The 57,154-nt window shown below is 65.8% G+C and carries 52 protein-coding genes and 1 pseudogene (1 of these 53 cut by a window edge); 36 read left to right on the top strand and 17 right to left on the bottom strand.

The genetic code is table 11. The annotated features are described in order from the left end of the window. From LJE63_12860 to LJE63_12840, 5 genes are all read right to left on the bottom strand, one after another. Positions 1-90: the 5' end (the start) of an AI-2E family transporter gene (locus tag LJE63_12860; GenBank protein MCG6907497.1), read on the bottom strand. 978 nt of this gene lie to the left of the window's left edge; 90 of the gene's 1,068 nt are visible here — the first part of the coding sequence; the start codon lies at positions 88-90; the stop codon falls past the left edge of the window. A gap of 286 nt (positions 91-376) precedes the next feature. Beyond that, a complete protein-coding gene (locus LJE63_12855; GenBank protein MCG6907496.1) occupies positions 377-2,080 on the bottom strand; it encodes an AarF/ABC1/UbiB kinase family protein in 1,704 nt (567 codons plus the stop codon). Positions 2,081-2,170: 90 nt separating this feature from the next. Beyond that, positions 2,171-2,395: a hypothetical protein gene (locus tag LJE63_12850; protein ID MCG6907495.1), complete on the bottom strand. Its 225-nt coding sequence runs from the start codon at positions 2,393-2,395 to the stop codon at positions 2,171-2,173. A 349-nt stretch (positions 2,396-2,744) separates the two neighbouring features. Further along, positions 2,745-3,929, bottom strand: a complete 1,185-nt coding sequence (locus LJE63_12845; protein MCG6907494.1) for a thiolase family protein — start codon at positions 3,927-3,929, stop codon at positions 2,745-2,747. Positions 3,930-3,967: 38 nt separating this feature from the next. Further along, the gene (locus tag LJE63_12840; protein ID MCG6907493.1) at positions 3,968-6,376 is read right to left on the bottom strand and encodes a 3-hydroxyacyl-CoA dehydrogenase/enoyl-CoA hydratase family protein; all 2,409 of its coding nucleotides are present in this window, start codon (positions 6,374-6,376) and stop codon (positions 3,968-3,970) included. Positions 6,377-6,704: 328 nt separating this feature from the next. Here LJE63_12840 and LJE63_12835 point away from each other — a divergent pair, with 328 nt between their 5' ends. The 4 genes from LJE63_12835 to trxB all read left to right on the top strand — a co-directional run bounded on the left by LJE63_12835 (position 6,705) and on the right by trxB (position 10,188). After that, on the top strand, positions 6,705-7,043 hold the full coding sequence (locus LJE63_12835) for a hypothetical protein (protein MCG6907492.1): 339 nt from the start codon (positions 6,705-6,707) through the stop codon (positions 7,041-7,043). Continuing rightward, positions 7,043-7,978: a DUF1848 domain-containing protein gene (locus tag LJE63_12830; GenBank protein ID MCG6907491.1), complete on the top strand. Its 936-nt coding sequence runs from the start codon at positions 7,043-7,045 to the stop codon at positions 7,976-7,978. Before LJE63_12835 ends, LJE63_12830 begins: the two co-directional genes overlap by 1 nt. Before the next feature lie 67 nt (positions 7,979-8,045). Continuing rightward, complete coding sequence (gene dusB / locus LJE63_12825) at positions 8,046-9,038, top strand: tRNA dihydrouridine synthase DusB (protein MCG6907490.1); 993 nt, start codon at positions 8,046-8,048, stop codon at positions 9,036-9,038. A gap of 175 nt (positions 9,039-9,213) precedes the next feature. Then, entirely contained in the window at positions 9,214-10,188 is a 975-nt protein-coding gene (gene trxB / locus LJE63_12820) for a thioredoxin-disulfide reductase (GenBank protein ID MCG6907489.1), read from the top strand. Between the two features lie 27 nt (positions 10,189-10,215). On the opposite strand, the gene LJE63_12815 is transcribed toward trxB, so the two are convergent. From LJE63_12815 to hcp, 4 genes are all read right to left on the bottom strand, one after another. Beyond that, positions 10,216-11,172 (bottom strand): carbohydrate kinase family protein, encoded by a 957-nt coding sequence (locus LJE63_12815; GenBank protein ID MCG6907488.1) that lies wholly within the window; start codon positions 11,170-11,172, stop codon positions 10,216-10,218. A gap of 181 nt (positions 11,173-11,353) precedes the next feature. Beyond that, positions 11,354-12,088, bottom strand: a complete 735-nt coding sequence (locus LJE63_12810) for a 4Fe-4S binding protein (GenBank protein MCG6907487.1) — start codon at positions 12,086-12,088, stop codon at positions 11,354-11,356. An 11-nt stretch (positions 12,089-12,099) separates the two neighbouring features. Further along, entirely contained in the window at positions 12,100-12,819 is a 720-nt protein-coding gene (locus LJE63_12805) for a phosphohydrolase (GenBank protein MCG6907486.1), read from the bottom strand. 74 nt (positions 12,820-12,893) lie between these two features. Beyond that, positions 12,894-14,522, bottom strand: a complete 1,629-nt coding sequence (gene hcp / locus LJE63_12800; protein MCG6907485.1) for a hydroxylamine reductase — start codon at positions 14,520-14,522, stop codon at positions 12,894-12,896. A gap of 156 nt (positions 14,523-14,678) precedes the next feature. On the opposite strand from hcp, the gene LJE63_12795 reads away from it, so the two are divergent. After that, positions 14,679-15,365: a Crp/Fnr family transcriptional regulator gene (locus LJE63_12795; protein MCG6907484.1), complete on the top strand. Its 687-nt coding sequence runs from the start codon at positions 14,679-14,681 to the stop codon at positions 15,363-15,365. A gap of 78 nt (positions 15,366-15,443) precedes the next feature. On the opposite strand, the gene LJE63_12790 is transcribed toward LJE63_12795, so the two are convergent. The 3 genes from LJE63_12790 to LJE63_12780 form a co-directional block, all read right to left on the bottom strand. Continuing rightward, a complete protein-coding gene (locus LJE63_12790) occupies positions 15,444-15,917 on the bottom strand; it encodes a ferritin family protein (GenBank protein MCG6907483.1) in 474 nt (157 codons plus the stop codon). 156 nt (positions 15,918-16,073) lie between these two features. Further along, positions 16,074-17,330 carry a GGDEF domain-containing protein gene (locus LJE63_12785; GenBank protein MCG6907482.1) on the bottom strand — a complete coding sequence of 419 codons (1,257 nt, stop codon included), beginning with the start codon at positions 17,328-17,330 and terminating at the stop codon, positions 16,074-16,076. Between the two features lie 154 nt (positions 17,331-17,484). Beyond that, positions 17,485-17,778, bottom strand: a complete 294-nt coding sequence (locus LJE63_12780; GenBank protein ID MCG6907481.1) for a PilZ domain-containing protein — start codon at positions 17,776-17,778, stop codon at positions 17,485-17,487. A gap of 330 nt (positions 17,779-18,108) precedes the next feature. Here LJE63_12780 and LJE63_12775 point away from each other — a divergent pair, with 330 nt between their 5' ends. The 26 genes from LJE63_12775 to zupT all read left to right on the top strand — a co-directional run bounded on the left by LJE63_12775 (position 18,109) and on the right by zupT (position 49,560). Then, positions 18,109-18,624 carry a tetratricopeptide repeat protein gene (locus LJE63_12775; GenBank protein ID MCG6907480.1) on the top strand — a complete coding sequence of 172 codons (516 nt, stop codon included), beginning with the start codon at positions 18,109-18,111 and terminating at the stop codon, positions 18,622-18,624. A gap of 188 nt (positions 18,625-18,812) precedes the next feature. Next, positions 18,813-19,919 (top strand): pyruvate dehydrogenase (acetyl-transferring) E1 component subunit alpha, encoded by a 1,107-nt coding sequence (gene pdhA / locus LJE63_12770; GenBank protein ID MCG6907479.1) that lies wholly within the window; start codon positions 18,813-18,815, stop codon positions 19,917-19,919. Further along, positions 19,912-20,892 (top strand): alpha-ketoacid dehydrogenase subunit beta, encoded by a 981-nt coding sequence (locus LJE63_12765; GenBank protein ID MCG6907478.1) that lies wholly within the window; start codon positions 19,912-19,914, stop codon positions 20,890-20,892. The genes pdhA and LJE63_12765 overlap by 8 nt, the downstream gene beginning before the upstream one ends. A gap of 80 nt (positions 20,893-20,972) precedes the next feature. Continuing rightward, positions 20,973-22,247: a 2-oxo acid dehydrogenase subunit E2 gene (locus LJE63_12760; GenBank protein MCG6907477.1), complete on the top strand. Its 1,275-nt coding sequence runs from the start codon at positions 20,973-20,975 to the stop codon at positions 22,245-22,247. 18 nt (positions 22,248-22,265) lie between these two features. Then, positions 22,266-23,696: a dihydrolipoyl dehydrogenase gene (gene lpdA, locus LJE63_12755; protein MCG6907476.1), complete on the top strand. Its 1,431-nt coding sequence runs from the start codon at positions 22,266-22,268 to the stop codon at positions 23,694-23,696. Between the two features lie 424 nt (positions 23,697-24,120). After that, entirely contained in the window at positions 24,121-24,690 is a 570-nt protein-coding gene (locus LJE63_12750; GenBank protein MCG6907475.1) for an acetate uptake transporter, read from the top strand. A 61-nt stretch (positions 24,691-24,751) separates the two neighbouring features. Further along, entirely contained in the window at positions 24,752-25,234 is a 483-nt protein-coding gene (locus LJE63_12745; GenBank protein ID MCG6907474.1) for a cache domain-containing protein, read from the top strand. Between the two features lie 211 nt (positions 25,235-25,445). Next, positions 25,446-26,603 (top strand): inositol-3-phosphate synthase, encoded by a 1,158-nt coding sequence (locus tag LJE63_12740; GenBank protein ID MCG6907473.1) that lies wholly within the window; start codon positions 25,446-25,448, stop codon positions 26,601-26,603. Positions 26,604-26,662: 59 nt separating this feature from the next. After that, a complete protein-coding gene (locus LJE63_12735) occupies positions 26,663-27,502 on the top strand; it encodes a sugar phosphate isomerase/epimerase (GenBank protein MCG6907472.1) in 840 nt (279 codons plus the stop codon). A 319-nt stretch (positions 27,503-27,821) separates the two neighbouring features. Next, the gene (locus LJE63_12730) at positions 27,822-30,746 is read left to right on the top strand and encodes a 4Fe-4S dicluster domain-containing protein (protein ID MCG6907471.1); all 2,925 of its coding nucleotides are present in this window, start codon (positions 27,822-27,824) and stop codon (positions 30,744-30,746) included. Positions 30,747-30,753: 7 nt separating this feature from the next. After that, positions 30,754-32,070, top strand: coding sequence for a polysulfide reductase NrfD (gene nrfD / locus LJE63_12725; GenBank protein MCG6907470.1), 1,317 nt, complete (start codon positions 30,754-30,756; stop codon positions 32,068-32,070). Next, a complete protein-coding gene (locus LJE63_12720) occupies positions 32,045-32,569 on the top strand; it encodes a DUF3341 domain-containing protein (protein MCG6907469.1) in 525 nt (174 codons plus the stop codon). The genes nrfD and LJE63_12720 overlap by 26 nt, the downstream gene beginning before the upstream one ends. 56 nt (positions 32,570-32,625) lie before the next feature. Further along, positions 32,626-33,834 (top strand): hypothetical protein, encoded by a 1,209-nt coding sequence (locus LJE63_12715; protein MCG6907468.1) that lies wholly within the window; start codon positions 32,626-32,628, stop codon positions 33,832-33,834. Positions 33,835-33,850: 16 nt separating this feature from the next. Next, positions 33,851-34,363, top strand: a complete 513-nt coding sequence (locus tag LJE63_12710; GenBank protein MCG6907467.1) for a cytochrome c family protein — start codon at positions 33,851-33,853, stop codon at positions 34,361-34,363. Positions 34,364-34,449: 86 nt separating this feature from the next. Continuing rightward, the gene (locus tag LJE63_12705; protein MCG6907466.1) at positions 34,450-35,820 is read left to right on the top strand and encodes a cbb3-type cytochrome c oxidase subunit I; all 1,371 of its coding nucleotides are present in this window, start codon (positions 34,450-34,452) and stop codon (positions 35,818-35,820) included. Continuing rightward, positions 35,817-36,749, top strand: a complete 933-nt coding sequence (locus LJE63_12700; GenBank protein MCG6907465.1) for a cbb3-type cytochrome c oxidase subunit II — start codon at positions 35,817-35,819, stop codon at positions 36,747-36,749. The genes LJE63_12705 and LJE63_12700 overlap by 4 nt, the downstream gene beginning before the upstream one ends. 11 nt (positions 36,750-36,760) lie before the next feature. Continuing rightward, entirely contained in the window at positions 36,761-37,018 is a 258-nt protein-coding gene (locus tag LJE63_12695; GenBank protein MCG6907464.1) for a hypothetical protein, read from the top strand. Positions 37,019-37,055: 37 nt separating this feature from the next. After that, on the top strand, positions 37,056-37,331 hold the full coding sequence (locus LJE63_12690; GenBank protein MCG6907463.1) for a hypothetical protein: 276 nt from the start codon (positions 37,056-37,058) through the stop codon (positions 37,329-37,331). A 1-nt stretch (position 37,332) separates the two neighbouring features. Then, positions 37,333-37,560 (top strand): hypothetical protein, encoded by a 228-nt coding sequence (locus tag LJE63_12685; GenBank protein MCG6907462.1) that lies wholly within the window; start codon positions 37,333-37,335, stop codon positions 37,558-37,560. Beyond that, positions 37,561-38,079: a c-type cytochrome gene (locus tag LJE63_12680; GenBank protein MCG6907461.1), complete on the top strand. Its 519-nt coding sequence runs from the start codon at positions 37,561-37,563 to the stop codon at positions 38,077-38,079. Between the two features lie 13 nt (positions 38,080-38,092). After that, positions 38,093-40,552: a cation-translocating P-type ATPase gene (locus LJE63_12675; protein MCG6907460.1), complete on the top strand. Its 2,460-nt coding sequence runs from the start codon at positions 38,093-38,095 to the stop codon at positions 40,550-40,552. Positions 40,553-40,774: 222 nt separating this feature from the next. Then, positions 40,775-42,835: a serine protein kinase PrkA gene (locus LJE63_12670; protein MCG6907459.1), complete on the top strand. Its 2,061-nt coding sequence runs from the start codon at positions 40,775-40,777 to the stop codon at positions 42,833-42,835. A gap of 100 nt (positions 42,836-42,935) precedes the next feature. Further along, complete coding sequence (locus LJE63_12665; GenBank protein ID MCG6907458.1) at positions 42,936-44,336, top strand: DUF444 family protein; 1,401 nt, start codon at positions 42,936-42,938, stop codon at positions 44,334-44,336. Positions 44,337-44,401: 65 nt separating this feature from the next. Beyond that, positions 44,402-46,111, top strand: a complete 1,710-nt coding sequence (locus LJE63_12660; protein ID MCG6907457.1) for a SpoVR family protein — start codon at positions 44,402-44,404, stop codon at positions 46,109-46,111. 33 nt (positions 46,112-46,144) lie between these two features. Beyond that, entirely contained in the window at positions 46,145-48,451 is a 2,307-nt protein-coding gene (locus tag LJE63_12655) for a serine protein kinase PrkA (protein ID MCG6907456.1), read from the top strand. Positions 48,452-48,654: 203 nt separating this feature from the next. Continuing rightward, entirely contained in the window at positions 48,655-49,560 is a 906-nt protein-coding gene (gene zupT / locus LJE63_12650) for a zinc transporter ZupT (GenBank protein MCG6907455.1), read from the top strand. A 23-nt stretch (positions 49,561-49,583) separates the two neighbouring features. On the opposite strand, the gene LJE63_12645 is transcribed toward zupT, so the two are convergent. Genes LJE63_12645 through LJE63_12630 form a run of 4 tightly spaced genes read right to left on the bottom strand, consistent with a single transcriptional unit; the run spans position 49,584 to position 52,789 of the window. Beyond that, entirely contained in the window at positions 49,584-50,621 is a 1,038-nt protein-coding gene (locus LJE63_12645) for a hypothetical protein (GenBank protein MCG6907454.1), read from the bottom strand. After that, positions 50,618-51,295 carry an ATP-binding cassette domain-containing protein gene (locus LJE63_12640; GenBank protein ID MCG6907453.1) on the bottom strand — a complete coding sequence of 226 codons (678 nt, stop codon included), beginning with the start codon at positions 51,293-51,295 and terminating at the stop codon, positions 50,618-50,620. The genes LJE63_12645 and LJE63_12640 overlap by 4 nt, the downstream gene beginning before the upstream one ends. Then, positions 51,295-52,455, bottom strand: coding sequence for an ABC transporter permease (locus LJE63_12635; GenBank protein ID MCG6907452.1), 1,161 nt, complete (start codon positions 52,453-52,455; stop codon positions 51,295-51,297). The genes LJE63_12640 and LJE63_12635 overlap by 1 nt, the downstream gene beginning before the upstream one ends. Next, the gene (locus LJE63_12630; GenBank protein MCG6907451.1) at positions 52,436-52,789 is read right to left on the bottom strand and encodes a hypothetical protein; all 354 of its coding nucleotides are present in this window, start codon (positions 52,787-52,789) and stop codon (positions 52,436-52,438) included. The genes LJE63_12635 and LJE63_12630 overlap by 20 nt, the downstream gene beginning before the upstream one ends. A gap of 268 nt (positions 52,790-53,057) precedes the next feature. On the opposite strand from LJE63_12630, the gene LJE63_12625 reads away from it, so the two are divergent. The 5 genes from LJE63_12625 to LJE63_12605 all read left to right on the top strand — a co-directional run bounded on the left by LJE63_12625 (position 53,058) and on the right by LJE63_12605 (position 56,307). Next, the gene (locus LJE63_12625; protein ID MCG6907450.1) at positions 53,058-53,747 is read left to right on the top strand and encodes a sulfite exporter TauE/SafE family protein; all 690 of its coding nucleotides are present in this window, start codon (positions 53,058-53,060) and stop codon (positions 53,745-53,747) included. 179 nt (positions 53,748-53,926) lie between these two features. Next, on the top strand, positions 53,927-54,631 hold the full coding sequence (locus LJE63_12620) for a tetratricopeptide repeat protein (GenBank protein MCG6907449.1): 705 nt from the start codon (positions 53,927-53,929) through the stop codon (positions 54,629-54,631). A gap of 26 nt (positions 54,632-54,657) precedes the next feature. After that, positions 54,658-54,972, top strand: coding sequence for a DUF6122 family protein (locus LJE63_12615; GenBank protein MCG6907448.1), 315 nt, complete (start codon positions 54,658-54,660; stop codon positions 54,970-54,972). A 147-nt stretch (positions 54,973-55,119) separates the two neighbouring features. Beyond that, positions 55,120-55,641 carry a J domain-containing protein gene (locus LJE63_12610; GenBank protein MCG6907447.1) on the top strand — a complete coding sequence of 174 codons (522 nt, stop codon included), beginning with the start codon at positions 55,120-55,122 and terminating at the stop codon, positions 55,639-55,641. A gap of 162 nt (positions 55,642-55,803) precedes the next feature. Continuing rightward, positions 55,804-56,307 carry a hypothetical protein gene (locus LJE63_12605; GenBank protein ID MCG6907446.1) on the top strand — a complete coding sequence of 168 codons (504 nt, stop codon included), beginning with the start codon at positions 55,804-55,806 and terminating at the stop codon, positions 56,305-56,307. A 102-nt stretch (positions 56,308-56,409) separates the two neighbouring features. Here the strand turns inward: LJE63_12605 and LJE63_12600 are convergent. Beyond that, positions 56,410-56,802, bottom strand: a pseudogene (locus tag LJE63_12600) (cyclic nucleotide-binding domain-containing protein). Positions 56,803-57,154: the final 352 nt, after the last annotated feature.

Genomic DNA, 57,154 nt, shown 5'->3' with positions numbered 1-57,154 from the left:
CAGAAACCCCGCCAGCAGCAGCAGCCCCAGGATGAGGGACTGGGGGTCTGAAAAATAGCGGTTCAGCCAATCACGGATCAGTCGCAGCATCGGGTTGAAATTCCGGCCCTCCGACGGAGAGGTAAGGGATGCGGTTTAAACGGCCGGCCGGCGGCGGCGCCGGGGCGCAGGCGTGGACCGGGGCCGGGGCGGGTAATAAAATTGACGAACCGGTAAAAACTCAAAAACCAGAGGGTTTCGTAAAAAGTTCAAGTTACGGCGCGCAAATCTCAGCGGCGTGAGGCGTACTTCTGTACGCCGCAGCGACTTCGAGATGCAGCGCAACGCAGAAATTGGACTTTTGCGGAACCGTCTAAATTCGGCCGCCGCGGATGGCTCACAGCTTGCCGGAGCGAAAAATCGAGATAATCAGCCAAAGCCCCAGAACGGTGGCGATGCAGTAGCCCACCACCCCCAGAACAGCGGTCAGGGAGAGGCTCTGATAGCCCAGCAGGCGCACCTGAAACTGAATCACCGTCTGATCGGAATTGAGAATAAGGGCCGCGGCGATGGTCGAAGCGGAGACGATCAGGCCGATGACCAGCCGGTTGACGCTCCTTTCGAATTTTTGATTCAACTGGTTGAAACCGGTGTGCCGCAGCGCAACCACCTGCTTGCCCGTAGCGGTCTGCTTGAGGATGTCGTGGATCAGCTTGGGTGCGGTTTTGAGGTAGTTGCCGCTGTTGCGCAGCTCCTGGCCCATGTTGCGCAGAATTTTACGGGACTCGTAGCCCTTCTGGAGGAGTTGGCGCGCGTAAGGCTTCATCACGGTCAGGATGCTGGCGTCACTGTTCAGCGTTTTTCCCAGGGCCTCGGTCTGGATCAGGGTCTTGAAGAGCAGCAGCAGGTTGCGCGGCAGGTGGATCTGGTATTTGGACACCAGCTGCATCACCTGGTCGTAGACGTCCCGAACGGAAATGGTCTGCAGCGAGCGCCCGTAGAAGGGCTCGCTGATATCCTTGAGGTCCCGCCGAAAACGCGCCAGGTCGACCCCCTCGGAGGGCAGAACCCCCGAAGCCAGCAGCGCCTCCATGACCAGGTCGTAGTCCCGCTCGGCATAGCCCAGAAAGACGTGGGCCACCTGGTGCATGGTCTCCTCGTCGAGGTAGCCCATGATGCCGAAGTCCACCAGGCCCACCCGCCCGTCGGGCATGACGATGGTATTGCCGGGGTGGGGGTCGGCGTGAAAGAACCCGAACTCCATCAACTGGCGCGAAAGCGACCGCAGCCCGATCAGGGCGATCTCCCGGGGGTCGATGCCGGCCGCACGGATGGCGGCCACCTCGTCGACCTTGACACCCTCGACGAAGGACATCACCAGAACCGACGGGGTGGTCAGCTCCCAGTAGATCTCGGGGACGCAGATATCCTCGACGCTCTTGAAGTTGGCGGCGAACTTCTCGATATTGCCGGCCTCGCGGAGCATGTCGAGCTCGTTGAAAATCGTGCGTTCGAACTCCTGCACGATGTTGACGGCCCCCAGGACGCGGCCCAGCGCGAAGTTTTTTTCCAGTCTGGCGGCCAGGGTGTACATCAGCCGGATGTCTTCACGGATTTTCTTGGCGATCCCCGGCCGCACGACCTTGACGGCCACCGGGGTGCCGTCCGCAAGACGGGCGGCATACACCTGGGCCACCGAGGCGGCCGCAATCGACTCGGCCGGGAAATCGGCGAAAAGCACGGCCAGCGGCTGCCCCAGTTCGGCTTCGATGAGCGCTTTGATCTCGGCAAAGGCCAGGGGCGGCACCTGGTCCTGCAGTTTCTTGAACTCGTCGATGTACTCCGGGGGAAAAACGTCCGCCCGGGTGCTCATCAGCTGCCCAAGCTTGATGAAGCTGGGCCCCAGCTCCTCCAGCACCCGGCGGATGCGCCGCGGGGCGGGAGAACCGCTGGCGGTCGGCCCGTCAGTTTTCCGGCGGCTCACGGGGCGGGCGCTCAAGCGGTCGGCCACAACCCCGAACCCGTGCCTCACCAGCACACGAGCAATGGTGCCCAGTCGTCTGAAGCCTCTCATGTGGTTGACCCCGCTTGCAAATCCCATCTTCCTGTCCTGGTTGGATCGGATTGAAGAGCAGCACCCGCGGCAACGCTCACAGAGCCCCGGCGCTTACCGCTCACGCGGCGGTTGCACTCACGAGACCCGCCGCCATTTGACGAAAATTTCCTTCAGCTTTGCGGGGTCGGCGATGTAGCTCTCCAGGTAGCCGCACTCGGTGCAGACATAATTGTCCAGGGACGCGATGGATGTCAGGCTGACGGGGATCGAATTGCTCCCGAAAGGCCCGCTTTTGGGGTGCACATCGTCGCCGCAGTATACCTCCTTGGAACCGCATTTGGGGCATTTTCCGTTTTTCACTGGCACACCTCCTGGGGAATTGCCGCACCGCTGGATTGCACCGCTGGCCATGCCCTCCCCCGGGGGTCGTGCAGAGGGCGGGCGTGACGACGCGCCTTTGGCGCGCTCACCCGGGGGGGCGGTCCGCCGTGCGGAGGCGGATCGCCCGAACCGATTCCGGGTCACTTGCTCACTTGCATTCAGCGGCAGATACGCACCGCTTGAAGGATGCCGATTTCCGGCGAAAATCCGGGGGGGAGTATGGCGGAAAGGCGGAGGGATGTCAATACGGCCGAAAGTCCGGCGACAGGGCCCTCTGGCCCGGTTTGCACCGGCCAGGGGCCCCGCCGGCGGGGCCCGGCGGCCACGATCAGTCGCAGAGCTCGAAGAGCGCTGCGGCGCCCATTCCGCCGCCGATGCACATTGACTCGACGCCGTAGCGGACCCCCAGGCGCTGCATGTTGGCCAGCAGGGTGGCACAGAGCTTGGCGCCGGTGCATCCCAGGGGGTGCCCCAGGGCGATGGCGCCGCCGTGGATGTTGACCCGCTCCATGTAGCGGTCCAGACCCAGTTCCCGGATGCAGTAAAGCGCCTGGGAGGCGAAAGCCTCGTTGATCTCGTAGAGCCCGATATCGGCGATATTCAGGCCCGCCATATCAAGCAGCTTGGGAATCGCGTAGCGCGGGCCGACGCCCATTTCGTCGGGCCGGCAGCCGACGGTGGTGTAGTACTTGAGCTTGGCGATGGGCTTGAGGCCCAGCGCCGCCGCCTTCTGGGGGCTCATGATGACGGCCGCCGCGGCCCCGTCGGTGGTCTGGGAGGAGTTGCCGGCGGTGACCGACCCGCCGGCGGCAAAGACCGGGTTGAGCTTGGCCAGGGCTTCGACGGTGGTGGTTTCCCGGATGCCATCGTCAAAGTCCTGGAGAAAGGTTTCGCGTCTGAAAGTGCCGTCGGCCTGGGGCACGAACCGCGCCGCGGGGGTCGCCACGATCTCGCTGAAAAGCTTGCCGGCCTTGGCCTTGGCGGCTTTCATGTGGGAATGGTAGGCGAATTCGTCCTGGTCCTGGCGGCTGATCTGGTAGCGGTTGGCCACGTTTTCAGCCGTAATGCCCATGGAGCAGTAGAGATCGGCCTGCTTGCGGGTGTGTTCGGGGTGGGGGCGCGGCAGGTTGCCGCCCATGGGCACGTAGGTCATGGACTCCACCCCGCCGCCGACGGTGACCTCCGACCAGCCCGCCATCACCCGCAGCGACGCCAGGGCGATGGCCTCCAGCCCCGAGGAGCAGAAGCGGTTGACGGTGGCGCCGGAAACCGTCTCGGGAAAACCGGCGATCTGACCGGCGAGCCGGCCGATGTTGAGCCCCTGCTCGGCTTCGGGGAATGAGCAGCCGATCATGAGATCTTCGACCTCCTTGGGGTCCAGCCCGGGGGCCTTGGCCACAGCCGCTTGCAGAATGAACGCCAGCAGGTCTTCGGGCCGGGTGTCCTTGAAGGCCCCCTTGGCCCGCCTGCATCCGGGCGTTCTGACGGATGAAACGATATAGGCATCGCGCATGATGATTTCCTCCTGTACTCCCAAAGGGTGTCTGCGGATCAATTTCTCAGGGGTTTGCCGGTCTTGAGCATGTGGGCCACGCGGGCCTGGGTTTTCTCCTCGCGCCAGAAATCCACAAAGGCCTCCCGTTCCAGCTTGAGAATCAACTCTTCCTCAACCTCGCTGTTGGCGCGCACCTCGCCGCCGCTCAGGACAAAGGCGATCCGTTTGGCCAGGAAGGCGTCGTATTCGGTGATGAACTTGGCGCTCAACAGGTTGAAAAGCTCCGCCTGAATCATGCCCTGGGCGGCCTCGCCGAGCACCCGGATTTTGCGTTTGGGCGGCGGGGCATAGCCGTCGGCGACCATTTTGAGGACCTCCTTCTTGGCCTCGCCGATCAGGTAGTCGCGGTTCATCACGATCCGGTCGCGGGGGCCGAGAAAGCCGTTGGCGCGGGCCTCGGCCGCCGAGGTGGAGACCTTGGCCATGGCGATGGACATGAACACCGGCGTGAAGAGCTTGCCCAGGTCGAAATCGGAGACGGCCTCGGGCAGGGCCTGCAAAAATTTCTTCCACAGGTTCAGACAGCCGCCGCCGGCCGGCAGCAGCCCCACCCCGATTTCCACCAGCCCCATGTAAAGTTCGGCGTGCGCGACGATCTTGTCGGCCGCCCCCAGGCAGACCTCGCAGCCGCCGCCCAGGGTCAGCCCGTAGGGTGCTGCGACCACCGGCAGATGCGCATAGCGGGCATGCTGGATGCCGTTTTGGGCCATCTGCAGGAATTCGTCGATCTGGCTGAACTTGCCCTCCTGGGCCAGGGAGGCCATGTAGAGGAGATCGCCGCCGGCGGAAAAGGCGCCGGGCATCCCACCGGCCTGGTTGCCGATCACCAGGCCGACCCCGTTTTGGTCGACGTAGTCGAAGGCCTCCCCCATGAAGGCGACGATCTCGCGGTTGATGGCGTTCATCTTGGTGTGGTACTCGCAGCAGAAAACGCCGTCGCCCAGATCGATCAGCGAGGCCGACTTGCAGGCCTTGACCACCTTGCCGGCCCCCTTGAGGGCCGCGAGGGACAGGATGTTGGGGCTGAGTTGACGCTCCCGGTATTCACCGCTTGCGAAATCGTAGAAGAAGGTCCGCCCGTTTTGGGACTTGTAGAAGGTTGTGTGGCCCGCCGCCAGCATCGCGCGGACGTTGGCGGGCACCGGGATGCCCTCCTGCTCCATTTTGCCCACCGACTCCGCCACCCCGATGGCGTCCCAGGTCTCGAAGGGCCCCAGCTCGAAATTGTAGCCCCACTTCATGGCGTTGTCGATTTCAACAATGGTGTCCGAAATTTCGGGGATCCGGTTGGCGGCGTAAACCAGGCCGTGGGCCAGGACTTTCCAGGCGAAGCGGGCGCCGCGGTCGTCGCCGTAAACCACGGCCCTGATCTTCTCGGGCAGGCTGCCGGCCTTCTTGGCCGCCGCCAGGCAGGGAAACTCGGGCGCCTCGAAGGGCTCGTATTCCAGGGTGGCGGGGTTGATCACCGTGCGCAGCCTCTTCCACTCCGGCGTCAGGTCGGTCTTGTAGAAGCCGGCCTTGGTTTTCTTGCCCAGGAGCTTCTTTTCGATCATGGCGTCGATGAAGGCCGGGATTTTGAAGCTCTCCCGCTGCTCATCGTCCACCACCAGCGCGTAGGTGTTGTTGGCCACGTGGGCCATGGTGTCCAGCCCCACCAGATCGGTGGTTTTGAACATCGCGGTTTTGGGGCGCCCCATGGCGGGCCCGAAGAGGGCGTCGACTTCCGGGATCGTCAGGCCGTCTTCCACCATCAGCTGCATGGCCTTGACGATCCCCTGGACCCCGATGCGGTTGCCCACGAAATTGGGGGTGTCCTTGGCCCAGACGATCCCCTTGCCCAGGATGCGTTCGCCGAAGTCGGCGATGAAGTCGAGAATCTCCGGCAGGGTGTCCTCTCCGGGGATGAGCTCCAAGAGCTTCATGTAACGCACCGGGTTGAAGAAATGGGTCCCCAGGAAGTGCTCCCGGAAACCTTGGGAGAGCCCTGCCGACATGGCCTTCAGGGGGATCCCGGAGGTGTTGCTGGAGACGATCGCGCCGGGTTTGCGAACCGGGTCGATGCGCTTCAGAAGGGCCTGTTTGATCTTCAGGTTCTCCACCACCACCTCGACGATCCAGTCGCACTCGGCCAATTGGTCGAAGTCGTCCTCGAGGTTGCCGATGGTGATCAGCTCCGCATCCCGGGGCTGCATCAGCAGCGCCGGCCGGGCTCGCAGGATGCCGTCCAGGCCGGCCTTGACGATCCGGTTGCGGGCCGCGGGGTCGTTTTTTTCGTCATCCTTGAGGTCAAAGGGCACGATGTCCAGCAGCAGGGTTTTCACGCCGGCGCTGGCCAGCAAAGCGGCGATCCCGCCGCCCATGACGCCGGACCCGACAACCGCGGCTTTCTTTATCTTCCTGATCATGATTCCCTCCTGAGTTGAGAAGTGGACGCCAGCAAATCAGCAATTGAATGAATCCTCATTCATTTATCAAGACCCGGCCGCGACTGTCAAGCTAAAAACCCAGAGCCGGCTATTCAGGCTTTGTAATTCTTTCATGATAAGGATTTTGGGCCATGTCCCGCGGCGGCGGCGGGGCGTCGGGAGGGGCGGAGGGGAACGCCGGATTTATGAATCAAAATTCATTTTGGAGGGTCACACCGGATGGCCGTTTTTGCTTGATCCCACCCCCGCTCGGACTTATAAAGAAAAGAAGATCAACCGCCGGGGCCACCGCCCGAGGATTGCCGCCATGACCGGTATCAACGACATCGTTTTGATCCACTTCGAGGATAAGCCGCTGGGCTTTGCCCGCATCGAGGAGATCGCGGCCGACCACAAGCCCGGTTGGTACCATGTCACCCTGCTGATGCTGCAGGTCCCGCTGCAGGTGGTCACCTGGATCCTGCGCGACGCCTATATCAACGGGCAGGAATTTACCATGAACGGCAAACGCATGCGCCTGGAGCGGGTCGAGGCGCCCCAGCCGGCGCGCCCGCCCGCGGAAAAGCCCGCCCCCGGCGACGGCCCGCAGCCCCAGGGGGCCGCCAAGGTCATCCGGCTGGCGCCAAAGAAGAAAACCGACCCCTGATGCACCCCGCCGCCCAAGGCCCGCCCACCGTCATCTCCGCCTCGCGCCGGACCGATATCCCCGCCTTTTACATGCCGTGGTTCATGGCGGGTATCGCCAGGGGCTTTTTCAGCGTTGAAAACCCCTTCAACCGGCGTCCGCGGCGGGTTCCGGCCGGCCGGCGCGAGGTTCACACGATCGTTTTCTGGTCCAAAAACTTCGGCCCCTTTCTGGCCGGCCGCTACGGCCAGAAACTGCGGCAACTGGGCTACAACCTATATTTCAATTTCACCCTCAACTCCACCGACCGCCTCCTGGAGCCGCGCGTGCCGCCCCTTGCGGAGCGCTTGGCGCAGATGGACGACCTGGCGCGGGCCTTCGGGCCGACAGCCGTCGCCTGGCGCTTCGACCCGATCTGTTTTTACCGTCAAAACGGCGGGGGGATCCACGACAACCTGGCCGATTTCGACCGCATCGCCCGGCACGCCGGCGCCCTGGGGATCACCCGCTGCATCACCAGCTTTCGTGACGACTACGCCAAAATCGCGCGGCGCACGGCGCGCCTGCCGGGGATGGCCTTTTGGGACCCGCCCATCGCCCGCAAGGCCGCCCTGCTGAAACAACTGGCAAACGCCCTGACCCCGTACGGCATCCGGCTTGAAACCTGTTGCGAGGTCCAGGTCTTGGCCGCGTTGCCGCCGGCCGCGCCGCTCGCCCCGGCCAGCTGCATCCCGGGCGCCCTGCTGATGGGTCTTTACGGCGGGCGGATTTCCCTGCGCCGCGACGGCGGCCAGCGGGTCAAAAAGGGCTGCGGCTGCAGCCTGTCGGCGGACGTCGGCGACTATCGCCGACAGCCCTGCTTTCACAACTGCCTTTACTGCTACGCCCAGCCGAGCGCCGCCCCAGCGCCTGCGGCGGTGGAAGAGGTGCTTGCCCGCCAGCGCCAATCGTGTTAAAGCGGCAGCCCCCTGCCAAACCCGCCGGCGCCCCGGAGAGCGACCGGCGAAGAAACGACACCCGGCCATGCGCATTGGATCCCTGACCCTCGAAAACCCGACCGTTCTCGCCCCGCTGGCGGGCATCACCAACCTGCCGTTCCGGCTCCTGGCCCGCGCGGCCGGATGCGCCCTGGTATGCTCCGAGATGGTCAGCGCCAACGGCCTGGTCCACGGGTCGGCCAAAACCGCCCGGCTGCTGGCCAGTGTCGCGGACGAAAAGCCGGTGTCCATGCAGCTCTTCGGCTCGGACCCGGGGATCACGGCCGAAGCGGCGGCGCGGGTTGAGGCCGCCGGCGCCGATGTACTGGACATCAATTTCGGCTGCGCGGTCAAAAAGATCGTCAAAAGCGGCGCCGGGGTCGCCCTGATGCGTGAACCGCAAAAGGCCACGGCCCTGCTGGGGGCCGTGCGCCAGGCGGTCCGCATCCCGCTGACGGTCAAGATCCGCACGGGTTGGGAGGCCTCCGGCGCCCAGGCCCTGCGGATCGCCAGGATCGCGGAGGATTGCGGTGTGGATGCCATCGCCGTTCACCCCCGAACCGCCGACCAGGCCTTTCGCGGCTGCGCGGACTGGCCCGTGATCGCCGCCGTCAAGTCGGCGGTGGCCATCCCGGTGATCGGCAACGGCGACATCACCTGCGCCGCGGATGCCCTCGCCATGCGCCAAAAAACCGCCTGCGATGCAGTCATGATCGGCCGCGCGGCCATCGGCGCCCCCTGGCTGTTCGGCCAGGTGCGGGCGGCGCTTGAGGGCCAGCCGCCGCCGCCGGTCGACCTCGCGCTGCGGTTCGACGCGCTGCGCGCCTACCTGCGCGCATCGGTCCGCTTTTTCGGCGAACGGCACGCCTGCCGCATGATGCGCAGCCGCCTGGGGTGGTTCAGCCGCGGGCTGCCCCACAGCAGCGCCTTTCGAGAATCCATCAAAGAGCTTGCCAGCGAAGCCCAGGCCCTGGAAAAACTCGCCGCCTACGAGGCCCTCTTGCGCCGCCGGGAGGCTGAGGGCCCCGGAAAAAAATAATGCCGCAAGATAAGATGGCGCCGACCGCAGCCGCCCGCCGGCCGCGACCGGCTGCCCGAGATCGGCAATAAAGCCTTGATTAATGCTGTCCACAAGCGGTATGGGAGAAGCAGTCCGCGCTTGCGCCCGCCGCAGGCGCGAGCACCCACGCGACACCCCTGCAAGGAGAACCGAGATGCCTGAAAATGAGCTCTATGACCTGATTATTGTCGGGGGCGGCCCCGGCGGCCTTTCCGCCGGCATTTACGCCATGCGCGCGGCGCTGAGAACCGTCCTGATCGAAAGCGCCGCGCCCGGCGGCCAGGTAGTCATGTCCGACGAGGTGGAAAACTACCCCGGTTTCGAACATATCAGCGGCGCGGAGCTGGCCCAGAAATTTCTCCAGCACGCCAAGGCCTACGGCCTGGAGGTCCTCTCCCAGGAGGTGGCCACCATCACCCCGGGGCTCGACCGCCACAGCGTCACCCTGGCCGACGGGCGACGCCTGAGCGCGCATGCGGTGATCATCGGCACCGGCGGCAGCCCCCGCAAGCTGGGGGTCCCCGGTGAGGACACCTACTACGGCAAGGGGGTGTCCTACTGCGCGGTCTGCGACGGCTTTTTCTTCCGCAACAAGACGGTGGTGGTGGTGGGTGGCGGCGACAGCGCCGCCGAGGAATCCCTCTACCTGGCCAAGCTGGCCAAGCAGGTCTACATCGCCCACCGGCGCGACGCTCTGCGGGCCGGCATGCTGCTGCAGCAGCGGATCGAGGCGGAGTGCAAAATCGAGGTCCTCTGGAACACGGTGCTAACGGAGATCAGGGCCAATGCGGAAGGGGTTTGCGCCGTCGGCCTGAAGGACACCCAGAGCGGTGCCGAGCGGGAATTGGCCACCGACGGGGTTTTCATCTTTATCGGCTTCAACCCCAACAACCGCCTGGTGCCCCAGGGCACCCGGATTAACATGGACGGCTACGTCGAGACCGACGACAAATGCGCCACCAACACCCCCGGAATCTACGTGATCGGTGATCTGCGGGCCAAATACGCCCGCCAGATCGTGGTGGCAGCCGCCGACGGCTGCACCGCCGCCCTGGCGGCCGCACACTATGTCGAATCCCGCAAGGCCATGGATCAAACCTGCGAACTGCCCGCCGATTTGCTGGGCTGAATAAGGCCCGGCAGCGGCCGGCCGCTGTCAGGCGCCGCTCGCCGCGGCATCACCGCCGTCGCCGAAACCGGCCTGGAAACGCTCCCAGAAGCGCCCCAGGGTAAAGGTGTGCTCCTGGGTGCCCAGGCATTCCACCGCGAAGCTGGCGCATGCCGCTCCCATGCGGGCCGCCGCGGCCAGCGGTCTCCCGGTCACCAGCCCCTTGAGCAGACCGGCCCGGAAGGCGTCCCCGGCGCCGGTGGGATCGGCCACCCGCGCCACCGGTACGGCCGGAATCCGGGTCTCGCCGGCCGCCGTCGTCAGCAGCGCCCCCTTTTCCCCCAGGGTCGTGATGAGGCCCCCGGCCCGCCGCAGAATGGCGCTGCGGTCCAAACCGGTGGGCTGCATGATCATTTCCAGCTCGTAGTCGTTTGAGATCAGCAGCGCCGCGCCGGTCATCATCTCCGTCAGCTGGGCGCCGCTAAGGGCCGTGATGGTCTGGCCGGGGTCGAAAATGTAGGGCACCCCCCGCTGCTTGAAGGTGCGACTGTAGGTCAGCATATCCTCGATGTTGCCGGGGGAGATGATGGCGATGGCCTCGTCACCGCGCAGGCCGTCAAAGGCGTAGCGGGAAGGGTGACGCATGGCGCCGGGGTTGAATCCGGTGATCTGGTTGTCGGCCTTGTCGGTGGTGATGTAGGCCCCGGCGGTATACTCCTCGGGGATCACGCGAATCCCGCCCAGGGGCAGACCCAGATGGGTCAGCCACTGCGCGTAGCGCTCGAAATCCCTGCCGGCCGCTGCCAGAATCTGGGGCTTTTCCCCCAGCAAACTGAGGTTGTAGGCGATGTTGCCGGCGGTGCCGCCGAATTTTTCGGTCAGGCCGTTGACCGTGAAGCAGACGTTGAGAATGTGGATCTTGTCGGGAAGGATATGGTCGGAAAAGCGCCCGGGGAAATCCATGATGCGGTCGTAGGCCAGCGACCCGGAAACGAAGATCTGCATGCTGGACGGCTCCTTGCAAGGCGGCCGATGCGGCGGCGGCCGGGGTTGACCGCCGAATCCGCCGGCGGCTTGCTGGCGTTATAGCCAGCGCCGCCCAGCATGTCAATTCCGCCGCAGCCCGGCGAGGACCTGCCCGGGCCGGGCACCCAAAGAGAAACCCCCGCCTCGGCCCGAGGATCGCTCAGCCGCTGATCCGCTTGATGATGGCACCGCGGGTGCTGATCACCACCGTCTCGGTGGGTATTCGGGTGCCCGCCGCGCTCTGGGCCTTTTTGACGATATCGGGCAGCCCCGCGCAGCAGGGGACCTCCATGACCACGGTGGTGATGGATTTGATCCCGGCCTGCCGGAAAATGGCGCTGAACTTCTCGATGTAGGCGTCGCGGTCGTCGAACTTGGGGCACCCCAGGGTCACCGCCCGGCCCTGCAGGAAATCGCGGTGAACGGTGGGAAAGGCCACCGGCACACAGTCGGCCATGACCAGCAGATCGGCGCCTTTCAAAAACGGCGCGGTGGGCGGCACCAGGTGGATCTGGACCGGCCAGTGGCCCAGGGCGGAGTCGCCCCCCGCGGCGGGTTCGAACCCGGCCGGCTGGTTGGCCGCAGCACAGGGGGCGGGCGCGGTCAAAATCTGGACCCCCGCCGAGGGGCACCCCGTGTGGACATCCGCCTCCTGTTCGAGACGGGCTGCCACGGCCTCCTCGTCGAACTCCTCGGCCTCGCGCTCGATGATCTTCAAAGCGCCCTGGGGGCAGTCGCCGATACAGGCCCCCAAACCGTCGCAGAGGTTGTCGGAAATCACCTTGGCCTTTCCGTCCACGATTTGGATGGCACCCTCGGCGCAGGCCAGGACGCACTGTCCGCAGCCGTCGCAGCGTTCCTCGTCGATCTCGATGATCTTGCGGTAAACCTTCATCTCTCATCCTCTCATGGTTTCAGCAGCACCGCCGCCGCGGCCTGACGGCCGCCGTCGGTCAAAAGAGTCCCGTCGAGCTGCTGCTGGAGTGCATCCAACGGCAGGGGCGCGGTTTTCTGTTGATCTTCCAGGCGCAAAATCGCCTCCGCATCGTGCAGCACTCGTACCTCCACCGGCGCCTGGGGATCGGCGCCGGAGAGAGCGGCCAGCACCTCGGCAACGGCGGTGATCAGGTTTTCACCGGCGCCGAGTTTGGAGAGAAATTCCCCGACGGTGGCGGTCGCCGCCCGCCGCCAGGCCTCGGCGCCCCCATCGGCGGCGGCCTGAGCAACGATGGGCAGTAGGTAGGCGGCAATCAGGGCGCTGGCCGGGTTGCCCTTTTCGCGCTGCTGGATGCGCTCAACGTAGCGCGCAAGCCGCGAGGCATGCCCGATGCGCTTGAAATCGGTTTTCAGATGGCGTTTGACCTCCACCGCCACCCGGTCCTTGAAGAGATTTTCCTTCTGGGCCACCAACTCCGGCGGCAGACTCCCCAGGCACTGTTCGGCAAACGGGCAGTAGGCGGCGCAGCCGAAATCCATCTGCGGATTGACGAAGCGGTGGCCGCAGTGCCCGCACTTGCGCGTGGTGTCGTCCTTGAAGAACTCCACCGGGTGGTTGCACTTGGGGCATTTGGCCTCGAAGATCGCTTTCGAGTTCCAATACTGGGTGTCCTGTCCCGGGCATCGCATGGCCTGTTCCTCCGGTTGTCGGGTTCGGGCGGGAGCCCGCTGTCCCGGGCCCCCGCCAATGATAAGAAAAAGGTCTATCCGAGGATCGCCTTGAGGTCCTGATCCGGCGTCGTGATGGGCATGATGTTGAACTTCTCCACCAGGACGTTGAGGATGTTGGGCGAGATGAAGGCCGGCAGCGAGGGCCCCAGCCGGATGTCCTTGATCCCCAGGTAGAGCAGGGTCAGCAGGATGGCGCAGGCCTTCTGCTCGTACCAGGAGAGGATCATGGACAGCGGGAGGTCGTTGACCCCGCAGCCGAAGGCGTCCGCCAGGGCCGAGGCGATCTTGATGGCCGAGTAGGCGTCGTTGCATTGCCCGATGTCCAGCAGGCGGGGAATGCCGCCGATGGTGCCCAGGTCCTTGTCGAAGAAGCGGAACTTGCCGCAGGCCAGGGTCAGGACCACGCAGTCGGCGGGCACCTTCTCGACAAACTCGGTGTAGTAGCTGCGGCCGGGTTTTGCGCCGTCACAGCCGCCGACCAGGAAGAAGTGCCGGATCTGCTTGTTCTTGACCGCCTCGATCACCGCCGGCGCAACACCCAGAACGGCGTTGTGGCCGAAGCCGACCATGACGCTCTTGCCGGGGACGTCCGCGGCGAAGCCGGGCAGCGCCAGGGCCCGTTCGATCACCGGGGTGAAGTCCTTGTCGGCGATGTGGGTCACCCCGGGCCAGCCCACCAGCCCGGTGGTGAAGATATTGCCCTTGTAGGCGTCCTGGGGTTTCTGGATGCAGTTGGTGGTCATCAGGATCGCGCCGGGAAAGGCGGCGAACTCGCGCGCCTGGTTCTGCCAGGCGGTGCCGTAATGGCCGTAGAAGTGCGGGTACTTCTTGAGCTCCGGGTAGCCGTGGCAGGGCAGCATTTCACCGTGGGTGTAGACCGTGATGCCCTTGCCGGCGCTCTGCTTGAGGATTTCCTCCAGGTCCTTGAGGTCGTGGCCGGAGACCAGGATCGCCTTGCCCTGCTTCTGGCCCAGGGGCACCGGGGTGGGGACCGGCTGGCCGTAGGCGCCGGTGTTGCCGGCATCCAGCAGCTCCATGGTGCGCAGGTTGATCTCGCCGCACTTCATCACCAGCCCGACGTAGTCATCGGCGCTCAGGCTTTTGTCCAGGGTGGCCGCCAGGGCCTCGTGGATGAAGGCATCCACCCGGTCGTCGACCTGGCCCAGGATCCGGGCATGGTCCGCGTAGGCGGCAACGCCCTTGAGGCCGTAGATTAACAGTTCCCGCAACGAGAGCAGGTCCGGGTCGAGGTCCGGGTCGGCCTTGACGCCCACCTGCCCGCCCAGGGCCACCAGTTCTTCCTTGCCGGCGCCGGGCGCATAGACCACGCGCGGGGATCCGAAATCGGTTTTGCCGCCTGCGGCGGCCACGCGCTTTTTGAGGTCTTCGCGCACCTGGACGCAGCGCGCCAGCATTTCCACAAACCGCTCGGGGTCGAAGTCGACGTTGGTGAGGGTCGAAAAGAGGGCCTCGCTGGTGAACTGGTCCACCGCGGCATCCACCAGCCCCACCTTGCGGCCTTCCACCGCAATCCGTGAAAGCTCTTTGATTTCGTATACGAGAAGATCCTGAAGGGCCGCCACGTCGGGCTGCTTGCCGCAGACCCCGAGTTTGGTGCAGCCTTCGCCCTTGGCCGTCTGTTCACACTGAAAACAAAACATGGCTTGCCTCCTGTCTTTGTTGGGGTTTGGCCGCCCTTGGAGAGGCGACCGTTTGACGGTTGTTGCGCTTGATGGGTTTCCTTATAGACCGCCTTGGATGATGACTCCTTGACTTAGGTCAAGAAATAGGTTTTTTTTCAGGCCATGGAAAAAATAATGGACATCATCGCCCGAACACCCCTTTTCGGCGGCCTGCCCGAGGAACAGCTCCAGGCCGTTTGCGCCATTGCGGTCACGCGCCGTTTTGCCAAGGGGGAGATTGTTTTCACCGAAGGCCAGCCGGGAAGCGGTTTTTACGTCGTCATGAGCGGCCGGATAAAGATTTTCAAGGTCTCGGCGGAAGGCAAAGAGCAGATTTTGCATATCTTCGGCCCGGGCGAGCCGTTTGGGGAGGTGCCCGTTTTTTCCGGCAAACCCTTTCCGGCCAGCGCCGAGGCAATCGCCCAAAGCCGACTGCTTTTTTTCCCCAAGCAGGCCTTCGTCGACCTGACCAGCGCCATGCCCTCGCTGGCCCTCAACATGTTGGCGGTGCTGTCCCTGCGGCTGCGGCAATTTACCGTCCAGATCGAAAATCTTTCGCTCAAGGAGGTGCCGGGCCGCCTGGCCTCCTACCTGGTCTATCTGGCGGCCGAGCAGGCCGCCGAGGACACCGTCGCCCTGACGATTTCCAAGGGTCAGCTCGCCAGCCTGCTGGGAACGATCCCCGAAACCCTCTCGCGCATGATGGCCAAGATGGCCGGCCTGGGCCTGATCGAAGTCGCGGGGCGCACCATCCGGTTGCTGAACCGGGACGCCCTGGAGGATCTGGCCAGAACCGGCAAGCTGATGGGGATTGAGGGCTGACGGTGGTCCGGTGGAGCGCCAGCCTTCGCACGGCACGCGCCCGCGGCAGGGGAAGGAAGTTAGAAGGGTGTCGGCCGCCTACTCCTTTAGCCGAACCAGTTCCCGGCTGAGCATGCGAATATGGCCCATCTCCTCCTGGATGATCTCGTCCAGGCGGCTCTGGCCCAGCCTGGTGGGCAGCGTCGCGCGCATCCCCAGGTAGAAGAGGATGGATTCCTTCTCGGCCTCGATGGCGGCCTTGAGAATTTCCTTCATCGAGCTGGTGTCGATCTTCTTTTGGAAGAAAACGCGGGTGTCGGCCAGCGCCCGCAGGTACTGGGTCGCCTCGCCGTCGGGGTCGAAGGCGGTGGCGCTGCGCTCCAGATCGCCGAGTTCCGAGCGCATGGTCTGGAAGGTTTTTTGGTGCGCATCCTCCATGGCGGCCAGCCGCAGCAAAAGATCGTTTTCTTCGGGCCGGGCCGCGGCCGCGGCGGCGCTGCGGTAAAATTCGGACCCGTTGCGTTCAAGCTGCTCGGCCATCCGAAAGATCTCCTCGGCATTGAAGTCAATCATCCGGCACCATCCTTTCGCCGACCGGCGCACCCAGCGCGGGTAAGGACGCCAGGCACTCCGGCAGGGCCCACTCGATATCCGGTTCACAAACGCACTATAAAGTAAAGACCCTGGGGCGCCTTGTAAAGCGCAGCCCCTGCCACCGCAGAGCGCGGATCAGGCGACAATCCGGTTGCGGCCCGCCCGTTTGGCCCGGTAGAGGGCCTGGTCGGCGGCCTTGAGGACCGCCGCAGGGTCCCGGGTGCGGCCGTCGGGTGCGCTGACGCCGATGCTCACCGTAACTCTGACCGGCCGGGCGGCGCCCTTGTGGCGGCGCACCCGAAAGGCCGTTTGCGCCAGCGCCCGACGAAAGGCCTCCAGGTGGCTGCGGGCTGCGGCGGCGCTTTTGCCCGCAAACACGGCGGCAAATTCCTCGCCGCCGTAGCGAAAGACCCGGGCGCCGCCGGAGATCCGGGCGAGCCGGGCGGCGATCAGCCGCAGCACGTCATCGCCGGTGTCGTGCCCGAAGCGGTCGTTGAAGCGCTTGAAGTGGTCCACATCGATCATCGCCAGGGCGTAGCGCCGGCCAAGACCCATCAGAGCTTGGTTGAGGCTGCGGCGCCCGGGGAGCCCTGTCAGCTCGTCGTTGTAGGCCAGGCGGTAGGTGCTGTCCAAAAGCGACGCTCCCAGGATCAGGCCGGCAACCGTGAACCAGACCGCGGCCGTCGGCCCGCCTGCGCCGACTCCCAGCCAGGCGGCCACCAGGGCGCAGCCGAAACCGGCGCTCAGCCCGTCCGTGGTCCGCATCAGCCGCTGGCATAGAAACATCAGAGAAAGAAGCAGACTGAGCCGGGCGGCCGGCCAATCGGCAACTTCCAGGCGGGGGCACCACCCCGAGACCGCGTCCTGCAGCAGCGCCCGGGCGAGCTGGTGACCGGGGAAAGACGGCCCAAAAACCAGCGCCAGCCCCGCTGTCTGCAGCAGGATCACCACGGCTGCCGCCCAGCTGCGGGTCGAAAACAGCCGGGAGCGGGTCAGCAGCGCCAGAAAAACCAGATTGAGCGGCAGCAGCGTCTGGAGCAGCGCCTCCAGGCACATCCCCCAAGGCCCGACCGCAAGGGGCAGCGCGCCCCCCGAAGATCCGAGATAGGCCAGCGACAGCACCGGCGCGCCGAGAATCAGGCCGGCGTTGTGGCAGCGGCCGCCCGCCAGCAGGAGAAGGCCGAAAACCGCGTACGGCAGAAACGGCAGCAGGTCCGCCAGCGCCCTGCAGACGGCCGCCGTTTGACCCGGCGGGCGCACCTCGGGCCAGCGCCAGGCCAGGGCGGCGCCCAGGGCCAGCAGGATCAGGGGCGCGGCCGCAGCACCCAGCAGGGGCCGCAGGCGAATAACAGTCGGTCGGGTGGGGCGGGCGGCGGGTGTTTTGGCGGCCATGCGGGTCACCGGGCTCGGGTTGCGAAAAGATACGTCTTTTTCGGACGATGGGCGGGCTTTCTTGACCGCACTGCGGCCGTCTCACAAGGGCGGGGGAGGGATTTGCGCCGGGCGGCCGGGCGGCCGGATCCGGCGCAAAAACCGTCGGGGGGGATCAGTGCACCAGGGTGTTGGGGAAGGTCGCCCCCACCCGGTAGCGGGGGGCCTCGGGGTCCAGGATTTCACGGCACCAGACGACCCTGGCCCGGTCCACATCGCAGGAGCCGGGGGCCATCACGTAGATCTGGGCTCCCGGTGCAAACCGGCTCCCAGCCTCGAAGAAAAGGCCGTCCTCGCTGGCGTTGCACATCCGCACCGGAAAGGTCGATCCGTTGTCCTTGGCGGTGAGAATCATCGTATTTCGAAAGTGGCTGCGGCGCTTTGCGCGCCGGTCTTGACAATCGCTCATGGGAACCTCCTTGGCGGCCGCTGCGCCGGATCGGCACAGGGCACGGCTCTATTGGGGGTTTGGCAATGCCCGGGGACTCTCAGCTGCCCGGGCGGGTGGTTTGCAATCAACGATAAGACTTCCCGGGCCAGGTTCAAGCCGCTCTCTGGAAACCCGGGCGGCCGTCCGCCGGAGACCGCGTTGACACCCGCCGCGCCAGTACCTAATATGGTGATACCTCTCAGGGCATCCCCCGCTTCGGGGCCGCCTGAGGCGTGTTACCAACATTTAAACAGATCCGGGTGTCGCCTCGGTGTTCGGCACCCGAAGAAGATATTCGGAGGTAGACCCATGACCCAGCACAACGAAAGCAGAGCCTCTTTCGACCAGGGAATGGCGGAGTTTGTCGCCGGCAACCTCGACGCGAGCATCGCGGCCTTGACTGACGCCACCCGTCACGACCCCGAATTCACCCTCGCCTTTCTCAGCCGCGGCGCAGCCCACCTCAAACTCGGCCAGACGGACGCGGCCCTGGCGGATTTCAACCACGTCATCGAACTGAACCCCGAATACGCCAAGGCTTTCCACCTGCGGGGGCTGGCGCATGAAGCCGACGGTGACCACGCCAAGGCCCTGGAGGACTTCGACCGGGCGTTGGCGCTCGACCCGGAGTACGGCGCCGCCTACTACAGCCGCGCAAGCCTTCACACGCGCCTGGGCCAGGAGGAGGCGGCGGCCGAGGATATCCGCATGGTGACCCACCTGACCCACGTCCAGCTTGAAAGTTTCAACAACGAAAACAACGTCTGGCACTCCCGCCAGCTCAGCCTGGAAGCCTCGGGCGCAGCCGACGTCTTCGACCGCTGAAGCCCTGCGCCGGTTGCCCGCAATGGGTGCCCCCACGGCCCCCACCGGGCAACCGCCACGCCGCCTCCTCCTGCCCCGCTTGACTCCCTTCCAAAAGACCCCATCTTAAGGCTGTTGCAACCCTGGCTCCCGGGCATTCAGCCTGTCCCTGCCGCAGTTTCGTCCCACCGGAAAGGAGGAAAATCGCCATGCCGCGCAAACCGATATCCCTGCCCCACCCCATCGAATACCTTTCCATCCTGGACGAAAACGGAACCCTGGACGGCGACCTGGAACCCCTGATCGAACCCGCCGACCTGCTCAAGCTCCATCGCGCCATGCTGCTCGGCCGGCGCTTCGACGAGCGCATGCTCAGCCTCCAGCGCCAGGGACGGATCGGCACTTTCGCCCCCATCGCCGGCCAGGAGGCCGCCCAGCTGGGGGCCGTGGCGGCGCTGCGGGACTCGGACTGGATGGTGCCCTCCTTTCGCGAAAGCGCGGCCGAGATCTGGCGCGGCAAGCCTCTGGAAAACTTCATCATCTTCTTCGGCGGCTTCAACGAGGGCGGGCAGATCGCCTCGGAGAGCAACGACCTGCCGCTCTGCGTGCCGGTCGGCTCCCAGGTCCCGCACGCCGTGGGGCTGGCCTGGGCCATGAAATACCGCGGCAGCGACCAGGTGGCCATGACCTTCTTCGGCGACGGCGCCACCTCCGAGGGCGATTTTCACGAGGGTCTGAACCTGGCCGCGGTATTCCAGGCCCCCGTGATCTTTGTCTGCCAGAACAACCAGTGGGCCATATCCATTCCCCGGGCGAACCAGACCCGCTCCGCGACCCTCGCCCAGAAGGCCATCGCCTACGGGATGCCGGGCATCCAGGTGGACGGCAACGATATCCTCGCGGTGTACGCCGCGGCCAGCGAAGCGGTGGCGCGCGCCCGCGCCGGTGACGGTCCGACCCTGATCGAGTGCGTCACCTACCGTCTGAGCGTTCACACCACCGCCGACGACCCCAAGCGCTACCGCAGCGATGACGATGTGGCGGTCTGGAAAAAACGGGACCCCATCGCCCGCTTTCAGCGCTACCTCACCGACAAGGGGGTGTTGACCCCGGAAAAGATCGAGGCCCTGGAGGCCGAAATCCAGGCCGAGATCCAGGCCGCCGTCACGCGCGCCGAAGAGCAGATGGCCCAGATGGACGACCCGCTGGAGATGTTCGACCATGTCTATGCGGAAATGACCCCCGATCTCCAGGCGCAGCAGGCGGAACTGGCCCGGGAGCTGGCCGCGGCGCGCAAGGAGGACAGCCATGGCTAAGATGACGATGGTGGAGGCCTTGAACCTGGCCCTGCGCCAGGAAATGACGCGCGACGACGGCGTCATCGTGCTGGGCGAGGACGTCGGCGTCGACGGCGGGGTGTTTCGGGTGACCGACGGCCTGATCGGAACCTTCGGCGAAAACCGCGTCCTGGACACCCCCCTGGCGGAGTCGGGGATCGTCGGGATGTCCATCGGAATGGCGGTCTACGGCCTCAGGCCGGTCTGCGAAATTCAGTTTTCGGGCTTCAGCTACGAGAATTTTCACCAGATCGAGAGCCACGCCGCGCGCCTGCGCTGGCGCTCGCGGGGCCGTTTCACGGTGCCCATGGTGCTGCGCACCCCTTACGGCGGCGGCGTGCGCGCCCTGGAGCACCACTCCGAGAGCCGCGAGGCCTTCTGGGCCCACATGCCGGGGCTCAAAATGGTGATCCCCTCCGGCCCGCGCAACGCCCGAGCCCTCTTGACAAGCGCCATTCGCGACCCGGACCCCGTGATTTTCTACGAGGCCAAGGCCCTTTACCGCGCCTTTCGCGAGGAGGTCCCGGAGGTGGAGGAAACCCTGCCCATCGGCCGTTCCCAAATCGTCCGGGAGGGCCGCGACCTGACCCTGATCGCCTACGGCGCCATGCTGCGCCCCACCGTGGCGGCGTCCGAGCGGCTGGCCGAGGAGGACGGCCTGGAGGCCGAGGTCATCGACCTGCTGACCGTCTCCCCCCTGGACGACAGCCTCTTCGTGGCTTCGGCCAAGAAAACCGGTCACGTCCTGCTGGTCCACGAGGCCCCGCGCAGCTTCGGACCGGGGGCCGAGATCGTGGCGCGCCTGGTGGAGAAGGCCTTCTACTACCTCGAGAAGCCGGTGGCGCGGGTCACCGGCTTCGACGTGGTGATACCGTATTTCAGCCGTGAGAACAGCTACCTGCCCGGGATCGAGCGGATCGTGCGCCAGGCGCGCGGCCTGCTGGCGAGCTGAGTCCGGGGCGCGCCGGGCGCCCGCGGCCATGGCAGCCCGATTGGGCCGGGAAAACCGAGTCCGGAAAGGAGGAGAACGCCATGGGGCGGTCGTTTAAATTGCCCGATCTGGGCGAAGGGATCCACGAAGGCGAGGTGCTGGCGGTGATGGTGGCGGTGGGCGACGCGGTCCGGGAGGGGGACCCGATCCTGGAGGTGGAAACCGACAAGGCGGCAGTCGAGATCCCCTCGCCGGTGGACGGCACGGTGACCGAAATCCGGGTCAAGCCCGGCGACCTGGTCAGGGTCGGAGAGGTTCTGATGACCTTCGAGACCGACACCGCGACGGCCGCCTCAGACGCGCCCGCTGCGGCCGACAGGGAGGCGCCGGCGCCCCGGCCGGCCCCGGAAACCACGGAGGCCGACAAGAAGCCCAAACGGCCGCCGGTGCCGGCCTCGCCGGCCACCCGGCGGCTGGCCCGCGAGCTGGGGGTGGACCTTAGCGCCGTCACCGCCACGGGCCCCGAGGGGCTGGTGACTGCCGAGGATGTCCGGACGGCCGCCGCCCAGAGCGAGGCCCCGGAGCCGGATGCGGCCCTGGAAGCCGCCGCGGCGCTGCGCCCGCCGCAATCCACGCCCCTGCCGGACTTCGACCGCTGGGGCACCACCGAACGCCTGCCGCTGCGCGCCGTCCGACGGGCCACCGCTCGCCAGATGGCCCTGGCCTGGTCGCAGATTCCCCACGTGCACACCCAGGACTGGGTGGATTTGACCGAGCTGGAGGCCCTGCGCCGCAAACACCGCGAGGCCGTCGCGGCCCGGGGGGGCCGGCTGACATTAACCGTTTTCGCCCTCAAGGCCGCGGCCGCAGCCCTCAAGCGCCACCCCGATTTCAACGCCAGCCTGGACGTCGAGGCCGGCGAGATCATCCGCAAACACTATTTTCACATCGGGGTGGCGGTGGACACCGACGACGGCCTGATCGTGCCGGTGGTCCGCGACGTGGACCGCAAGAGCCTGCGGGAGCTGGCCGTCGAGCTGGCCGAGCTGGTGGATCGCACCCGGCGGCGCAAGATAACGCGCGAGGTGCTGGAGGGGGCTACCTTTACCATCACCAACGTGGGCCCGCTGGGGGGCGGGCATTTTTCGGCCATCATCAACCCCCCCCAGGTGGCCATCGTGGGCATGGGCGCAGCCCGCATGCAGCCGGTGGTTCTGCCCGCCGACGGCCCGGCCAAGATCGTTGCGCGGCTGATGATGCCGCTGGTGGTCTGTGTGGACCACCGCGTCCTGGACGGGGCCGACGCCATCCGGTTCATGCAGACCGTCAAAGCAATCCTCCAGGACCCCGAAGAACTGCTGTTGGCCATGACCTGACCCGAGAGGGAGGCGACCATGGTGATGGGAGAATTCGTGCAGGAGACCGAACTGCTGGTGATCGGCAGCGGCCCCGGCGGCTATGCGGCCGCCTTTCGGGCGGCAGACCTGGGGCTGGAGGTGACCATGGTGGACACCGCCGAGCGCCCCGGCGGGGCCTGCCTATTTCGCGGCTGCATCCCCTCCAAGACCCTGCTGCATCTCAGCGAACTGCTCCACGACGCCCGCCGCGCGGGCCCCATGGGAATCACCTTCGGCGAGCCGACCATCGACCTGGCGGCCGTCCGCAGCTGGAAGAGCCGGGTGATCGACCGGCTGGCCGGCGGGCTAGTGTCCCTCTGCCGCCAGCGCGGGGTCCAGGTGATCCGGGGCCACGCGGAATTCGCCTCTTCCACCCAGGTGCGGCTGCACGACGCCGAGGTCAGCGGCATCAAGTTCGGCCACTGCATCCTGGCCACGGGCTCGCGGCCCATCCTGCTGCCGGGGGCCTCAGCGGTCAAAGGGGGCCGCGTGATGACCTCCACCGGCGCACTGGGCCTGGCGGAGGTGCCGTCCTCGCTGCTGGTGGTTGGCGGCGGCTACGTCGGACTGGAACTCGGCAGCGTATACGCCTCATTGGGCAGCCGGGTGGTGCTGGTGGAACTGGGGGACCGGCTCCTGCCCGGCACCGACCCGGATCTGGTTGAACCCCTCCAGCGACGTTTGGCGGGCCTCTTTGCCGGCCTGCACTTCAACACCCGCGTAACGGCCATCGAGGAAGCCGAGACGGCGGTCACGGCGACCTTGGAAAGCGTCGGCGAAAGCCGCCGCGAACGCTTCGAGCGCGTCCTGGTGGCCATCGGGCGCCAGCCCAATAGCCGCCGCCTGGGTCTGGAGAACACCCGCGTTAAGCTGGACGCGCACGGCTTCGTGGTGGTCGACGCCCAGCAGCGCACCGACGATCCGCGCATCTTCGCCATCGGCGACGTTGTCGGCGGCGCCATGCTGGCCCACAAGGCCATCCATGAGGGCAAGACCGCGGCCGAGGTGGTCGCCGGCCGGCCGGCAGCCTTCGACGCGCGCGCCATACCGGCAGTGGTCTACACCGATCCCCAGATCGCCTGGTGCGGTCTGAGCGAGGAGGCCGCCCGGCGGGAGGGCCGAGAGGTGCGAATCGCGCGCTTCCCCTGGAAGTTCTCCGGCCGAGCGTTGACCATGGACGCCCCCGAGGGCCTGACCAAAATCCTGATCGACCCCCAAAGCGGGCGCATCCTGGGGGTCGGCATGGTCGGCCGCAGCGCCGAGGCTCTGATCGCCGAAGGCGTCCTGGCGGTTGAAATGGGCGCCCTGGCCCAAGACCTGGCACTCACCGTGCACGCCCACCCGACACTCTCGGAAACAATCGAGGAAGCCGACGCGCTCTTACTGGGCAGCGCCACCCACATCCTCTCCCCCGGACCCAAGGGGTGACACCCCCGTCCGCCCACAACCTGTGCCGAAAGCCGAAATCCCGGGCAGGCCGTCGGCCCGCGCCACTGCGATCGGGTTATACCGCTCACGGCAGTCTGCCCTAAATTTTTACTTCTTTGTCTCCCAGCACACCGCCCTCCAGCCGCCGGCCTCGACCTGAAGGGCCGAGCGCCCAAAAGCGACCTTTTGGCCGAGCACCATTTTTTATTGACTCCTGATGCATTTTATCGTTTTATAGAAGTCAAAATCATTATTCCGAAACCGGAACCCAAACCTTCATCTCGCCGATTGCAGCGGGTCCATTCAGGCGCCTGCTGAACCCGACATCAATGGGGGCGTCTGCCCCCGAGCGCCGCCAGCAAACAGAATATCGAATGCGCTCAGCGCACCGTTCAGATCCATTCAACGACAGAGGAGGCTTCTTATGGCAGATGCACAACCGGTAAATGGCAACCCCGCAGTTGTGGGATTGGCGGGCTTCGGTCTGACCACCATGATTCTGCAGTTTCACAATGTGGGGTGGTGCGGGGTGGGTCCCATCGTCGCGCTGGGGCTGGTTTTCGGGGGCATGGCCCAAATGATCGCCGGGTTTCAGGAGTTCAAGTGCGGCAACAACTTCGGCTACAGCGCATTCGTGTCCTACGGCGCCTTCTGGGTGTCGCTGGGGGTCATTTTCCTGTTGAACCACTTCAAGATCTACCACTCCAACACCAACGACGTGGGGTGGTTTCTGGTCGTCTGGACGATGTACACCGCTATCCTCTGGGTCGCCGCGATGCGGATTCACACCGCCATGGCGGTGACCTTCACCCTGCTGCTGATCGGATTCATCCTGCTGGATCTGGCCCACTTCGGCTATCCTGAGCTCACCCGGGTCGCCGGCTTCGAGCTGATGTTCTGCGCCGCGGCTGCATGGTATATGATGGCCCACGTTATTTATGCCCAGATTTTCGGCCGCAACATCCTGCCCGTCGGCCCGCCGTGGATTAAGTAGACGCGCCCTGCGGGCGACCGGTCAGAGAGAATCGCAAAGCAGTCCAGCAAAGGAGGATGACATGAAGGCAGTCAAGATTTTTTGCGCCATCGCAGCGTCCCTGTTGATCGCCGGCAACGCCTTGGCCGAACCGGAATCGGCCACCAAGGACGAAGTCGTCGTCAAGGTCCATGAAGCCGCGGCCCTGATCAACACCAAGGGGGTGGATGAGGCCATCAAGATCATCGGCGACCCCAAAGGCCCCTTCGTCTGGAAGGACTCCTACGTCTTCCTGATGGACCTGAACGGCAAGATGCTGGCCCACCCCATTCAGCCGGAACTGACCAAAGAGAAACACCTGCTGCTGATGACCGACCCCACCGACAAGGCGCTCTTTGTCCATTTCGTCAACACCGCGCGCCTGGTCGGCCACGGCTGGGTAGAGTACATGTGGCCCAAGCCCGGCAAGAATACGCCCTCGAAAAAACTCACCTACATCTACCGGGTTCCCGGTAAGGACCTCTTCGTGGGCGCCGGCGTTTACGTCGGCGGCATGATGTACTGACGGATCGCCCCAACCCCCTCGGCCCAACGGGCGGTGGCAGCGCCGCCGCCCGTTGGGCCGGACGCCGCGCCTTCCCAGACCCTTCACCGGCGCCACGGCCGGTGTTTTTGCCCCGCCCTGAACCCGCTGCCGGCGGCTTGACAGCGCTCTTCCTTTTCTCTATAACGCCCGCATTTAACACCCCCCGTTGAATTCCGAAAGGCCGACCCTGATGACGACAAATTCGCCCGCCGCAGGCGCCCCGCTGCTGCTCCTGATCGCCGGCGCGAAGGGGGCCGTGGCCTCCACCCTGGCGGTGGCCGCCCAAACGCTGCGCAAGGCGCCGGCTGCCGTTCTGGACAGCCTGACCACAGCCGGGCGCTTCGGGGGGCTGCTCAACCCCGAAGCGGTCCACACCGCCGGCTGGGACGTGACGGCGGCGCCGCTTTCCGCCGCGGTGGCCCGCCACGGGGTGCTGCCCGCCGAGGCCTGGAAACCCCTCCGGGCCGAGCTGGACCAGGTGCCGCTGTGCAGCCCGCCGCCGGCCGAAGCCCCCGCCGAAGAGCAGATCGCGCGCCTGGTGGCCGACATTCAGCGCTTCCGGGGGGCACACCCGGACGCCCGAGCGGTGCTGGTCGACCTGCTGCCGGCCTGCGAGAGCAGCGGGCTTGGCGACTGCCAGGACCCCGACCCACGCGAAATCACCCGCGCCGCCGCCAGGTGCCCGGATCTGGTTTACGGTCTGGCGGCGGTGCGCGCCGGGGTGCCGGTGGTCAACTTCTCCCCCAACGAGCTGGAGATCCCCCGGTTGGTGAGCGAAGCCCGAGAGCGCGGCGTACCCATTTGCGGCCGCGACGGCAAAACCGGCCAGACCTATTTCAAGGTGGTCCTGGCCTCGGCCTTCAAGGCGCGCAGCCTGCGGGTGGACGGCTGGTACAGCCTCAACATCCTCGGCAACGCCGACGGGGCCAACCTCATGGACCCCTGCCGCGCCGCCGGCAAATACAGCAACAAGACCCTGCTGCTGGACGAAATCCTGGAGTACCCGGTGGGCGCCGCCTACGGGGTGCCGACGCACAAGGTCCACATCGACTACTACCCGCCCCGCGGCGACGCCAAGGAGGCCTGGGACGTCATCGACTTCCAGGGCCTCTTCGGGCTGCCCATGAGCCTACGGCTCAACCTCCAGGGCCGCGACTCGATTCTGGCCGCGCCCATGGCGCTTGACCTGGCCCGCTGGATGGTTGCCCTGCAGGCCGCCGGCCGCAGCGGCCCGGTTCCCGAGCTGGGGTTTTACTTCAAGAAAGCCGTCGGCGCCAACCCGCCGGTCACCTTCCAGGAACAGCTTCTGGCCCTGGACCGGTTGGCCCGGGAGTGTGAGCCGGCTTAAGGCCTGAGGGCCGTCCACCCGGCGGCCGCCGCAGCCGGCCGGCCCCCAAAGGAACCCCGATGATCTTCGGATACAGCACCAATGCATTCGTCAAATTTCCGCTGAGCGAGTCCCTGGAAAAAATCGCCGACCTCGGCTTCGACGGCGTCGAAATCATGGGCGACCGCCCCCACCTCTACCCCCCAGATTACGGCGCCCGGGAGATCGCGGAGCTCCAGGCCATTCTCCGGCGGCGGGGTCTCAGTGTCACCAACATCAACAGCTTCACCCTTTTCGCGGTGGGCGACACCTATCTCCCGTCCTGGATCGAGCCCGAGCCCGAACGCCGCCAGATCCGCATAGGCCACACCCGCGACAGCCTGAGAATGGCCGCCGCGCTGGGATGCCGCAACATCTCGGTGCCGCCCGGCGGCCCCCTGGGGGACCTTTCCCGTAAGGCGGGCCTGGCGCTCTTTCATGCAGGGCTAGAGCAGGTTCTTCCCCTGGCCGAGGAACTGGGCGTAAGGGTCCTGGTGGAACCCGAACCGGGCTTGATGCTGGAGAACACGGCCGAATTCAGGGAGTTCATCCGTGATGTGCGCTCGCCACTGGTGGGCATCAACTTCGACATCGGCCATTTCTTCTGCGCCGGCGAAGACCCCCGCGCGGCCTTCGAGGAACTCTTCCAGTGGGTGGGGCACATGCACATCGAGGACATCGCCCCGGATCGCCGACACCAGCACCTCATCGCCGGCCAGGGCACCATCGCCTTCCGGCCCCTCTTCGAGGCCATGGCACGCCTGGGTTATGCGCACGACATCAGCCTGGAGCTCTATCCCTACGTGGACATGCCGGAGCAGGCGGGCCGCGAAAGCCGCGAGTTCCTGCTGCCGCTCTTCAGGGAAGCCGGACTAATCTAAGGGCGGCGGCGCACCGCGGCCGGCATTGGGCTGCAACTGGCGCTTGACAGGCGGCCCGAAATTTTTCTATAAACAACCTGTCCGTTCATCCTTTCCGCTCACACCGCTGCGGGTTGATGCCAACCGCGTGAACGACCGGTTCAGGCCTGCCGTCATCGACCGGGCCCCCGAAACGGTCGCCGTTAGCCCGCGGCAGCCCCGTCCCCCACCGCCTGCCACCCCAAGCGCAGGCGACGAAGCCGCCGAACGACCATTTGCAGCGGGGGGTTCGGGCAGCACCTAACCTTTTCCAGCTGCTGTCGAGGGAGGCCGTGCCCCAATGAATCGGCGAACCTTTCTCAAGATGGCCGGTGTGGGCAGCGTCTCGGTTGCCGCCGGCTGCACCTCCCAGCCCGAAAAAACCATCTACGCCCTGGTTCAGGCCCCCGACGACACGGTCACCGGCAAAGCGCTGTGGTACGCCTCCACCTGCCGCGAATGCCCGGCCGGCTGCGGCCTTCTGGCCCGCAGCCGCGAGGGGCGGGTGGTCAAAGTCGAAGGCAACCCGCTGCACCCCATCAACCAGGGCACGCTTTGCATGCGCGGGCAGGCCGCGCTGCAGGCGGTCTACCACCCGGACCGCCTCAAGACGCCGCAGCTCAGGGAAAACGGCGCTTGGCGGGCGCTCTCCTGGGCCGAGGCCGAGGCGCTGCTGCAGGAAAAGGTCCGGGCGGCCGCGGAGACCGGCGGGGTGCATGTGGTGACCGAGGTGGTCGGGGAAAGTCTGAGCGCGCTTCTGGGCGAGTCCCTGGAGCGCTGGGGTTCACCGCCGCCGCTGGTCTTCGAACCCTTCGCCTACGAGGCCCTCAAAACCGCCAACCGGATGGCCTTCGGGGTGGACGGGCTGGTCTCCTACCGCCTGGACCAGGCCGACCTGCTGGTCTCGCTGGGGGCCGATTTTCTCGAGACCTGGCTCTCGCCGGTCGAATACGCCCGCCAGTTCAAGGCCATGCACGGTCTGCAGGCGGGCCGCAAGGGGTATTTCGCCCATATCGCCCCCTGCCAGTCGCTCACCGCCGCCAACGCGGACCTCTGGCTGGCCTGCCGCCCCGGCAGCGAAGGCACCGTGGCCTTGGGGCTGATCCGCCAGGCCCTTGAAAACGGCTGCGGGAAGCACCTGCCGGCCCCCCTGCGGCAGACGCTGGCAGCCGAGTGCGCCCCTTACAGTCCCGAAAAAGTCGCCCAGACAGCCGATATTCCCGCCGAGGCCTTGGAGCGCCTGGCGGCGCGCCTGCTAGCGGCCAAGGCCCCCCTGGTCCTGGGCACCGCCACCGCCGGCAGCGGCGCGGCCGACGTGGGCGCCAACCTGGCCGCCAACCTCCTCAACCGCGTGCTGGACCCGGATCTCGCCCGAATCGACTGCGCAAGCCGTCACCGGGTGGAGACCGCGGCCCCGCGGGCCGCGGTGCTGGCGTTTTTCAAGCACCTGACCCCCGAGAACACCGGCCTGCTGCTGCTCAACAACGTCAACCCGGTGTTTGCGCTGCCCGGCGCCGGCATCGCCGAACGCCTCGCCCAGCCGGACATCTTCGTGGTCAGCACCGCCAATTTCATGGATGAGACCAGCCTGCTGGCCGACCTGGTCCTGCCGGTGGGCATGCCCCTGGAGTGCTGGGACGAATACGGTGGCAAACGCGGCCTGACCTCGGGCCTGCAGCCCGCCATGGGCAGCCTGACCGCCGCCCCCAGCCTGGGGGACGTCATCCTGCGGGCGGCCTTCGAGGCCGATCCACCCGCTCCCGACTACCGGGGCTACCTCAAGACGCGTCTAGCCGCCCAAGGCCTCGTCGACGGGGAGCGCCAGTGGGTGGCGTTCCTGCAGCGCGGGGGCAGCTTCGAACCTCCGGCCGGCCCCGCCGGGATCTCCTTGCCCTCCGAACTGCCGTCCGGTTTCGGGGCCCTGCCCGCCCCCCCGCCCGGCCAGGTGCTGGTGGCCGCGCCCTCCATCCGGTTTTTTGACGGCCGGGGCGCCAACCGGCCCTGGCTCTGCGAAATCCCCGACCCGCTGACCAAGGTGGCCTGGCAGACCCCACTGCTGGCCCACCCCGAGACCCTGGCCTCCCAGGGAATCCGCCATGCGGACGTGGTTCAGCTGCGTTCCGCCCACGGGAGCCTCGAGGCCCCGGTCTACGAGACCGTCGCGGTCCGACCCGGTGTGCTTGCGATGGCCATCGGCCAGGGCCACAGCGCCTACGGCCGCTATGCCCAGGGCGAGGGGGTGGACCCCCTGGGGCTGCTGCCGCCGGAAACCGACGCAGTCTCCGGCGGGCCTGCATTCGTCGCCGGCGACGTGCTGCTCGCCCCCACCGGCCAGCGGATGACGCTGGCCCACACCGACGGCAGCCGGATCCAGCACGGCCGCAAGATCGCCCTGACGACCCCCCTGCAAAGCGCGTCGCACCACGACGGGCACCCGCCCAAGGCGGGGCTGACCATGTGGGATTTCCCCCTCACCCTGCCGCTGCCCGAGGGCTACGACCCCAAGCGCGACGCCTACCCGCCCCACGACCACGCCGGTTACCGCTGGTCGATGGTGGTCGACCTGGACCGCTGCATCGGCTGCGGCGCCTGCGCGGCGGCCTGCTACGCCGAGAACAGCATCGGGGTGGTGGGCGCCCAGCACATCGTCGAGGGCCGCGAAATGGCCTGGCTGCGGGTGGAGCGCTACCTGGACCCCGAGGACGAGCGCAAGGTGATCTTCCTGCCGTTGATGTGCCAGCACTGCGACAACGCGCCCTGCGAAGCGGTCTGCCCGGTCTACGCCCCGCACCACTCCAAGGAGGGGCTCAACAACCAGATCTACAACCGCTGCATCGGCACCCGCTTCTGCTCCCAGAACTGCCCCTACAAGGTGCGGCGCTTCAACTGGTTCACCTGGCAGTGGCCCCAGCCGCTGAATCTGCAGCTCAACCCGGACGTCACCGCCCGCAGCAAGGGGGTCATGGAAAAGTGCTCGTTTTGCATCCAACGCATCAAGGAGGCCCACAACACCGCCAAAAACGAAGGCCGCGCCATCCGCGACGGTGAAATCCAGCCCGCCTGCCTGCAGACCTGCCCCACCGGCGCGCTGGTCTTCGGCAACCTGATGGAGCCCGGCAGCCGGGTGCGCCGGATGATCATGGACCGCCGCGCCTACCAGGTGATGGGCTATCTGAACACCAAACCGGCGGTCATTTACCTGCGCAAAGTGGTTCAGGAGATATAGGCCAGACATGTCAGAGCTCACTTACGCGACCATCGACCAGACAGTCCTGCAAACCCTGGAGAAGCCCCGGCCGGGCTATTGGGCGGCCGTCGCCGTGCTGGCCGGGGGCATTCTCCTGGGGGCTGCCTGCTGGCTCTACCAGATCTTCGTGGGCATCGGGGTCGGCGGCCAGAACAACCCGGTGGCCTGGGGCACCTACCTGATCAACTTCGTCTTCTGGGTGGGGATCGCCCACTCGGGCACCCTGATCTCGGCGATCCTGCACCTCTTTCGGGCCGGCTGGCGCAACCCGATCGCGCGCGCCGCCGAAACCATGACCGTGTTTGCAGTCTGCACGGCCGGGCTTTTCCCCTTCATCCACCTGGGGCGGGTCTGGGCGGTCTACTACATGCTGCCCTACCCCAACCAGCGGACCCTGTGGCCCAATTTCCAGTCACCGCTGATGTTCGACGTGGTGGCCATCAGCACCTACCTGACGGTCAGCTCGCTCTTCTGGTACACCGGCATGCTACCCGACCTGGCCACCGTGCGCGACCGCGCCACCGGGCTGCGTAAAAAGGTTTTCACGGTGATCTCGCTTGGCTGGACCGGCAAGCACGAGCAGTGGCGCCACTACACCCGCGGCTACCTCTTCTTCGCGGCCCTGGCCACGCCACTGGTGATTTCGGTCCACAGCGTGGTCTCCTGGGACTTCGCCCTGGGGGTGGTGCCCGGCTGGCACACCACGATCTTCGCGCCCTATTTCGTGGCCGGCGCCATCCACTCGGGGCTGGCGATGGTGCTGACCCTGATGATCCCGCTGCGGCATATCTTCCACTACGAAAAGATCATCACGGTCGATGTGCTGGAAAACGTCGCCAAGACCATCATCCTGACCGGCATGATCGTCGGGTTCGCTTACGCCACCGAATTTTTCATCGCCTGGTACAGCTTCAACACGGTGGAAATTGAGGTCTTCCGCTATCGCATGCTGGGCGACTACCGGGTGGGGTTCTGGATCATGGTGGTCTGCAACACCATAATCCCCCTGCTGTTCTTCTTCAAAAAGATCCGCACCTCGATCCGCTGGCTGTTCGGGCTCTCCCTGCTGGTCAACGTCGGCATGTGGTTCGAGCGCTTCGTGATCATCATCACCAGCGTCGCGCGCGATTTCATCCCCCACGCCTGGGGCCTCTACGCGCCGACCGCGATCGAGTTCGGCATCATGCTCGGCAGCTTCTGCCTGTTCTTCTTTCTCTTCCTGCTGTTCGTCAAACACCTGCCGTCGGTCTCGATGACCGAGATCAAGGAAACCCTCCATGAAGGAGGACCGCATGCCGGCTGAACGCTATGTCATGGGGCTCTTCAGCGACGAGGACCAGGCGGCGGCCGTGGCCGCGGACCTGCCCAACACCCCCTGGAAGCTCGCCCGGGTCCACAGCCCGATCCCCAGCCACAAGCTGGCCCAGGTGCTGAAGGTCAAGAAAAGCGCCGTCGGCTGGTTCACCCTGGCCGGCGGGATCATCGGCTTTTTCACCGGTTTTCTGCTGGCGATCTTCACCGCCACGCGCTGGGGGCTGATCGTCTCGGGCAAACCGGTGGTCTCGCTGATCCCCTTTTTTATCGTGGGCTTCGAATTCACGATCCTCTTCGCCGTCTTCGGCAACGTGATCGGCCTGATCACCCAGACCGACCTGCCGGACTACGGGGGTCTCCAGCACTACGACCCGCGCTGCTCGGGCTCCCATTTCGGTGTTCTGGCGGCCTGCAGCGAAGACGGCCAGGCCGAACTGGAGGATTATTTCCGCCGCAAAGGCGGCCAAGCTCGGGTTTTCGAAGCATGAAGGCAGGGGCCCCTGCCGGCAGCCAACCGACACACCCGCACGGGGTTTAAGGTGCCATGAAGCCGGTTCTATCGCTCAAAAACAAACCACTGATCCTCGGCGGTGCTCTGCTGACGGCGGTCGCCCTGCTGACGTTTCTCCTTCAACTGGTCGGGGGGCACCCCCAGCGGGCCTGGCAGGCCTACCTGATCAATTTTCTCGTGTGGTCCGCCATCGCCCAGGGGGGGCTGCTCTTCTCGGCCCTCATGCATCTGGTTAAGGCCCGCTGGACCGGCCGGCTCTCGGGCCTGGCGGAGGCCTTCGCCGCCTTTTTCCCCCTGTCCTTCGTGCTCTTTCTGGGGCTCTTCCTGGGAAGTGAGCACATCTTCCCGTGGCTGCACGAGGACCTCCACGGCAAGGAGGTCTGGCTGAACGTGCCGTTTCTCTTCTGGCGCGACTGCGCCGGCCTATTGCTGCTCTACGGCCTGGGGTTCGGCTACCTCTACCACGCCCTCAAGCCCAAGCTGGTGCCGGGGGATGCGGACCGCGGCATCCGGGGTTTTTTCACCCGGGGCCAGACGGCGCTCCAAAACGCCCCCGAGCGCTGGCAGCAGCGCAAGACGGTCTTCGGCCTGCTCTACATCATCGCCTTTGCGGTGGTGCTTTCGCTGATCGGCTTCGACCTGGTGATGAGCATGGACCCCCACTGGATATCCACCCTCTTCGGGGCCTACACCTTCGTCAAGGCCTTCTACCTCGGCCTGGGCGGGCTGATCATCCTGGCGGCGGTGATGCGCCTCAACCAGGGCGAGACCGCGGGGCTGAGCAGCAGCCAGTTCCACGACCTGGGCAAGCTGTTTTTCGCCTTCTGCCTGGTCTGGGGCGATTTTTTCTACGTTCAGCTGGTGGTCATCTGGTACGGCAACATCCCCGAGGAGAGCAGCTACGTCATCGAGCGGGTGATGCGCATGCCCTGGCAGCCGCTGGCATGGGCGGTCTTCGCCGCGGCCTTCATCATCCCCTTCGTCCTCTTGATCAACAAGAAGATCAAGACCCGCCCGGTGATCATGATGGCGCTCTGCACCCTGATCATCGCCGGCATCTGGCTGGAGCACCTCCTGCTGATCGGCCCGGCCTTTGCCCATGGCGCCGCCGCGGCCATCCCGGTGGGGCTGAGCGAGGCGCTGATCACCCTGGGGTTTATGAGTCTGATGATCCTGGCACTGGCCTATTTCATGGACCTGTTTCCTGAAATCGCCATGGCGCAGGCCCCGGAAACGACTTGAAACCAGGAGCCGCCCCTTGAGCTCAAACCGAACCTCGATTGCCTGGACAGCCATTTGTGTTCTGCTGATCGTCGGCTTTCTCTATTTCTTCTACACGCCGCCGGCCACCGACATCGGTCCGGCGCAGCCGATCCCTTTCAGCCACCGGCTGCACAGCGGGGTCAAGGCGATCCAGTGCGAATTCTGCCACCCCTACGTGGGGCGCGCCACCTATCCCGGCATTCCGCCGGTGGAAAAGTGCCTCTACTGCCACAACTACATCATCGCCAACCACCCCCAGATCCTCAAGGAACACGCCTATTTCGACACCCGCACCCCGACCCCCTGGCGCAAGGTCTTCTACGTGCCCGAGCATGTCTTTTTCAACCATCAGCGGCACATCAAGAAAGCCGTGGCCTGTGCGGAGTGCCACGGGGCGGTGGAGACCATGGACCGCCTCAAGGGCCAGAGGTTCATGATGGGATTTTGCATCGGCTGCCACCGCGAGCGGGGCGCCAACCTGGACTGCTGGCTGGCGTGCCACAACTGAGCCGCGCGGCCCAGGGCCGCGCAACGCTGTTTGCAGACCATGCAGCCGGCAGCCGCCGCTGCTGACGTGTAAAAAGGAGAGCCGTATTGACAACCGATGTCCACACCGCTGACCAGCCGTATCTGACGGCCAAGGGCTTCTGCATCACCTCGGGCTTGTGGCTGGTGGTCGCCACCTTCATGGGGCTGTTGGGTGCAACCGAGCTGATTGCGCCGGACCTGACGGAAAACATCGGCTGGCTGATGTTTGGCCGGATCCGCCCCATCCACGTCAATCTGGTGCTCTTCGGGTTCGTCACCCCCGGTCTGCTGGGGGCGGCTTTTTACTATTTTCCGCGCCTGCTGCGCACCCGGATCTACAGCGACAAACTGGGCCTCGCCACGGTGCTGCTCTGGAACCTGACCCTGGTGGCGGCGGTGGTCAGCCTGGCCGCCGGCCACAGCCAGGGGCGCGAATACGCCGAGATGATCTGGCCCGTGGACATGCTGGTGGTGGCGCTCTTTGTGCTGGTTTTCATCAACCTGATCATGACCGTCAAGCAGCGCCGGGAGCCGGTGCTCTACGTGTCGGTCTGGTACGTGTGCGCCGCGGTGGTGCTGACCGGCGCGACCTTCAGCCTCGGCAACGTCATCTGGCAGCCCACCAGCGGCGCCCTGGTGGGGATTCCCGACGCCATTTTGCTGTGGTTTTACGGCCACAACGTCTTCGGCCTGCTGCTGACCCCGCTGGCCGCCGGGGTGGCCTACTACGTCATCCCAAGGGCTTGCCAGAGCCCGCTCTACAGCCACACCCTGTCGCTTTTGGGCTTCTGGTCGCTGATCGTGGTCTACACCCACATCGGCACCCACCACCTGCTCCAGGTGCCGGTGCCCACCTGGCTCAAGGTAATCTCCATCGTGGACAGCGTCGCCATGGTCATCCCGGTGATGGCCTTTCTGATCAACATCTGGTACACCGCCCGCGGCCGGCTGGGGGCGATCCACGCCGACATCGGCGCCAAGTTCGTCTTCACCGGCACGATCCTCTATTTTTTCGTCAGCATCCAGGGCTCGATGATGGCCCTGCCGCAGGTCCAGCGGGTCACCCATTTCAACAACTGGGTGGTGGCCCACGCCCACGTCGGGGTGCTGGGCTTCGCCGGCATGATCGCCCTGGGCGGGCTCTACTACGTCCTGCCGCGGATCGCCGGCAAACCCCTCTACAGCCGCTTCCTGGCCGATTTCCAGTACTGGATGGTGCTGATCGGGGTGGTGGGCTTCACCTCGGTACTGACCATCGCCGGCCTGGTCCAGGGGCACGCCTGGCTCAACGGCGAAACCGTCTACCGGGTGATCCCGCAGATCCACGTTTACTACGTTTACCGCGCGTCGCTCGGGCTGATGATTTTCACCTCGGCGGTCCTGGGGCTTTATAACATCCTGCGAACCCTGTATTTCAACCCGGGAGAAGCCCGATGAAGATGACGCCCACGGCCGTTGTGATCGGCAGCCTGCTGCTTCTGGCAGCCATCGTTTTCATGGTGGTCTACATGCCCTGGGCTACCCGGACCGAGGACCCCTCGGAGATCTTTCGCCCGCGCAGCGCGGTGGAGGCCCGGGGCCGGGCGCTTTACATCGCCAACGGCTGCGTCTACTGCCACAGCCAGTCCATCCGGACCATCGACTGGGGCCTGGGGGCGGAGCGCATCGCCCAGGCCGGCGACTACATCATGGACCAGCCGATCCTGCTGGGCTCGGCCCGCACCGGACCGGACCTCTCCCAGGAGGGCGGCGAGCACCCCGACGACTGGCACCTCGCGCATTTCACCAACCCGCGCTACACCCGGACGCTGTCCATCATGCCGGCCGTGGCCTACCTGGGGCAGCAGAACCTCGAAGACCTGACCGCCTATGTCCAGGGGCTGGGGCAAAAACAGGCCGACCGCCGCATGGAGCGCCAGCGCTTCTGGAAGCAGGAAGCCATCCGGGCCTATGAGGCCGGCCCCGAGGCCAACGTGGCGTGGCTGGCCGAAACGGTGCCCGAAGGCTGGCGCAACCTGCCCAACCCCTACCCGACCTCCGAGGCCGGGCTGGCGCGCGGGCACAAGATCTACCAGGATTTCTGCCTGGGCTGCCACGGCCCGGTGGGCGACGGGATGGGGCCGGCCCAGCCCTACCTCTACCCGCCGCCGCTGAATTTCACGATCCTCAAAAACCGCGAGATTTCCGGCGGCATCCTCTACTACCAGATCATGAACGGCATCACGGGCACGGCCATGCCCTATTTCAAAAAAGAGCTGGAATCGGAGAAAATCTGGGAAGTCGGCAATTACGTGGCCGTCTACTTCATCAACCAGTCGGATGCCAACACGGAACCCAGAGGGATCGATGCGGCCTACGAGCCGTAGAGACGAACACCATGTACTTTCCCTACTTCGCCAGCTATATCCTGATCGGGTTCGTGCTCTCGCTGCTGGTCTTTCTGTGGGCCCTCAACAACGGCCAGTTCCGGGAGCAGCAACGGGCGCGCTTTCTGCCCCTGGAGGACGAACCCGACCGGGCCCCGGCCCCAACCAGCCGCATCGGCCGCCTGGAGACCTGGGCGCTGGCGCTTCTCGCGGTGGCGGGCCTGCTGGCCAGCGCCGCGATGCTGGTCTACGCGCTCATCAACGGCTGACGGGCCGGGGCCGCACCCCCGGCTGCAAGGAGCCCCCATGCGATTTTTTCATCTGCTCAATTTCCAGCACGTGATGCTCTACCTCTTCCCCACCCTGGTCTTCATGGTGGTCTTCGGGGTGGGGCTGGCCTACCAGCATTTCAGCGGCAAGGACGCCGAGGCCCGCAAGGAGCGCATCACCTACCGCTTCGCCGACGGCATCGAGGACCGCGACGCGCCCTTTCCGCTGATCATGGTCCTGATCATCGCCGGAACGGTGGCCTGGGCCTTCTTCTACATCCTTTTCACCGGTATCCTGGAGGTGAAAATATAAAATGGAAAACGCGGCTCACAAGGAATCGGCGCTATTCGCGTGGTCGGTGGTCGGCCTGCTGGTGCTCCTCATTCTGGCCAAGGGCTTCTTCTCGTTCTACGTGGTGACCGACCGGGGCCAGCCCGGCTGGGACTACCGGCCCGTGCTGGACGTTCCGGGCGAGTCGCCCTACGCCATCTACCAGCCGGGCCCCTATCCCCAGCACATCCGGGGCATGAAGGGGGAATAGATGAAAAAGGTCGCCGTTCTTTTCGCAGCCGTCGCGGTGCTGGCCGTCGTGGCGGTCCAGGGGCTGAACCTCTTTGACCACTATTTCCCGTGGGGCCGGATGTGGGAGACCCCGGCGGTCAAACCCCACGAGCAGCCGCTTTTGGTGATGCCCGCCGGCAGCGTGCCGGTCGACGGCGGCGAGGCACGCTTGCGCGCCGCCGTGGACTCGGACCTGTTCAACCCCTTCAGCCCGCAGGACCCCGTCGTTATAGAGACCGGTGAAGCCCTTTACGCCACCTACTGCGCCCAGTGCCACGGCCGCCAGCACGACGGCAACGGCACCGTCGGCCAGAGCTTCAGCCCGCTGCCGACGGACCTGCGCAGCCCCAAAGTCCAGGAAGCCGAACCCGGCCTGATCTTCAAGGAGATCAGCTACGGGGTTCCCGGCGGGCGCCAGCCGCCGCTGGCGACCACCATCGAAGCCCAGGACCGCTGGCGCATCGTCGCCTACGTCAAGTCCCTGGGGCTGCGCAACTAACCCCCGCACCGCGATGCCCGAGACCACCGCGGCCTGCGACCTGTGCGGGCTCCCGCTGCGCTTCGGAACCATTTCCCACGAGTTGGAGGGGCGCAGCTACCATTTCTGCTGCATGGGCTGCCGCCAGGTTTTCGTCATGCTCCTGGCCGCCGCCGAAGTGGGCGACCCGGCCGAGTTTCGCAACACCGACCTGTTCCGCCGCTGCCAGGAGATGGGCGTCATCCCGCGCGACGCGGCGGACCTCGCCCGGCGCCAGCAGGGGTCCGCGACCCCACCCCCACCCCCGCCCCCACCCTCCGCCACCGGTGAAGGCGCAACGCTGCAACTCTCCCTCCAGATCGGCGGCATGTGGTGCCCCGCCTGCGCCTGGGTCATCGAGGACAGCCTGCGCCGCCAGCGGGGCGTCCTAGAGGCCGCATGCAACTTCGCCACCGACCGGCTGCAATGCCGCTTCGACCCGGTGCGCAGCGCGCCGGCCGAGATCATCCGCAGCGTCGAAAAGCTGGGCTACCGCGCCGCGCTTCCCAACGAGGCCGGGGCCGCCCGGGAGAGACGGCGCGAGTTCATCCGCTTCGGGGTCTCGGCCTTTCTCACGATGAACGTCATGATGCTCTCTTTCGCGCTTTACACGGGGTTTTTCAGCGCCCTTGCGGCCGAAGCGGTCCACAAGATCTCCTGGCCGATCTTCATCATGGCCAGTGCGGTGCTGGTCTACGGCGGGGGGCCGATCTACCAAAAAGCCCTGGCGGCGGCGCGGACCGGCCATTTCGGCATGGAAACCCTGGTGGCCGTGGGCGCCCTGGCCGCCTTCGGCTTCAGCACCTACAACCTGCTCCTGGGCAGCATCCACCTGTACTTCGACACCGCCGCGATGCTCACCACACTGGTGCTGCTGGGCAAAGCCCTGGAGCGCCGGGCCAAGGACGCCGTCCAGGAGGAGCTGGGCAATTTTTTCGCCCTCCAGCCGGCCAAGGTGCGCCTGCTGACGCCTGCTGCGCCCGGGGGGCGCTACGTGGCCGCCGAGATGCTCCAGCCGGGGGACAGCTTCCAGGTGGCGCCCGGCGAGGTTGTCGCAGCCGACGGCACGATCCTCTCGGGCAGCGCCGAGGTCGACGAATCCTCCCTCACCGGCGAGCCGCAACCGCTGGCCAAAAGACCCGGCGAGCGCCTGCGCAGCGGGGTGCGGGTGATCCGGGGGGACCTGACCCTGCGGGCGGAGCGGGTCGGCCCGGATTCGACCCTGGGGCAGATGATCGCCATCATGCAACAGGCCCTGGACGCCAGGACCCCTCTGGAGGGGCGCACCGACCGTCTGCTGCAGTGGTTCGTGCCCGCCATTGTGCTCCTGGCCCTACTGACCGGCCTGGCGTGTCTGGGGTTGGGGCTGACGGTTGAAGCGGCGATGGTCCGCGCCGTCACCGTGCTGGTGATCTCATGCCCCTGCGCCCTGGGCGTGGCCATCCCCCTGGCGCGGGTGGCCGGAATTTCGGTGGCGGGCCGGCACGGCATCCTGGTGCGGGAATTCTCGGCCTTCGAAAGGGCGCAACAGATCGACACCCTGGTGTTCGACAAGACCGGCACGGTCACCGACGGCCGCTGGCGGCTGCTGGCGGTACGGCCGGCGGGAGCCATGAACCCGGCCGATGCCCTGCAGCTGGCTCATTCGCTGGAAGCTGGCCAGTCGCACTTCATCGCGGCGGCGATAAAGCGCAAGGCCGAGGCCGACGGCCTCGCGCACCTGCCGTTGACGGATCGCAAAACTTCCCCGGACGGGATCAGCGCCCGCCTGGCGGGCCGCCCGGTTCGCATCGGCTCCGCACGGTTTGCAGGCAGCGACACGCCCCCCCCGGCGCCGGGGCCAGCGGACGACGCGGACAGCCCCCAATCGCGGGTCTACCTGTCCCTGGACGACCGGCCGGCGGCGGTTTTGGAATTCGGCGACGCCCTGCGGCCGTCCGCCGCGGACACCCTGAAGGCCCTCAAGCAGATGGGCTACGCCCTGGCCCTGATCTCCGGCGACGAGGAGGGCACCACCCGGCGGGTCGCCCGGCGGCTGGACATCCCGGCCGCCGCCGGGGGCTTGCGGCCCCACGAAAAGGCCGATTACGTCAAGGCCCTCCAAGAGCGCGGGGCGTGCGTCGCCATGGTCGGCGACGGGGTTAACGACGCCCCGGCCATGGCCCAGGCCCAGCTGGCGATCGCCGTGCACTCCGGCAGCCAGCTCAGCCGGGAAACCGCCGACATCACCCTGATGCGCGGCGACCCGGCCCAGATCATGGACTTCCTGGGGCTGGGCCGGCGGGTCAGTGCCAAGATCCGACAGAACTTGGCCTGCGCCTTCATCTACAATTTAATCGCCATTCCGGTGGCCATGTCGGGTCTACTGACCCCCCTGGTGGCCGTCTGCGCCATGCTGCTAAGCAGCCTGACGGTGATCGGCAACACCCTGCGGCTGATGCGGCCGACCGCCTGAGGGCCGCAGCAGGCCAAATTGACGCCCGCAGCCCCCGTAGTTATAGTAGGGGTGTTTCACCAAATCGTTCCGCCCCGCCCCGCCGGAAGCGACGCGCCTCGACGGGAAAAACACGCCCCCCTGCCCATCCGGCCCCGCCGGGCCCTCATCCGGCAGGACCCATCCGATTGCGATGCCGCTGCGGGTCGCCAGACCACAGCGCGCCCAAACATGGGAGGAAACATGACAGGACCCAGCAACAACCGCCTCCAGGAGCACGTGACGGCCGTCAAGGAAGGCCGGCGCAGCTTCGAAAACGCCTTCCAGGCCGTCACCCGCATGGTTCTCGAAAAGGAGATCCGCAAGGTCGTTGTCAACGGCAAAACCACCTACGATTTCGAGATCTTCCGCACCGGCAAAAAGCACATCATCGGCATGTACGACGAGCTCAACAGCTTCGTCTCCTACGTCAAGGACGCCGCCGAAGGCGGCTCCTCCAAAGAGATGGCCTTCGTGCTGGTGGGCGAGCCGGGAAACGGCAAGACCTTCATGGTGGACTTTCTGTGCGCGCGCTACCGGGGCTTTCTGACCCTGCCCCCCAACCGCAAGTACACCTTCCGCTTCAACCAAATCGACCAACTGGGCACCTACGGCCGCATCCGCACCATCGAGTCCCAGACCTACGAGGACCCCATGATACTGGCGATGAATCTCTTCGAGGACCCGGACCGCAGCCGCGAGCATCTGGGGTCCGCCTTCGGCTTCAGCGATGCGGCCATCGACACCCTCTACGAGAACTACCGGCCCCTGGGGGCCTGCAGCGGCTATATCTGGAACGACATCCGCAACCACACAGACGGCGACCTGGAGAAGATGCTGGAATTTGTCGAGATCGTGCCGGTGCCCCTGACCGAGAGCCTCGGCACGGTGACGGGCAAATACCCCGCCAAGGACAAGATCACCTCCTCGGCCGTCGACCTCCTGGGTGAGGAATCGATCCAGCGCCTGCTGCACATCGCCGACACCAACAACCCTTACCGCTTCGACCTGCGGCGCGGCGCCCTGGCGCGGGTCGCCGGCGGCGGCATCCATTTCAGCGACGAGATCTACAAGAACAAGAAGGACCTCGTGCAGGTCTACCTGGGGGTGATCCAGAACCGCTCCATCGAGATCGACGGCTACAAGTGGCCCATCGACAGCCTGATCATCGCCACCAGCAACAACTCCGAGTTCAACCAGTTCCTCTCCGAAAAGGAGGAGGCCCCCATCGTCGACCGCTGCCGGATCTGCTACGTCGCCCACAACACCAACTACAAGCTCCAGGCCGAGCTGACCGCCTACGCCATCGGCAGCGAGGCCAAGACCACCCTGACCCGCGAGAGCCTGCACCAGGACCCCAACCTCAACTACGCGGCCTCGGTGGCCGCCGTGCTGACGCGTCTGGCGCGCTCGGAAAAGTTGACTCCGGTGGAGACCATGAAGCTTGCCGCAGGCGAGGTGGCCGGCGAGAAGAGCATCAAGACCCTGGCCGAGGTGATCGACACTCTCAACCAGGAGCCGGACATCACCAAGCGCTTCGGCCAGGGCGGCCTCGGCCAGCGCAACCTGGGCCGCGCCCTGCAGCTCATGGTGGAAAGCTCCGAGACCAACGAGGGGCGCTGCATGTTCGCCTACGACATCTTCCGGGCGGTGGAGCGCGTGATCCTGGACTATGTTACCGACGCCAACAACCGGGTCAAGTTCCTGGAGGACCTCAAGATCGCCAAGAGCCTCTACCGCGAACGGATCATGACCGAGATGTTCAACGCCTACATGGATGAGCCGCTGGCGATCCGCAAGGACGTCATGAACTACGTCAACATGATCATCGGCATCGACGCCGAAAACCTCGGAGTCGACCGCATGTGGAAGTACAAGGACCCCCAGAGCGGCGAGCTGCGGGCCCTCAAGGTAGACGAGCGCTACATCAACAGCGTCGAGGAGCGCCTGGGGCTCAAGACCGAAGAGCAGCGCGACTCCTTCCGCACCTCGATCCGCAAGATCTACGGACAGAAGATCTCCGTCGACCCGAATTACGACTTCATGGACAACCTGGAGCTGGTCAAGGCGGTCACCGACGTGCGCTTGAAATCGGACATCGCCGGCGCCGGCAGCCTGATCGGCGCGCTGGCCAACCGCACCAACGAGGAGAACCAGAAGCTCTACGACCGCATGATCGACACGATGCTCAACAAGCTGGGCTACTGCCGCACCTGCGCCCAGAAAACCATCGAGTACTTCTGCACCCAGGAGGACGAGTCCTGAGCGGCAGTCAGGGTCGCGGCAAAAAGACAAGCAAGATGTGGAATCATTTTTTGCCGGGGCCCTTAACCGGCGGCAGCGCCCAAAGAGACCGCCGCCAGAGGTGAGTGAAGATCCCATGAACCCCGAATTCGAAGCCTACTGCCAAACCCTGCGCGCCAAAGAGGCCCTTTCAGAGGCCGAGCGGCGCCTGCTGGCCGAGATCGACGATCGCCGCCCGCACCGCCTGCCGGCGCCGCACGCCGCAGCCGGGATCCCCCTTTGCCCGGTGCGGGGCTTCTATGAACACCACGACCTGGAAAGCCTGCAGGCGATCACGGCCCTGGCGCCGGGCTACGCCGCCCGCATCGGCTCTCTGGACGAGCTCCTGGAACGCGACCGCCAGCGTGAAAAGGACGGCTTTCCGCGCAGGATCAACGTGGGCCGGCTGATCAAGCCCGGCAAAGGCGGCCGCGACAAGGTGGTGGTGGTGCCCACCACCGTCGAGGAGAAGCTGATCCACGACAACGCCCCCCAGTCCCCCGAAGCCGATGACACCTCCGGCGGCAGCGGCGACGGTCAGGAGGGCGAGGTCATCGGCCAGGAGCCGGTGCGCGAGCCGGGCAGCGGCGCGGGCGCGGGTCCCGGCCAGGGGGAAGGCGGCGCCCACGAGCTGGAATCCAGCGCCTACGATCTGGGCCGCATCCTGACGGAAAAATTCGAGCTGCCCAACCTCATGGACAAAGGCAAAAAACGCGCCCTGGCGCGCTACACCTACGAGCTGACCGACAGGCACCGCGGCTTCGGCCAGCTCCTGGACAAGAAGGCGACCCTGCGCCGGATCCTGCGCACCAATATCAGCCTGGGGAATGTGCCCGACCCGGGCGACATCGATCCCGCGCGCTTTGTGATCCCCCCTAAAGACCGGGTCTTCCGGGTGCTCTCCAAAGAAAAGGACTACGAGTCCCAGGCGATGATCTTTTTCCTGCGGGACTACTCGGGCTCCATGGCCGGGCGCGCCACCGAGCTGGTGGTCACCCAGCACGTCCTGATCTACAGCTGGCTGCTCTACCAGTACGACCGCCAGGTGCAGACCCGCTTCGTGCTGCACGACACCGAGGCCGCCGAGGTGCCCGACTTCTACACCTACTACAACCTCAGGGTGGCCGGCGGCACCCAGGTGGCCGCGGCCTACCGCCTGGTGAACGAGATCGTCCAGAAGGAGAACCTGATCCCCGACTTCAACATCTACATCTTTCATGGCACCGACGGCGACGACTGGGACACCGACGGCAAGACCACCGTGCCGGAGCTGAAGAAGATGCTGGCCTACGCCAACCGGGTGGGGGTCACCATCGCCGAGCACGGCGCAGCCGCCGGCCGCAAGACCGAGGTGGAAAAATACCTCAAGGACTCGGGCCTGCTGACCACCCAGCGCAAGCGCCTGCGGCTGGACGTGATGCAGGCCGAGGCCGACGAGGCGCGCCTGATCGAGGGCATCAAGCGGCTGACCGCCGAGGAATGAGCCGGCCGCGGCGGACGGCGCGGGCCCGACGGGGCCGGCCGGCTTCAGTCGGCGAGGAAAACCCCATGGAACTGATCGACCAGCACACCAAGAAGATCATGGAGGGCTGCAAGGCGCGCGCCCGGGAGGCCGGGCTGCGCTTCGAGGACGAGTCCCTGGAGTACATCGTCACCAACCGCGACCTGCTGGAGCTCTCCCCCAAGGTGATGATCCCGACCCTCTACGACTACTGGGTCCACGACGTGGAGGTGCTGCGCGAAAAGGGCAAGTACGAGCTTTACCCCGGCAACCCCTACGAGACCGTGATCAACACCCGCCCGGCGATTTCGTTCTACAACGACAACAACCCCGACTGGCTGAACGTCATGATCTTCTACCACGTCCTGGGGCATATCGACTTCTTCCAGAACAACCTCTTCTTCCGCCACACCTGGGACCTGGACTTCGCCGGCCAGGCCCTTTCGGACAAGCGCCTGATCGCCCAGCTGCGGTCGGAAAAGGGCCGCTGGGTGGACTACGTGATCGAGTTCACGCGCAGCATCGACAACCTGGTGGGCTTCCACGCCGAACTCTCCCGGCTGCACCGCCCGGAGGCCAGCAAGACCTCCACGCCGCTGGATTTTTACTTCGATGTCTTCCTCCAGACCCACAGGAAGGTCGCCGTCACCGACTACATCAAGGAGATCGGGCGCTACAACGCCTGCATGCGCAGCTACGGCGATTTGGGGGAGCAAACCTTTTTCGCCGAGATCCACCTCAAGCACCCCGAATTCGAGACCCTCTATCGCAAGCACCGCGAGCAGCGGCGGCCCGAGTCCGGCGACCTGGTCCAGTTTCTGAGCACCCACTCGGAGTTTCTCAACCGGGCCGAAAACCGCTGGATGAAAACCGTGATGGAAGTAGTGCGCAAAACCTCGCTCTTCTTTCAGCCCCAGATTCGGACCAAGGTCATGAACGAGGGCTGGGCGAGCTACTGGCACGAAACCCTTTTTTTCCAGGACAAGCGCATCCGCGGCCACGAGGTGGAATTCGCGCGGGTCAACGCGGCGGTCACGGCCATGCCCCGGGTGGGGCTCAACCCCTACGCCCTGGGCATGCGCCTGTTCTACGCCATCGAGCGGATGGCCGACCAGGGGCACTACTCCATCGCCTACCGCCGCCTGCGGGACGCCCGGAAGCGCCAGGGCTACGACACCGGCCAGGGCAGCGGGCGGGACTTCCTTTTCCAGGTGCGTGAAAACTTCTGCGACTTCACCTTCATCCACACCTTCGTGGACCAGGATTTCGTCGACCAGCACAAGCTCTTTGTGGCCGCCAAACGCCTCAACCAGGAGCGCCGCGTCTGGGAGTACTACATTAAGAGCCGCTCGGCCGAAGACTACCGCCAGATGCTGGAGGACGCGATCTACCACCCGCCGCGGATCACGGTGACGGCCGACGGGGAAAAGGACAACGTCCTGCGCTTGGCGCACCGCTTTGAAGGCAAGCCGCTGGTGCGCGACTTCATCCCCGGCACCCTGATGGGCATCGAATACCTGTGGGGGGCGCCGGTGGCGCTGGAGACCTACGAGCTGGTGGCCAAATCAGATGACAGCGCACCGCTTAGCCCGGCGCACCCGTTTCTGTCGGGCTACCCCGGCATGCAGCGCGATGAGGACCGCAAAGCCGGGGCCGAATGGCAGAAAGTGCGCTACACCATGAAAGACCGCAAGCTCAGCCGGGAGGTGATGGCGGCCGCTGACGCCCCAAACGCAGGCCAATCGGCCGCGCCCTGACCCGCCGCCCCGCGGGCCCTTCGAGGTTTACCGATGGACAACATCCAAAACGCACTGCAATACCTCAACCACAGCATAGGCAAGTCCAACCAGCACGACGCCATTTCCTTCCAGGCCTTCCTGCAGGAGCTGACCGCACACCCCGCAGGGGTGATCCGCAACGTTTTCCAGGTCTTTCACGACATGATCAAGACCTATGTCGGGGAGGGCATCGACGAGTACCCCAACGACCCGGAGTCCATCCACTACGTCTACTACGACTGCAAACGCCTGTTCGTGGAGAGCGCCGACCAACCCTTTTTCGCCGACCGGCTCTTCTCCAACCGCCTGATCAGCCTGGTGGAGGCCCTCAAACGGGGCGCCCAGCAGAACAAGGTCTATGTCTTCGAGGGGCCGCCGGGATCGGGCAAGAGCACCTTCCTCAACAACCTGCTACGCAAGTTCGAGGAGTACACCAACACCGAGGACGGCAAGCGCTACGAGGCCGTCTGGCGCCTCAACCGGCGGTTCCTGGGGGCCCTGCCCGACCAGGAGGCGATGCCCCTCTACGAGAAACTGGCCAAGCTGCTCAGCCAGGATTTTCAGGGGGACCCCGACGTCCTGGCGGACGCCCAGGCGCTGGCGCCGCGGGAGGGCTTCGTCGAAATCCTCTGCCCCAGCCACGACAACCCCATTTTGATGATCCCCAAGGCCTGCAGGCGGGTGTTCTTCGAAAACCTGCTGCAGGGCGACCCCTTCAAGGAGAAACTCCTCAACGACAAGGAGTACGACTGGGTCTTCCGGGACACCCCCTGCACCATCTGCAGCTCCCTCTATGAGGCCCTGCAGGCCCGCCTCAAGAGCCCCCAGGGGGTCTTCGAGCTGCTCTACGCGCGCCCCTACCGCTTCAACCGGCGCCTGGGCGAGGGCATCAGCGTCTTCACCCCCGGCGACAAGCCCATCAAGCAGGAGGTGCTCACCAACAACATCCTCCAGAGCCGGATCAACGGCATCCTCAAGGACAGCAACCAGGTCAAGTACATCTTCTCGCGCTACGCCAAGACCAACAACGGGATCTACGCCCTGATGGACATCAAGAGCCACAACACCGCGCGCATGATCGAGCTGCACAACATCATCAGCGAGGGCGTTCACAAGGTGGAGGACGTGGAGGAGAACGTCAACTCGCTCTTCCTGGCGCTGATGAACCCCGAGGACAAGGCCAACATCCAGGAGTTCCAGTCCTTCTCCGACCGCATTGAATACATCCGGATCCCCTACGTGATGGGCCTGCAGACCGAAGTGGAGATCTACCGCAACATTTTCGGCCGCCAGATCGACGCCAACTTCCTGCCGCGGGTGCTGCACAACTTCGCCCGGGTGATCATCTCCACCCGCCTCAACACCCGCTCCGAGGCCCTGCTGGAGTGGATCGGCGACCCGGGCAAGTACCGCATGTACTGCGACGAGAACCTGCAGCTGCTCAAGATGGAGATCTACACCGGCTACATCCCCAACTGGCTGCTGGAGGAGGACCGCAAGCGCCTGACCGCCCAGCGCCGCCGGCGGATCCTGGCCGAGTCCGAAAAGGAGGGCGACCGGGGGATATCCGGCCGGGATTCCATCAAGATCTTCAACGAGTTCTACTCGGCCTTCGCCCGAGAGGACAAGTTGATCAACATGTCGGACCTGTGCAAGTTCTTCACCCAGATCCGCAAGGACCTGGTCGCGGTGATCCCGGCCGGTTTCATGGACTCGCTGCTCAGGATGTACAACTACACCATCCTGCAGGAGGTCAAGGAGTGCCTTTACTACTACAACGAGGAGCAGATCGGGCGCGACATCCAGAACTACCTCTTTGCCATCAACTTCGAGCCCGGCGCCACCGAAACCTGCAAGTTCACCGGGGACCGGCTGGAGATCAGCGAGGATTTCTTTCAGAGCATCGAGGGCCGCCTGCTGGGAACCGCCACCGGCAAGCTGAAGCGCCGGGTGTTCCGCCAGGAGACCCAGCGCGAATACGCCACCCGCACCCTGCCCCAGGAGGTCCTGATGGCCGGCAAGCCCCTGCTCGAAACCCAGCTCTTCCAGGACCTTCACAGCCGCTACGTCTACAACCTCAAGGACAAGGTGCTCGACCCGTTCCTCGAGAACGAGAACTTCCGCAGCGCCATCAAGGACTACGCCCAGGAGGCGTTCAAGACCTACGACAAGCGCATCCGCGAAGACGTCACCTTCCTGATGCAGAACCTCGGCAAAACCTACGGCTACACCCAGCAGGGCGCCAAGGAGGTCTGCATCTACGTCATCGACAACGACCTGGCGCGCAAGTTCGCCAGCCCTGCCAAAGAAGAGGATTGACCGCCGTGCACCTTACGGCGAACGCCGCAACTCCCGGACGCCCGCCCCCGCAGGCCACCCGCATCATCTTGCGTCACCCCTAAATCCAGACCTCGAACCGCCGGCGTCACCAGACATAGGATTTGCTATTTTTAAATTTTTTGGCCATGGTGACGGGAATCTATCTGGTAATAAGCTGCAGCATCCATGTTGGAGCGTGAGCCATGAATGAAGTGTGGTTTGCACTGGGGCTGACCGTTTTTGCCGGCCTTGCCACCGGAATCGGCAGCGTCATCGCCTTTACGGCCAAGCGCACCGACTATCGTTTCCTGTCGGTGGTGACGGGTTTTTCGGCCGGTGTGATGCTCTATGTCTCGTTCGTGGAAATCTTCTTCAAAGGTGTGGACGCGCTCACAGGGCGGTATGGCGAGACCTTGGGGCACTGGATCAATGCGGCTTCATTTTTCGGCGGCATGTTGCTGATCGGCGTGATCGACAACCTGATACCGTCGGCCGAAAACCCCCACGAGATCCATCCGGAAGAAGAGACCCGGCCCCTGCACAATGAATCGGCGCCATTGCCGGAGTGTGCACCGGCAGTCACCAAGGCTTCAATGGCGTCAGCGATAGGGGACAACGATCACGAAGCGCAGCATCGAAAACTCCTGCGCATGGGGTTGTTTACTGCCCTGGCCATCGGCATTCACAATTTCCCCGAAGGCCTGGCCACCTTTTTGGCCGCGTTGCAGGACCCGAGCCTGGGTGTTGCCATCGCCGTGGCGGTCGCCCTGCACAACATTCCCGAAGGCATCAGTGTGTCAGTTCCGATTTTTTACGCCACCGGAGACCGTCAAAAGGCTTTCCTGTATTCATTTCTCAGCGGATTGGCTGAGCCGGTGGGCGCTCTTTTGGCCTATTTGGGGTTGCGTTTCACGGTTGGAACCCAAAATGGTTTGATTCCCCCCGAGGTCATGGGGGTCCTTTTCGGCGGGGTGGCGGGTATCATGGTCTACATCAGCCTGGACGAACTGCTGCCCACCAGCAGGGCCTACGGCAAGGGGCACGACAGCCTGTTCGGACTGGTTGCCGGAATGGTGGTCATGGCCCTGAGCCTGTTGCTGATGAAGTAAACCACCTGCCGTCACAGCTTGCGTTACCCCCCGATCCAGACCCCGAAACGCCATCGCCACCAAAGGGCCGGCGCGGCCGCCAGCAGGCTGAAAAGGACCGCCGCCCAGAGGATGCGCCACCCGCCGGCCCGCAGCCGGGATGCGGCGCCGGGCAGCGGCAGGCCGCAGCGCCGGACGACAAGCGCCAGCGTCCAGACCCCGCAACCCTCCAGGACCGTCAGCATCAGCAGACCGAACAGGGGAAACCCCACAAAGCGGTGTTCGGGCAAAAATAGGCACCAGGGGCAGTGGTGGTGCAGCACCTCGTAGGTGTAGGCGGCCAGCACCCGCACCAGGGCGACCGCCGCCGCCCCGGCCCACAGCAGGGCGACGCCGGCCAAGGCCCCCGGCCACGGTCCCCGGATGGGGTCCGGGGCCCGCGCAAGCCTCAGGGACAAGGCACCTAAAACCACCCCGCCCAGGGCGAAAAGCCCCACCCAGAGGCGGTCCGGCAGCCCGGCAGCGCGGCCGGCGAGCTCCGGCGGGCGGAACTGGTCATAGACAACCGCGCAGCAGTCCACCGGCTGGTGCACGTCAAGGCCGGCCAAGGCCTGGAAGGTAGCACCGGCCGCCAGCAGGCAAAGGGGCAGCGCCAGCAGCAAGAGCCGGGCGGCGGGCAGGGTCAAGGGCCGCAAAGGGTGGCGGCGGTTGACGGTCTCCACCATTCGCCAGCCGCAGAGCAGCACCAGAGCCCCCAGCCGGAAGCCCAACGCCCGGGGACCCGCCCCGGCGGTGGCCTGGAGCACGCCGGTGCCACACATGGCCCCGGGAACCAGTTCGGGCAGCACGTTGGTGATGCCAATCACCAGCAGCAGGCTGGCCGCGAGAAGGGCCCAGAAACCAAAGCCCGCGGCCAGCGCGCCGGTTTCCGCGCGGCGCTCCAGAATGATCTGGCCGGCCGCCGCCGATTCCGGCGCCCAGTGCAGCAGCACCTGCAGGGCGGCCGCGGCGGCGAAGAGAAGCGCCAACAGGCCCAAAAGATCGAGCCCGACCACTGCCAGCACCAGCGGGTGCCAGATCATTCGGCCGCCAATCGGCCCGCGGCCAGGTGCCAGTGCCGGTCGGCCACCCCGGCGGCGATTACCCGGGGGTCATGGGCGGCCACCACCACCGCGGCGTTGCGCTCCCGGCAGGCCGCCAGGGCCTGCAGCACCCGGGCGGCGTTCTCGGGGTCCTGATGGGCGGTCGGCTCGTCGGCGATCAGGAAATCCGGCCGCCCCACAAGGGCCCGGGCTAGGGCCACGCGCTGCCGCTCCCCGCCAGAGAGCCGCTCGGCCCAGGCACCGGCGAGATCCGCCAGCCCCAGTTCGGCCAGCACCTCATGGCCCGTGGCGCGCAGCGCGGCCAGGCACCGGCCGCGGGGCACCAGCGGCAGGATCACATTCTCCAGCACGCTCAGCCCGCTGAAGAGGTTGGCGGACTGAAAGACGACCCCCACCCGCCGCCGCCAGCGGTCGCGGTGGCCCGCCGCCCAGCGCGAGATGGGTGCACCGTCGGCCAGCACCTCCCCTGCGGTGGGACGCAGGAGCCCGGCCAGCAGGTGCAAAAGGGAACTCTTGCCGGCCCCGGTGGCGCCGGTGACAAGGGAAAGGCCGCCGCGGGGGAAAACCGCCGAGACATCCCGCAGCACGGTCCGGGGGCTTTCCGTGGAGGCGCCGTAAACCAGATCTACGTGGTGGGTGGCGAGCCCCTCCATCACAAGAGCCCCTCGCCTTTTAAGAGGTCCTGGGGATCGGCGGCCGCCCCCTGCAGGCTGGTCAAGAGCACCGCCGCCAGGTAGGGCCCCACCACAAGAGCGCCCAGCTCTAGCAGGGTCAGCAGCGCCCCGGTGGGGTCCAGGAAAAGCCGCGGCGGGGCCGTGCGCCAGCCGAAGAGCAGGCTGCCCGGCCAGCTCACCCCCGGGGGGAAGACCAGCGCGTAGGCCGCCAGCATGCCGAGGCAAACGGCCGGCAGGGCGATCAATAGCGCGCGGTAAACTTGCAGCCGCACCACATCGCCGGTGGTCCAGCCCAGCGCCTTGAGCAGCCCCACCTCGCGCCGCCGGCCGACGGCCTCGCGCACGGCACCGGCCACCACCAGGACCAGCGCCAGGACGGCGGGAATACCGGCGATCAGCATCAGCCCGCCGCGGCGTGCCAGCCCACCGGTATAGAGGCCAACGGCTTCGCTGCGGGCGGTGATGCGAACCGGCCAGGAAAAGGCGGCGGCGAGCTCGGGCAGGAGGGCGGCGGCTTCTTCGGCGTGAAATACGTCAACAGCCAGATCGACGGCCTCCCCGGGCGCCAACCCCAGCAAGAGGCGGGCATCGGCGGGATGCACCAGGACCACATCCTGACCTATGAGGGCGGTTTCGGCCGGCAGGCGCCCAACCGGCCGGAATTCAAGCGCCGCGGCGGCGGAAAGCGCAAGGCGCCGGGGATCCGGGCCGGGGTCGACCCCCGGGCCCAGCAGGGCCTCCCCCGACCGGGGGGCCGCAAGCGTCCCGCCGTCCCCGCCGGGGGGAAGCATCGCGGACCCCCAGGCGACCACCATCAGCGGCCCGGCCGGGCCGGCCGCCACCCCCCAGACGCGGGCCCGGGCCCGGGTCACACCGGGCACCCCGCGGGCTGCCACCAGGGCCTCGGCGGCCGGCAGCGGCGCCCACCCGCCGGCGTTTAAGCGGCGCACCACGAGATCCGGCCCGTGGGTCAGCAGGCGGCGGGCCGTCTGGCTGAGACCCTGACCCAAGAGCAGCACCGTGCCGCCCACGGTCAGCAGCAGAGCCAGGGCGGCGGCCATCAGCAGGGCCGGCGCGGGGCGCCGGATGACCTCCCGCGCCGCCCAGAGCAGGAGGGGATTACGGTTCAGCGGCTTCATCGGGGGCTCTCAGGGGGTCGCGGCTTTTGGCGGCGGGTTGCAGCGTCAGCCGGGCCGGGTCCGGGTCGACGCCGCCCAGCCAGGGCGAGAAATCGCCGGAGAGCGCCCCCGGGTCGCGACCGAAACGCCGCAGGGGCTGACCGGCGGGAACCAGGGCCAGGGCCGGACCGCCCAGGGGGCGCACCCAGACCGCCAGGGGCGCGGTGGTGTGGCCGGCGCGTATCAGCCCGTCGACGGCCATCAGGGCCAGCGGCGCAAGACAGCACAGGAACGCCAGCCACAGCAGGCGCCGGGCGCGGTCTAACCGGTCTGAAGGGAAAGGGGCCGTGGGCATGGGCGATTGACGGGCGGCGGTTAAAAGCACCACCGGGGCCGTGAACAAAGGTTGGGGGTTCAGCGAAAAGGCGGCCGCGCGTACGGTCCGCGGCCATGGGTATTCCTAAGCGAAAACCCGCCAAATAGCAACCCGCGCAGCCGCCCGCACACCCTTTCAAGGGGTCCCGGAAAGTGCTATCGTGGGATCCCTCGACGGGCAGGCGCCCGGCCCGCCGTGCACCCAACCGCCGGCCGCACCCCGCGCCCGGATCAAAGGAAACGGCTGCATGCCCCACGCGGACCTATACGCCCTCTTTCTGCTGGGCATCCTCGGGACCGGCCACTGCGTCGGCATGTGCGGCCCGCTGGTGTTCGCCTTCCCGGGTCGCACCGGCCACATGAGCGCCCACCTCTTCTACCACCTGGGACGCATCGGGACCTACACTGCCGTGGGGGGCGCCATGGGCGCGGTGGGACTTGGCCTCTCGCAGCTGGCCGGCCGCAGCGGGCTGGACCCCCTGGCCTGGATCGCCCGCCTGCAGGTCGGCTTCTCGCTCCTGGCCGCGGGGTTTCTCCTGGTCTTCGGGCTCGCGCGGCTTGAAATCATTCGCGAGCCGCCCTGGATGTCTCTGGCCGCACCCGATAAGATCCCCGGCTTCGGCCGCATCCTGCGCTCGGCCGGTGGCGGCCGCAGCGCGGGCGGCATGCTGGTCCTCGGGATGGCGCTGGGGTTTCTGCCCTGCGGCCTGTCCTTCGCCGCCTTTGCCCGGGCCCTGCCGGCCGGGGGGCTCCTGCCGGGGGCCCTGATGACCCTCGCCTTCGGCCTCGGCACCCTGCCCGGACTGCTGCTTCTGGGAACCGGCGCCTCCGGGCTGGCCCGCCGCTACCGGCGCCACTCCGACATCCTGTCGGGGATGGTGATGATCGCCATGGCGGCCAGCCTCGGGGCGGACGTCGTTCAGGCGTGGTTGAACTGAAGGGCGACACTTTAGTCAAATTTTTGCAGCCGAGCAGAGCAGTTGGCCAAACCTCGACGACCGCAAAGAGGATACAGAAACGGAAAACCCGCTGGGTTTCGACTTTTTCATGATAATCGTTTTAAAAATCGAGCACTGAGCCGAACGCCTCAAAAATATTGGCCCAGGCATGGATGGAAATGGGAATCGTGCTTCGCATCAAAGATAACGGCGTACGGCGGTTTTGCCGCACAAACCGAGGGCACCTGCTTCTGGCGGGAGTTGCGCTTTTTATTGGCCTGAGCGGCTGCGCGGGCACCGCCCCCCAAGCGCCGCCGCCGGCCGCCCCCCGCTGGCAGTGCGACCCTGAAGCCGACGCGGCCCTGAAACGGGAAGCTTTCCAGCAGGGGATCCGGCTGCACGAGGCGCTTCTCAAAGTCCAGCCCGACAACGCCCTCGCCTGGTACCACCTGGGCTACGCCCGGGGTCAAACCGGGGACCACGCCCGCGAAATCGCCTGCTACGAGCGGGCCCGAAGCCTGGGCTACACCCACGACGAAGGGCTCTTTTTCAACGCCGGCATGGCCCACCTGGAACTCGACCAGGTACCGCAAGCGCTGGCGGCCTTCCAAGAGGCCTTGGCCCTCAACCCCGACGGGGCGGACAACCACTTCGGGCTCGCCCTGGCACTTCAGGAGGCCGGCGACGACCCGGCGGCCGCGGACCACCTGCGCCAAGCCATTTTTCTGGATCCGGACCACATCGACGCCCGCCTGCAGTTGGCGCTGATCTGCATCCAAAGCGGCGACACGGACGGCGCGCGTGCCGAACTGCAGGCCGTCCTGGTGCGGGACCCGGAAAACCCCCAGGCCCGGCAACTGCTCGAAGCCCTGGAGGCCCGGTGATGCCGCCGGCCGCGAGGTGCTGAGCGGTGCGGGCCGCCATCCACATCGCACTGCACTTCCTGGTGCCGGCGGCCGTGGCCCGCTTCGGCTTCCAGCGCCATCGCTGGCGCGCCTGGTGGGTGATGGTGCTGACCCTGCTGGTGGACCTCGACCATCTCCTCGCCGTCCCGATCTACGCCCCGGACCGCTGCAGCATCGGTTTTCACCCCCTGCACACGGTTCCCGCCATCGGGGCCTACCTGCTGATGCTCCTGTTTCCGAAACTGCGCCTGGTGGGCCTGGGCCTGGTGATCCACATGGCGCTGGATGCCATCGACTGCCTTTGGATGCGGGCCGCCTGAGCGGCGGACGGGCGGCTGGGCCGAAGGGAAAACGGGGCTGGGCTGGGGTTATGGGAAAATGCTTGTAATCCTGGCGTGAATGTACTACGGATAATTTTTGGAGGGTTCACCGACGGCCCCCTTATGGCCGATCACCCGAGGAGAGCGATGGAGCTGCAACGTTGTTACGAGGTGCTGGGCATCCAGGCGCCGGCCTCGCCCGAAGCCGTCCACCAGGCCTACAAGGCCCAGGTCAAGTTCTTTCACCCGGACCGCTTCACCGACGACCCTGGGCAGCGGCGCCTGGCCGAAGAACGCCTCAAGGAGGTAAACGCGGCCTACGAGGCCCTGCAGACTTACCAGGCCCGAGCCCCCGAAGAAGCCCCCCGGCCCCGGGCAGCGACGGCCGAACGGTCGCCAGACCGGTCGTCGGAACACGCTGGCGCCGCCGAAAGCCCCCGGCCAACGCCCGCCGACCCCGGCGGCACGTCTCTGATGGCGCAATTGCGGGCCATCGGCGAGCGGGTGGTTTCCGGGATCGGCAACGCGCTTCAAAACCTGCGGCCAAATTACCCCAGCGGTCGCCAGCCCGGCGACCCGCGCCAGGTGGGCGGCTGCCGCCGGTCCGGCATGGGGCCCCGGCGCTCCGGCCGCCGCATGGGCCGCGGCAGCGGGGGCCGGCGGCGCTGAGCACACGCACAAAAGGCCCCCCGGCGATCGCAGATGCAAGCGGCAGCAGCCGCATGCCCCCGCGCGATCCTTTTCGGCTTCGCCCAAAAGAGCGGGTCGCTGCCATCTGAATCCCGCGGCACGCCCGCGGACGGGTCAACCCTCAAAACGGAGCCCCCTGCCATGAACACCGGGGATATCCCCCTGCCGGAATCGGCTTTCATGACCCACCAGGTGCCCCTCCTGCTCCAACGCTTCGAGATCTCCTGCTGCTCCGAGGGGTTTTGCAGCGAATATTTCATCCGCGACCGCAGAAGCGCCGAGGAGATCTCGTACGCCCTGATACTCTGCCTGAACCAGTTTTCCCACCGGATTCACGTCTCCAAATTCCACCCCGAACTCTACAAGCAGCCCAACGCCCACTACCTTTCGGCCGCCTGTTTCTACCTCCTGGTCCACCATTTTGCCCAGCATTACGGCGTCACCAGCGCGTTCACCATTTTCCTCCAGACCCGCCCGGCGATCTTCGAGCATTTTTACGCCCTGCTGCGGGATTTTGATTTCCATGTCCAGGCCCACGGCCTGGGCGACAACGTGGATGTCAGCAGCTGCTTCCGGCCGTGCCGGGTGAAGACCGAGATGATCGTTGAACGGCCGGCGACGGGGGTTGTTTTCTTGACAGAATAGAGGGCGCTGACGCGCTTTGGTGACCGCCAGACTTCCCACCCGCCTTGTCAACCATGAGATTCGTTCACTGAGGTTTTTGATGATCTGCAACCCGACCTTTGGGTGTTGAAGGACCAGTTGTTCAAATTGGCTGCGGCTGAAACCGCAGGTCAAGGTATCTTCGAGGCAATAGGCGCTGACTGGGTAATGGGCTTCCTCAGAAAACATGTTTTCACCGACAAAATCACCGGCCTTTCGGATATCCAGTGTCAGTTCAGTACCATCTTCGAGCACTTTGGAAAGCTTTACGCGCCCGCCTTTAATCAGAAACATTCCGTCGGCCGGATCTCCCTGCGAAAACAACGTTTGCCCCGTTTTCGATTTCTTACGCAGTGCCTGGCGGCTGAGCGCTTCAACTTCTTCTGCTTCAAGGTTTTGGAATATCCACAGATGGCCTATACAGGTTGGCGAAAGTTCGATGTCACTGCCTGCAATTTGTTCACATAGACAAGTCATTTAACACCTACAGTCAGATCCGATTATTATTTCAGTCATTGATTCCATCCATATCGAACGGAAAAGAAACAATGGGAACCAAGGCGGACATTCATATGCCATTCGCATACGACCAAAATAGGTAAGTAAATGAGGTAGGCAACGAACTTATTGATGAGTAAACGTGCCCATTTTTCAGCGCTCGAAATCGGCATCGCCCAAAAAACGCCCACCGCACGGGGGCGTGGCTTGAACCCTTTTGCCCGAAAAAGCGTGACCAGCTTTAGTTGACCTGTTAACGGACCAGCCGGAACCCGATTGTTCCTAACCGGCTACCGGGGGTCGTGTTGGCGCGGTTCGCCGCCCGGCATTC

The organism is Desulfobacteraceae bacterium, assembly GCA_022340425.1.
GTDB lineage: Bacteria > Desulfobacterota > Desulfobacteria > Desulfobacterales > JAABRJ01 > JAABRJ01.
This window is presented reverse-complemented; position numbering and strand designations above follow the sequence as displayed.

Coding starts and splice junctions, on each gene's coding strand:
- lpdA (MCG6907476.1), top strand. CDS start 22,266: ATGGTGATGGGAGAATTCGTGCAGGAGACCGAACTGCTGGTGATCGGC.
- LJE63_12610 (MCG6907447.1), top strand. CDS start 55,120: ATGGAGCTGCAACGTTGTTACGAGGTGCTGGGCATCCAGGCGCCGGCC.
- LJE63_12655 (MCG6907456.1), top strand. CDS start 46,145: ATGGACAACATCCAAAACGCACTGCAATACCTCAACCACAGCATAGGC.
- LJE63_12630 (MCG6907451.1), bottom strand. CDS start 52,789: ATGCCCACGGCCCCTTTCCCTTCAGACCGGTTAGACCGCGCCCGGCGC.
- pdhA (MCG6907479.1), top strand. CDS start 18,813: ATGCCGCGCAAACCGATATCCCTGCCCCACCCCATCGAATACCTTTCC.
- LJE63_12775 (MCG6907480.1), top strand. CDS start 18,109: ATGACCCAGCACAACGAAAGCAGAGCCTCTTTCGACCAGGGAATGGCG.
- LJE63_12605 (MCG6907446.1), top strand. CDS start 55,804: ATGAACACCGGGGATATCCCCCTGCCGGAATCGGCTTTCATGACCCAC.
- LJE63_12855 (MCG6907496.1), bottom strand. CDS start 2,080: ATGGGATTTGCAAGCGGGGTCAACCACATGAGAGGCTTCAGACGACTG.
- trxB (MCG6907489.1), top strand. CDS start 9,214: ATGCCTGAAAATGAGCTCTATGACCTGATTATTGTCGGGGGCGGCCCC.
- LJE63_12635 (MCG6907452.1), bottom strand. CDS start 52,455: ATGAAGCCGCTGAACCGTAATCCCCTCCTGCTCTGGGCGGCGCGGGAG.
- LJE63_12695 (MCG6907464.1), top strand. CDS start 36,761: ATGTACTTTCCCTACTTCGCCAGCTATATCCTGATCGGGTTCGTGCTC.
- LJE63_12815 (MCG6907488.1), bottom strand. CDS start 11,172: ATGCAGATCTTCGTTTCCGGGTCGCTGGCCTACGACCGCATCATGGAT.
- LJE63_12720 (MCG6907469.1), top strand. CDS start 32,045: ATGAAGGAGGACCGCATGCCGGCTGAACGCTATGTCATGGGGCTCTTC.
- hcp (MCG6907485.1), bottom strand. CDS start 14,522: ATGTTTTGTTTTCAGTGTGAACAGACGGCCAAGGGCGAAGGCTGCACC.
- LJE63_12740 (MCG6907473.1), top strand. CDS start 25,446: ATGACGACAAATTCGCCCGCCGCAGGCGCCCCGCTGCTGCTCCTGATC.
- LJE63_12680 (MCG6907461.1), top strand. CDS start 37,561: ATGAAAAAGGTCGCCGTTCTTTTCGCAGCCGTCGCGGTGCTGGCCGTC.
- LJE63_12690 (MCG6907463.1), top strand. CDS start 37,056: ATGCGATTTTTTCATCTGCTCAATTTCCAGCACGTGATGCTCTACCTC.
- LJE63_12675 (MCG6907460.1), top strand. CDS start 38,093: ATGCCCGAGACCACCGCGGCCTGCGACCTGTGCGGGCTCCCGCTGCGC.
- LJE63_12660 (MCG6907457.1), top strand. CDS start 44,402: ATGGAACTGATCGACCAGCACACCAAGAAGATCATGGAGGGCTGCAAG.
- LJE63_12730 (MCG6907471.1), top strand. CDS start 27,822: ATGAATCGGCGAACCTTTCTCAAGATGGCCGGTGTGGGCAGCGTCTCG.
- LJE63_12715 (MCG6907468.1), top strand. CDS start 32,626: ATGAAGCCGGTTCTATCGCTCAAAAACAAACCACTGATCCTCGGCGGT.
- LJE63_12735 (MCG6907472.1), top strand. CDS start 26,663: ATGATCTTCGGATACAGCACCAATGCATTCGTCAAATTTCCGCTGAGC.
- LJE63_12790 (MCG6907483.1), bottom strand. CDS start 15,917: ATGATTGACTTCAATGCCGAGGAGATCTTTCGGATGGCCGAGCAGCTT.
- LJE63_12645 (MCG6907454.1), bottom strand. CDS start 50,621: ATGATCTGGCACCCGCTGGTGCTGGCAGTGGTCGGGCTCGATCTTTTG.
- nrfD (MCG6907470.1), top strand. CDS start 30,754: ATGTCAGAGCTCACTTACGCGACCATCGACCAGACAGTCCTGCAAACC.
- LJE63_12835 (MCG6907492.1), top strand. CDS start 6,705: ATGACCGGTATCAACGACATCGTTTTGATCCACTTCGAGGATAAGCCG.
- LJE63_12795 (MCG6907484.1), top strand. CDS start 14,679: ATGGACATCATCGCCCGAACACCCCTTTTCGGCGGCCTGCCCGAGGAA.
- LJE63_12785 (MCG6907482.1), bottom strand. CDS start 17,330: ATGGCCGCCAAAACACCCGCCGCCCGCCCCACCCGACCGACTGTTATT.
- LJE63_12700 (MCG6907465.1), top strand. CDS start 35,817: ATGAAGATGACGCCCACGGCCGTTGTGATCGGCAGCCTGCTGCTTCTG.
- LJE63_12760 (MCG6907477.1), top strand. CDS start 20,973: ATGGGGCGGTCGTTTAAATTGCCCGATCTGGGCGAAGGGATCCACGAA.
- LJE63_12640 (MCG6907453.1), bottom strand. CDS start 51,295: ATGGAGGGGCTCGCCACCCACCACGTAGATCTGGTTTACGGCGCCTCC.
- LJE63_12745 (MCG6907474.1), top strand. CDS start 24,752: ATGAAGGCAGTCAAGATTTTTTGCGCCATCGCAGCGTCCCTGTTGATC.
- LJE63_12750 (MCG6907475.1), top strand. CDS start 24,121: ATGGCAGATGCACAACCGGTAAATGGCAACCCCGCAGTTGTGGGATTG.
- zupT (MCG6907455.1), top strand. CDS start 48,655: ATGAATGAAGTGTGGTTTGCACTGGGGCTGACCGTTTTTGCCGGCCTT.
- LJE63_12845 (MCG6907494.1), bottom strand. CDS start 3,929: ATGCGCGATGCCTATATCGTTTCATCCGTCAGAACGCCCGGATGCAGG.
- LJE63_12625 (MCG6907450.1), top strand. CDS start 53,058: ATGCCCCACGCGGACCTATACGCCCTCTTTCTGCTGGGCATCCTCGGG.
- LJE63_12810 (MCG6907487.1), bottom strand. CDS start 12,088: ATGAAGGTTTACCGCAAGATCATCGAGATCGACGAGGAACGCTGCGAC.
- LJE63_12685 (MCG6907462.1), top strand. CDS start 37,333: ATGGAAAACGCGGCTCACAAGGAATCGGCGCTATTCGCGTGGTCGGTG.
- LJE63_12830 (MCG6907491.1), top strand. CDS start 7,043: ATGCACCCCGCCGCCCAAGGCCCGCCCACCGTCATCTCCGCCTCGCGC.
- LJE63_12620 (MCG6907449.1), top strand. CDS start 53,927: ATGGGAATCGTGCTTCGCATCAAAGATAACGGCGTACGGCGGTTTTGC.
- LJE63_12780 (MCG6907481.1), bottom strand. CDS start 17,778: ATGAGCGATTGTCAAGACCGGCGCGCAAAGCGCCGCAGCCACTTTCGA.
- LJE63_12765 (MCG6907478.1), top strand. CDS start 19,912: ATGGCTAAGATGACGATGGTGGAGGCCTTGAACCTGGCCCTGCGCCAG.
- LJE63_12805 (MCG6907486.1), bottom strand. CDS start 12,819: ATGCGATGCCCGGGACAGGACACCCAGTATTGGAACTCGAAAGCGATC.
- LJE63_12840 (MCG6907493.1), bottom strand. CDS start 6,376: ATGATCAGGAAGATAAAGAAAGCCGCGGTTGTCGGGTCCGGCGTCATG.
- dusB (MCG6907490.1), top strand. CDS start 8,046: ATGCGCATTGGATCCCTGACCCTCGAAAACCCGACCGTTCTCGCCCCG.
- LJE63_12670 (MCG6907459.1), top strand. CDS start 40,775: ATGACAGGACCCAGCAACAACCGCCTCCAGGAGCACGTGACGGCCGTC.